Source organism: Streptomyces malachitofuscus (assembly GCF_055571035.1).
Genome location: NZ_JBVIGA010000024.1, coordinates 115,343 through 159,248, shown reverse-complemented (window position 1 = coordinate 159,248; position 43,906 = coordinate 115,343). Strand labels below are relative to the sequence as shown.

General features: G+C 72.5%; 41 protein-coding genes and 1 pseudogene (1 of these 42 only partly in view). 17 read left to right on the top strand and 25 right to left on the bottom strand.

Annotation, left to right across the window (positions count from 1 at the left end; genetic code table 11):
• From ACZ44S_RS30215 to ACZ44S_RS30190, 6 genes and pseudogenes are all read right to left on the bottom strand, one after another.
• Positions 1–197 (bottom strand): annotated as a pseudogene (locus tag ACZ44S_RS30215) (ABC transporter permease); the annotation flags it as partial.
• 97 nt (positions 198–294) lie between these two features.
• Positions 295–1,179 (bottom strand): glycosyltransferase family 2 protein, encoded by an 885-nt coding sequence (locus ACZ44S_RS30210; RefSeq protein WP_466934439.1) that lies wholly within the window; start codon positions 1,177–1,179, stop codon positions 295–297.
• Positions 1,176–1,955 carry a CDP-alcohol phosphatidyltransferase family protein gene (locus tag ACZ44S_RS30205; protein ID WP_466934437.1) on the bottom strand — a complete coding sequence of 260 codons (780 nt, stop codon included), beginning with the start codon at positions 1,953–1,955 and terminating at the stop codon, positions 1,176–1,178. Before ACZ44S_RS30205 ends, ACZ44S_RS30210 begins: the two co-directional genes overlap by 4 nt.
• Entirely contained in the window at positions 1,933–2,994 is a 1,062-nt protein-coding gene (locus ACZ44S_RS30200) for an iron-containing alcohol dehydrogenase family protein (protein ID WP_466934436.1), read from the bottom strand. Before ACZ44S_RS30200 ends, ACZ44S_RS30205 begins: the two co-directional genes overlap by 23 nt.
• On the bottom strand, positions 2,982–3,734 hold the full coding sequence (locus tag ACZ44S_RS30195; RefSeq protein WP_466934434.1) for a phosphocholine cytidylyltransferase family protein: 753 nt from the start codon (positions 3,732–3,734) through the stop codon (positions 2,982–2,984). The genes ACZ44S_RS30200 and ACZ44S_RS30195 overlap by 13 nt, the downstream gene beginning before the upstream one ends.
• A complete protein-coding gene (locus ACZ44S_RS30190; RefSeq protein ID WP_466934432.1) occupies positions 3,731–5,563 on the bottom strand; it encodes a DUF5941 domain-containing protein in 1,833 nt (610 codons plus the stop codon). Before ACZ44S_RS30190 ends, ACZ44S_RS30195 begins: the two co-directional genes overlap by 4 nt.
• 306 nt (positions 5,564–5,869) lie before the next feature.
• Here ACZ44S_RS30190 and galE point away from each other — a divergent pair, with 306 nt between their 5' ends.
• From galE to idi, 3 genes are all read left to right on the top strand, one after another.
• Complete coding sequence (galE, locus tag ACZ44S_RS30185; RefSeq protein WP_466934431.1) at positions 5,870–6,853, top strand: UDP-glucose 4-epimerase GalE; 984 nt, start codon at positions 5,870–5,872, stop codon at positions 6,851–6,853.
• A gap of 132 nt (positions 6,854–6,985) precedes the next feature.
• Positions 6,986–7,924: a cation diffusion facilitator family transporter gene (locus ACZ44S_RS30180; protein ID WP_466934429.1), complete on the top strand. Its 939-nt coding sequence runs from the start codon at positions 6,986–6,988 to the stop codon at positions 7,922–7,924.
• Positions 7,925–8,189: 265 nt separating this feature from the next.
• A complete protein-coding gene (gene idi, locus ACZ44S_RS30175) occupies positions 8,190–8,783 on the top strand; it encodes an isopentenyl-diphosphate Delta-isomerase (protein WP_466934428.1) in 594 nt (197 codons plus the stop codon).
• Positions 8,784–8,797: 14 nt separating this feature from the next.
• On the opposite strand, the gene ACZ44S_RS30170 is transcribed toward idi, so the two are convergent.
• Positions 8,798–9,256: an ATP-binding protein gene (locus ACZ44S_RS30170; RefSeq protein WP_466934426.1), complete on the bottom strand. Its 459-nt coding sequence runs from the start codon at positions 9,254–9,256 to the stop codon at positions 8,798–8,800.
• A 136-nt stretch (positions 9,257–9,392) separates the two neighbouring features.
• Positions 9,393–10,037: an HdeD family acid-resistance protein gene (locus tag ACZ44S_RS30165; protein WP_466934424.1), complete on the bottom strand. Its 645-nt coding sequence runs from the start codon at positions 10,035–10,037 to the stop codon at positions 9,393–9,395.
• A 112-nt stretch (positions 10,038–10,149) separates the two neighbouring features.
• On the opposite strand from ACZ44S_RS30165, the gene ACZ44S_RS30160 reads away from it, so the two are divergent.
• Positions 10,150–10,923: an enoyl-CoA hydratase/isomerase family protein gene (locus ACZ44S_RS30160; RefSeq protein WP_466934422.1), complete on the top strand. Its 774-nt coding sequence runs from the start codon at positions 10,150–10,152 to the stop codon at positions 10,921–10,923.
• Here ACZ44S_RS30160 and ACZ44S_RS30155 read toward each other — a convergent pair.
• Both ACZ44S_RS30155 and ACZ44S_RS30150 read right to left on the bottom strand, forming a co-directional pair.
• Positions 10,892–11,527: a DJ-1/PfpI family protein gene (locus ACZ44S_RS30155; RefSeq protein ID WP_466934421.1), complete on the bottom strand. Its 636-nt coding sequence runs from the start codon at positions 11,525–11,527 to the stop codon at positions 10,892–10,894. The genes ACZ44S_RS30160 and ACZ44S_RS30155 overlap by 32 nt on opposite strands.
• A 10-nt stretch (positions 11,528–11,537) precedes the next feature.
• The gene (locus ACZ44S_RS30150) at positions 11,538–12,506 is read right to left on the bottom strand and encodes a GlxA family transcriptional regulator (RefSeq protein WP_466934419.1); all 969 of its coding nucleotides are present in this window, start codon (positions 12,504–12,506) and stop codon (positions 11,538–11,540) included.
• A 136-nt stretch (positions 12,507–12,642) separates the two neighbouring features.
• Between ACZ44S_RS30150 and ACZ44S_RS30145 the strand changes: the two genes are divergently transcribed.
• From ACZ44S_RS30145 to ACZ44S_RS30135, 3 genes are all read left to right on the top strand, one after another.
• The gene (locus tag ACZ44S_RS30145; RefSeq protein ID WP_260605009.1) at positions 12,643–12,774 is read left to right on the top strand and encodes an LPFR motif small protein; all 132 of its coding nucleotides are present in this window, start codon (positions 12,643–12,645) and stop codon (positions 12,772–12,774) included.
• A 105-nt stretch (positions 12,775–12,879) separates the two neighbouring features.
• A complete protein-coding gene (locus ACZ44S_RS30140; protein ID WP_466934417.1) occupies positions 12,880–15,243 on the top strand; it encodes a Tex family protein in 2,364 nt (787 codons plus the stop codon).
• A 75-nt stretch (positions 15,244–15,318) separates the two neighbouring features.
• Entirely contained in the window at positions 15,319–15,876 is a 558-nt protein-coding gene (locus tag ACZ44S_RS30135) for a putative glycolipid-binding domain-containing protein (protein WP_466934416.1), read from the top strand.
• Here the strand turns inward: ACZ44S_RS30135 and ACZ44S_RS30130 are convergent.
• Complete coding sequence (locus ACZ44S_RS30130) at positions 15,873–17,513, bottom strand: ABC-F family ATP-binding cassette domain-containing protein (RefSeq protein ID WP_466934414.1); 1,641 nt, start codon at positions 17,511–17,513, stop codon at positions 15,873–15,875. The two genes, ACZ44S_RS30135 and ACZ44S_RS30130, sit on opposite strands and share 4 nt — an antisense overlap.
• Positions 17,514–17,561: 48 nt before the next feature.
• Positions 17,562–18,584: an oxidoreductase gene (locus ACZ44S_RS30125; protein WP_466934412.1), complete on the bottom strand. Its 1,023-nt coding sequence runs from the start codon at positions 18,582–18,584 to the stop codon at positions 17,562–17,564.
• A gap of 67 nt (positions 18,585–18,651) precedes the next feature.
• On the opposite strand from ACZ44S_RS30125, the gene ACZ44S_RS30120 reads away from it, so the two are divergent.
• Positions 18,652–19,605: an NAD(P)/FAD-dependent oxidoreductase gene (locus ACZ44S_RS30120; RefSeq protein WP_466934410.1), complete on the top strand. Its 954-nt coding sequence runs from the start codon at positions 18,652–18,654 to the stop codon at positions 19,603–19,605.
• A gap of 607 nt (positions 19,606–20,212) precedes the next feature.
• On the opposite strand, the gene ACZ44S_RS30115 is transcribed toward ACZ44S_RS30120, so the two are convergent.
• The 3 genes from ACZ44S_RS30115 to ACZ44S_RS30105 all read right to left on the bottom strand — a co-directional run bounded on the left by ACZ44S_RS30115 (position 20,213) and on the right by ACZ44S_RS30105 (position 25,245).
• Positions 20,213–21,934, bottom strand: a complete 1,722-nt coding sequence (locus ACZ44S_RS30115) for a BCCT family transporter (RefSeq protein WP_466934408.1) — start codon at positions 21,932–21,934, stop codon at positions 20,213–20,215.
• 84 nt (positions 21,935–22,018) lie between these two features.
• Entirely contained in the window at positions 22,019–23,293 is a 1,275-nt protein-coding gene (locus ACZ44S_RS30110) for a M14 family metallopeptidase (RefSeq protein WP_466934407.1), read from the bottom strand.
• Positions 23,290–25,245: a Xaa-Pro dipeptidyl-peptidase gene (locus tag ACZ44S_RS30105; protein WP_466934405.1), complete on the bottom strand. Its 1,956-nt coding sequence runs from the start codon at positions 25,243–25,245 to the stop codon at positions 23,290–23,292. Before ACZ44S_RS30105 ends, ACZ44S_RS30110 begins: the two co-directional genes overlap by 4 nt.
• Positions 25,246–25,582: 337 nt before the next feature.
• On the opposite strand from ACZ44S_RS30105, the gene ACZ44S_RS30100 reads away from it, so the two are divergent.
• Positions 25,583–25,711, top strand: coding sequence for a hypothetical protein (locus ACZ44S_RS30100; protein ID WP_466934403.1), 129 nt, complete (start codon positions 25,583–25,585; stop codon positions 25,709–25,711).
• 45 nt (positions 25,712–25,756) lie between these two features.
• Here ACZ44S_RS30100 and ACZ44S_RS30095 read toward each other — a convergent pair whose 3' ends face one another.
• Positions 25,757–26,236, bottom strand: a complete 480-nt coding sequence (locus ACZ44S_RS30095) for a macro domain-containing protein (RefSeq protein ID WP_466934401.1) — start codon at positions 26,234–26,236, stop codon at positions 25,757–25,759.
• A gap of 263 nt (positions 26,237–26,499) precedes the next feature.
• Between ACZ44S_RS30095 and ACZ44S_RS30090 the strand changes: the two genes are divergently transcribed.
• On the top strand, positions 26,500–27,216 hold the full coding sequence (locus ACZ44S_RS30090; RefSeq protein WP_466934399.1) for a MerR family transcriptional regulator: 717 nt from the start codon (positions 26,500–26,502) through the stop codon (positions 27,214–27,216).
• A 6-nt stretch (positions 27,217–27,222) separates the two neighbouring features.
• Here the strand turns inward: ACZ44S_RS30090 and ACZ44S_RS30085 are convergent, their stop codons facing one another.
• The 4 genes from ACZ44S_RS30085 to ACZ44S_RS30070 all read right to left on the bottom strand — a co-directional run bounded on the left by ACZ44S_RS30085 (position 27,223) and on the right by ACZ44S_RS30070 (position 32,352).
• The gene (locus ACZ44S_RS30085; protein WP_466934397.1) at positions 27,223–29,400 is read right to left on the bottom strand and encodes a 3-hydroxyacyl-CoA dehydrogenase NAD-binding domain-containing protein; all 2,178 of its coding nucleotides are present in this window, start codon (positions 29,398–29,400) and stop codon (positions 27,223–27,225) included.
• Positions 29,401–29,440: 40 nt separating this feature from the next.
• Entirely contained in the window at positions 29,441–30,655 is a 1,215-nt protein-coding gene (locus tag ACZ44S_RS30080; protein ID WP_466934395.1) for an acetyl-CoA C-acetyltransferase, read from the bottom strand.
• An 11-nt stretch (positions 30,656–30,666) separates the two neighbouring features.
• On the bottom strand, positions 30,667–31,833 hold the full coding sequence (locus ACZ44S_RS30075; RefSeq protein ID WP_466934393.1) for a CaiB/BaiF CoA transferase family protein: 1,167 nt from the start codon (positions 31,831–31,833) through the stop codon (positions 30,667–30,669).
• A gap of 138 nt (positions 31,834–31,971) precedes the next feature.
• Positions 31,972–32,352: an MmcQ/YjbR family DNA-binding protein gene (locus ACZ44S_RS30070; protein WP_466934391.1), complete on the bottom strand. Its 381-nt coding sequence runs from the start codon at positions 32,350–32,352 to the stop codon at positions 31,972–31,974.
• A gap of 91 nt (positions 32,353–32,443) precedes the next feature.
• Here ACZ44S_RS30070 and ACZ44S_RS30065 point away from each other — a divergent pair, with 91 nt between their 5' ends.
• Positions 32,444–33,622, top strand: a complete 1,179-nt coding sequence (locus tag ACZ44S_RS30065; protein ID WP_466934390.1) for a saccharopine dehydrogenase family protein — start codon at positions 32,444–32,446, stop codon at positions 33,620–33,622.
• A gap of 34 nt (positions 33,623–33,656) precedes the next feature.
• Here the strand turns inward: ACZ44S_RS30065 and mmpA are convergent, their stop codons facing one another.
• A complete protein-coding gene (gene mmpA, locus ACZ44S_RS30060; protein WP_466934388.1) occupies positions 33,657–33,803 on the bottom strand; it encodes a morphogenic membrane protein MmpA in 147 nt (48 codons plus the stop codon).
• Between the two features lie 203 nt (positions 33,804–34,006).
• Between mmpA and ACZ44S_RS30055 the strand changes: the two genes are divergently transcribed.
• The gene (locus ACZ44S_RS30055) at positions 34,007–34,198 is read left to right on the top strand and encodes a hypothetical protein (RefSeq protein ID WP_466934387.1); all 192 of its coding nucleotides are present in this window, start codon (positions 34,007–34,009) and stop codon (positions 34,196–34,198) included.
• Here ACZ44S_RS30055 and ACZ44S_RS30050 read toward each other — a convergent pair.
• The 3 genes from ACZ44S_RS30050 to ACZ44S_RS30040 form a co-directional block, all read right to left on the bottom strand.
• Positions 34,144–34,887, bottom strand: coding sequence for an endonuclease V (locus ACZ44S_RS30050; RefSeq protein WP_466934385.1), 744 nt, complete (start codon positions 34,885–34,887; stop codon positions 34,144–34,146). The genes ACZ44S_RS30055 and ACZ44S_RS30050 overlap by 55 nt on opposite strands.
• Positions 34,888–34,963: 76 nt before the next feature.
• The gene (locus tag ACZ44S_RS30045; protein WP_466934383.1) at positions 34,964–35,287 is read right to left on the bottom strand and encodes a plasmid stabilization protein; all 324 of its coding nucleotides are present in this window, start codon (positions 35,285–35,287) and stop codon (positions 34,964–34,966) included.
• Between the two features lie 71 nt (positions 35,288–35,358).
• Positions 35,359–36,471 carry a WD40/YVTN/BNR-like repeat-containing protein gene (locus ACZ44S_RS30040; RefSeq protein ID WP_466934381.1) on the bottom strand — a complete coding sequence of 371 codons (1,113 nt, stop codon included), beginning with the start codon at positions 36,469–36,471 and terminating at the stop codon, positions 35,359–35,361.
• Positions 36,472–36,697: 226 nt separating this feature from the next.
• Here ACZ44S_RS30040 and ssgD point away from each other — a divergent pair, with 226 nt between their 5' ends.
• The gene (gene ssgD, locus ACZ44S_RS30035) at positions 36,698–37,111 is read left to right on the top strand and encodes a spore wall synthesis regulator SsgD (protein ID WP_466934380.1); all 414 of its coding nucleotides are present in this window, start codon (positions 36,698–36,700) and stop codon (positions 37,109–37,111) included.
• 271 nt (positions 37,112–37,382) lie between these two features.
• Here ssgD and ACZ44S_RS30030 read toward each other — a convergent pair whose 3' ends face one another.
• Positions 37,383–38,027 (bottom strand): GOLPH3/VPS74 family protein, encoded by a 645-nt coding sequence (locus ACZ44S_RS30030; protein WP_466934378.1) that lies wholly within the window; start codon positions 38,025–38,027, stop codon positions 37,383–37,385.
• 317 nt (positions 38,028–38,344) lie between these two features.
• On the opposite strand from ACZ44S_RS30030, the gene ACZ44S_RS30025 reads away from it, so the two are divergent.
• From ACZ44S_RS30025 to ACZ44S_RS30010, 4 genes are all read left to right on the top strand, one after another.
• Positions 38,345–39,970, top strand: coding sequence for an ABC-F family ATP-binding cassette domain-containing protein (locus tag ACZ44S_RS30025; RefSeq protein WP_466934376.1), 1,626 nt, complete (start codon positions 38,345–38,347; stop codon positions 39,968–39,970).
• Positions 39,971–39,980: 10 nt separating this feature from the next.
• Complete coding sequence (locus ACZ44S_RS30020; RefSeq protein ID WP_466934375.1) at positions 39,981–42,245, top strand: ATP-binding cassette domain-containing protein; 2,265 nt, start codon at positions 39,981–39,983, stop codon at positions 42,243–42,245.
• Positions 42,246–42,397: 152 nt separating this feature from the next.
• Complete coding sequence (gene ddaH / locus ACZ44S_RS30015) at positions 42,398–43,174, top strand: dimethylargininase (protein ID WP_466934373.1); 777 nt, start codon at positions 42,398–42,400, stop codon at positions 43,172–43,174.
• Between the two features lie 214 nt (positions 43,175–43,388).
• On the top strand, positions 43,389–43,906 hold the 5' portion of the coding sequence (locus ACZ44S_RS30010) for an acyl-ACP desaturase (protein ID WP_466934372.1). 457 nt of this gene lie beyond the right edge of the window; the window shows 518 of its 975 coding nt (coding positions 1–518); its start codon is at positions 43,389–43,391; its stop codon lies off the right edge, out of view.

The following is a 43,906-nucleotide window of genomic DNA, read 5'->3' as shown; positions in this document are numbered from 1 at the left end:
GCGGTGAGCTTCGCCTGGGAGAAGGCGAGGATGAAGTGCCGCCGGCCCCAGAGCTGACGGACGTACTCGATGAGGGACGGCCGGGCGCCGCTGACGGACAGCCCGTACTTGGCGGCCAGCTGGGCCGCCGTGAGGCCCTCGTCGGGCGACACGGCCGCGGTGACCGCGACCGTGTCGTCGTGCGTTGTCTCACTCACTGGCGGAAAACTTTCGTCCTCGGGATGCGCGGCCCGCGCGGGCCTGACATGAGCCGGGTGCCCGGGTACGGCCCCGGCGGTCCCGGACACGAGCTTGTCAGATGACCGGGGGCCGGCCCAGTCGGGTCAGCCGCCACACCGTACGCCACTTCATGGGCCGGCGGGGACCGCAGGGGGTGGTCAGGCCCTCGCGGAACCCGCCGAGCCAGGCCCTCAGGGCCGGGCGCGAAGGACGGCGTACGAGGGTGAGGAGGACCCACGCGCCCAGGTAGACCGGGACGAGGGGGACGGGAAGGTTGCGGCGGGCGAGCCAGACCCGGTTCCGGGCGACCATGCGGTGGTAGACCGCGTGCCGGGAGGGGGCGGTCGTCGGGTGGTACAGCACCATGTCGGCCCGGTAGTCGATCATCCAGTCGGCGTCGAGAGCCCGCCAGGCCAGATCGGTCTCCTCGTGGGCGTAGAAGAACTCGTCCGGCAGCCCGCCGACCTCGGCGAAGACCTTGGTGCGCACGGCGTTGGCGCCCCCGAGGAAGGTGGTCACGCGGGAGGAGCGCATCGGGTCGGAGGCGCGCAGCCGCGGCACGTGGCGGCGCTGGGTGACTCCGGTCTCCGGGTCGGCGATGCGGAAGCTGATGATGCCGAGCCTCGGGTCGGCCGCGAAGGCCTCGCGGCACAGCTCGGCGGTGTCGTGGCCGGCGAGCAGGCCGTCGTCGTCGAGGAAGAGCAGGATGTCGACGTCCCGGCCGCCGGGGCCGAAGGCCTCGATGCCGATGTTGCGGCCGCCGGGGATGCCGAGGTTCTCCGGCAGCTCGACGGTGCGCACGCCCTCGGGGACCTCGGGCACGGGCGAGCCGTTGCCGACGACCACGACCTGGACCGGGTCGCCGTCCTGCCCCGCGACCGAGTCCAGCAGGGCGCGCAGTTCGTCGGGGCGGTTGCCCATCGTGATGATCACCGCGCCGACCTTCATGCCGGTGCTCATTTCAGCCTGCTGGACGCCAGGACGGACACCAGGTGCAGCACCGTCTGCAGCAGGGCGATGCCGGCGAGCACGGCGGTGCCGAGGCGGGTGAAGAACAGGTCGCCCCGGGTGGCGTCCAGGATCGCGAGGAGCAGGATCAGCAGGGACGCCTCGATGCCGAGGATGAGCCGGTGGAACTTGAGCGCGGCGGCGGCCCTGCGGGCCAGCGCCATGCCGGAGGAGCGCGGCTCGGACGCGGCCTCCTTCACCGGGGGCAGTCCGCCCTGGTGGCGGGCGACCCCGACCAGGTCGGTCTCGGCCTTGACCAGGATCGCGCCGAGCGCGGCCAGGGTGCCGAGGAAGGCCCACAGCCAGTCGATGCGCCCGGAACCCCACAGGTCGGCGGCGCGCAGGCCGAGCCCGACCAGGACGGCGGCGTCGCACAGGTAGGCGCCGACGCGGTCCAGGTAGACCCCGCCGAGCGAGTACTGCTTCTTCCAGCGCGCGACCTCGCCGTCGACGCAGTCCAGCAGCAGGTACAGCTGGACCATGACCACGCCGAGGACGGCCCCGGCGATCCCCGGCACCAGCAGGGCCGGGGCCGCGAGGACGCCGAAGACGGTCATCAGGTATGTGAGCTGGTTGGGCGTGACCCTGGTGTTCACCAGGTAGCGGTCCACCCGGAGGGACACCTCGCGCATGTAGAGGCGCCCCATCCAGTGCTCACCGCTGCGCCGGTCCTTGACCCCGGCGGGGTGCACGACCGGACGGAGTTCAGCTACCGATGGCCTTGACATAGTCGGCGTAGGTGTCCTTGATCTGGTCGGTCTTCAGGTCGAGGTGTTCGAGGATGGTGAAGCGGCCGGGGCGGGTCTCCGGGGCGAACTCCACGGCGCGGACGAACTCGTCCACCGTGAATCCGATCTCCTCCGGCAGCACCGGAAGCCCGTGCCGGCGCAGCACCTCGGCCATGGCCGCCGACTCCTCGTGCGCCCCGCGCAGATACATCGCGAAGGCGGCGCCCAGCCCGCACTGCTCCCCGTGGGCGGCGGCGCGCTTGGGGTAGAGCAGGTCGAAGGCGTGGTTGATCTCGTGGCAGGCGCCGGAGGAGGGGCGGGAGTCGCCCGACACCGACATGGCGATGCCGGTGAGGACCAGGGCCTCGGCCAGCACCTGGAGGAAGCCGTCGTCGCCGACTCCGCCGGGGTGGCGCAGCACGGCCTCGCCGGCCTGCCGGGCCATGGCGGCGGCGAGGCCGTCCATCTTCTCGCCGTTGACGCGGTGGGACAGCTCCCAGTCGGCGACCGCGGAGATGTTGGAGATGACGTCGCCGATGCCGGAGCGCACGAACCGGACGGGGGCCTCCCGGATGACGTTGAGGTCGATGACCACCGCGATCGGGTTGGGCACGCCGTAGGAGCCGCGGCCCGCGTCGTTGTCGAGGGTCGCCACCGGCGAGCACAGGCCGTCGTGCGCCAGGTTGGTGGCGACGGCGACCAGGGGCAGGCCGACGCGCGCCGAGGCGAACTTGGCGCAGTCGATGATCTTTCCGCCGCCGAGTCCGACGACCGCGTCGTAGTGGCCGCCCTGTATGTCGCTCGCCAGCCGGACGGCGTCGTCGATGGTGCCGCCGCCCACCTCGTACCAGGTGGCGCCGGGCAGCGAGGGTGCGATCCGCTCGCGCAGCCGGGCGCCCGAACCGCCGCTGACGGCGATCGCGAGTCTGCCCGACTGGGAGATGCGTTCGTCGGCGAGGACGCAGGCGAGGTCGTCGAGGGCGCCCGGGCGGATGTCGACGACGACCGGCGAGGGGATGAGCCGGGTCAGTACTGGCACGCGATCTCCCGTCCGCGGGCGAGGTCGTCGTGGTTGTCGATCTCGACCCACTTGACGTCGCCGATCGGCGCCACGTCGATCCGGAAGCCGCGGTTCACCAGCTCCTGGTAGCCGTCCTCGTAGTACAGCTGCGGGTCGCGCTCGAAGGTGGCCTTCAGCGCGTCGGCCAGCTCCCCGGCCGCCTCGCCCTCGATGAGCGTGACACCGATGTACTCACCGGTCGCCTCCGCCGGGTCCATCAGCTTGGTGATCCGCGTCATCCCCTTCTCCGGGTCGACGACGACCTTCATCTCCTCGTCGGCGAGCTTCTTCACCGTGTCCAGCGCGAGGATGATCCTCCTGCCGTCACCGCGCGCGGCCAGCAGGGTCTTCTCCACCGACACCGGGTGCACCGTGTCGCCGTTGGCGAGGATCACACCGTCCTTGAGGGCGTCACGCCCGCACCACAGCGAGTAGGCGTTGTTCCACTCCTCGGCCTTGTCGTTGTCGATGAGCGTCAGCTTCAGCCCGTACTTCGCCTCCAGGGCCGCCTTGCGCTCGTACACGGCCTCCTTGCGGTAGCCGACGATGACACCGACCTCGGTCAGCCCGATCTCGGCGAAGTTGGCGAGGGTCAGGTCCAGGACCGTCGGCTCACCCTCTATGCCCGCGGGCCCCACCGGCACCAGCGCCTTGGGCAGGGTGTCGGTGTAGGGGCGCAGACGGCGTCCGGCGCCGGCCGCCAGCACGAGGCCGATCATGCGGGTTCTCCTTCGTCGTGTACGGCGGGCGCCCCTGCGGACACCCAGAAGCGGATGCTCTCGGCGAGCACCAGAAGAGCCACGGCCACGGCGAGCACCGTGAGCGCGACGGTGAATTGAGAGGCGGTGAGCACGGCCGCGAGCACGGCGACCGCCAGGGTGCGGCCCTCGTGTCCGCCGATCGCCCGCACCAGCCAACGCGGGGACGCGCCCGCGTTGCCGCGGATCCGGTAGACCGTGTCGTAGTGATGGTAGGCGACCGCGGCCACCAGCCCGTAGGCCGCCGGAAGGGCTCCGTTCACGTCCGCGGTGGCCGCCAGCGCGAGGACGGTGCCGTATTCGGCGGCGCGGAAGAACGGGGGGACCAGCCAGTCGAGGGGGCCCTTGAGGGGGCGGGCGACGGCGAGGGCCGAGGTCAGGACGTAGACGCAGGCGGCGACGGCCGTCCATGGGCCGCCGAAGCCGGTGAGCCAGGCCGTCGCGACGACGGCGAGGCCGCCGAGCAGGGCGACGGCGGGGGCGGCGAAGCCCGGCAGCCGGCGCGCGGGCTTCGTCAGCCGGCCGCCCAGGCCCTCCGCGAGCGGACCGGAGTCGGTGAGGTCCGCCAGCGCCTGTGCCGCCCGGTCGGTCCGCTTCGCCTTGCGGGTCAGCGAGCGCAGGACGCGGCCGGCCGTGGTGTACGTCGCGGCGAAGGCGCAGCCGATGAGCAGCGCGTAGAAGGTGATCCGGGGGGTGGTGAGGGCCGTGAGGACGGCGATCATGGCCCAGCGTTCACCGATCGGCAGGACGATCATGCGGCGCACCCAGACCGTCCATCCGACGCTGTCCAGCTTGTCGGAGAGCGCGGCGGTGGGGCTGGCCAGCGACAATTTACCGAGCGCGGTGGCGTCGTGGTTGGCCTCGTTGAAGGAGAAGTCGACCACGTGTCTGCAGGTCTGCAGGACCATCGCGCCGAGGGCGAGGGCCCATACGTCGTCCCCGCCGCGGGCCGCGCCGAGGGCGAGACCGGCGTAGTAGGCGTACTCCTTGGCGCGGTCGAAGGTGGCGTCGAGCCAGGCGCCGAGGGTGGAGTACTGCAGGGAGTAGCGGGCCAGCTGCCCGTCGGTGCAGTCCAGCACGAACGAGGCGAGGAGCAGAAGGCCGGCGGCGACGAAGCCGCCGCGGGTGCCGGTGGCCGCGCAGCCGGCCGCTATGAGCGCGGTGAGCAGCGAGGCGGTGGTGACCTGGTTGGGGGTCAGTCCGCGGCGGGCGCACCAGCGGGCGATGTAGCGGGAGTACGGGCTGATGAAGTGGGTGGTGAAGAAGCCGTCGCGGGCCTTGACGGCGGACTTCAGGCGTATGGCCTCGTCGTCGACGGCGGCGACGGCCTGCCGCGCCTCGTTGCGGGTCTGGGGGTCGGCGGGGACGGTGGCGACGAGGCTGCCGAGCTCGGGGCGGTGCACGCCGGCGCCCTCGGTGTCGAGGGCGGTGACGACGCGGTCGGCGAGGCAGTCGACGAGGGTGGTGCCGCTCCCGGGCGCCTCGTCCGCCGAGTTCTCGCGGGCCATCGCGCGGGTGAGGGCCTGGCGGCCGGCCTGCTGGGCGGTGACGGCGCCGGGGATGGCGGAGATCGGGAAGCGGGGGTCGGTGAGACCGAGGCGCAGCGCGTGCACATGCCCCACGAACCGGGCGTCGACCACGGCGACCCGCTGACCCGCGGGCACCCCGGCGAGCAGGGTCTCGGCCTCGGCGGTGCCGGAGGCGATCCGTACGTCGAAACCGAGGGAGCGCAGGTCGCCCTCGAGTGACGAACCGGGGACCGGCTGGCCGGTGAGGATGGCGGTCGACAACCGAATCTCACTCCCTGGGTGCCGACGCGTCCACGCCGGTCATGTACATGGTGAGGCGCCCGTGGGTGGCCTCCGGGCGGCATGTCGGCAGAGGCTATCGGATACCCGGAAGCCCGCGTTCACCGCCCGTTCGGCGGTTGGAACGACGAGGTTCGCCCGCGCCTGTGCCGCGATCATCATCGGGGATGCGGGGCCCGGCCCACAAACCGCGCCTCCGGAACGGACAGGACCCGTCGTTTCGGGACATCGGGGTGCACCGAGCCGGCATCGGGGCCGCCGCTGCCAGGCGGCATAGGGTGGTCGACCATGACTTGGCTGATCACCGGCGGAGCCGGTTACATCGGGGCACATGTGGTGCGCGCCATGACAGGTGCCGGGGAGAGCGTCGTCGCCCTGGACGACCTCTCGGCCGGCGTACCGGGACGGCTTCCCGCCGACGTGCCGCTGGTCAGGGGCTCGTCCCTGGACGGCGAGCTGCTCAAGCGGACGCTCGCCGAGCACGAGGTGACGGGGGTGCTGCATCTCGCCGCGCGCAAGCAGGTCGCCGAATCCGTGGCGCAGCCGACCCGGTACTACCGGGAGAACGTGGGCGGACTCGCGACACTCCTGGACGCCGTCGCGGAGGCCGGTGTCCGGCGCTTCGTCTTCTCCTCCTCCGCCGCCGTCTACGGCGACCCCCGTGCGGACCTCATCACGGAGGACACTCCCTGCGCCCCGGTCAACCCCTACGGCGAGACCAAGCTCGCCGGGGAGTGGCTGGTGCGGGCGGCCGGCCGGGCGCACGGCATGGGCACGGTGTGCCTGCGCTACTTCAACGTGGCGGGAGCGGCGGCGCCGGAGCTGGCCGACACCGGTGTCTTCAACATCGTGCCGATGGTGTTCGACCGGCTCACCCGCGACGAGGCCCCGCGCATCTTCGGCGACGACTATCCGACGCCGGACGGTACGTGTGTGCGGGACTACATCCACGTGGCCGATCTGGCCGAGGCGCACCTGGCGGCGGCCCGGGGGCTGTCGGAGGGCAAGCCGGCCGGGGACCTGACGGTGAACATCGGCCGCGGCGAGGGCGTCTCGGTGCGCGAGCTGATCACGACCGTCGGCGAGGTCACCGGCGACACCCGGGCCCCGCTCGTGGAGCCCCGCCGCCCCGGCGACGCCCCGCGCGCGGTGGCCTCCTCCGCGCTCGCGAGGGAGCGGCTCGGCTGGACCGCGCGCCGTTCGGTGCGCGAGATGGTCGACTCGGCCTGGCAGGGCTGGCAACTGCACCAGGCCACCGCGGACGGCCGCTGACAGGCCCTGACCTGCGGATCGTTTTCGCAGGTCAGGGCACATGACAACGGTGTTCAGTGCCGCGTTGCCCCATACCCCCCACCCGTAGTTCACTGTGCCTCAGGAGACGGTCACGGAAGGGCGGCGGCACCCATGGGGGCTGGGCACGATCACGGGCACGCGCACGGCGGGCCTGCCGGCGGGACGGCGAGCGCGGCGTACCGCGGCAGGCTGCGGATCGCGCTGGCGATCACGCTCGGCGTCATGGTGGTCCAGATCGTCGGCGGTCTGCTGGCCGACTCGCTGGCGCTGGTCGCGGACGCGGCCCACATGGCGACGGACGCCGTGGGCCTGGGCATGGCGCTGCTCGCGATCCACTTCGCGGGCCGCCCGCCGAGCGAGCAGCGCACCTTCGGGCTCGCCCGCGCGGAGATCCTCGCCGCGCTGGCCAACTGTCTGCTGCTGCTCGGTGTGGGCGGCTACGTGCTGTTCGAGGCGATCGAGCGGTTCGTCACCCCGGCAGGCACCGACGGCGGGCTGGCCATGGTGTTCGGCGCGATCGGCCTGGTCGCCAACCTCGTGTCGCTGACCCTGCTGATGCGCGGGCAGAAGGAGAGCCTGAACGTGCGCGGCGCCTTCCTGGAGGTGGCGGCCGACGCGCTCGGCTCGGTCGCGGTGATGCTCTCCGCGCTGGTGATCCTGACCACCGGCTGGACGGCCGCCGACGCGGTCGCCTCGCTGCTGATCGCACTGATGATCGTGCCCCGCACCGTGAAGCTGCTGCGCGAGACACTGGACGTCCTGCTGGAGGCGGCCCCCAAGGGCGTGGACATGGCCCAGGTGCGGGAGCACATCCTCGCCACGGACGGCGTGGAGGACGTCCACGATCTCCACGCCTGGACGATCACCTCGGGGATGCCGGTGCTGTCCGCGCACGTGGTCGTCAGCTCCGAGGTCCTGAGCGCCATCGGGCACGAGAAGATGCTGCACGAGCTCCAGGGCTGTCTGGGCGACCACTTCGACGTGGAGCACTGCACCTTCCAGCTGGAGCCCCGGGGGCACGCCGAGCACGAGGCGCGTCTCTGCCACTGACCGGTCTCCAGCGCCCCCGGCACCCCCGTGCGCCGGGGAACGCAGCCGTCCGCCCCCATGGCGGCGTCCCTTCCTCCACAGCACCCGTGGCGGCCGCATTTCCCGGGGCCGGCGCGGGCACGCTCAGTCCGGGGTCCGGTTCCGTCCTCCGGCCGGTACGACCGCGTCCGCGCCCCGGCGCGGGACATGCGGGCGAAGACCGGAGTGCCGGGAGTGCCGGATTCGTGCGGCAGACTTGGGCGCGAAGACCGAGTGAAGGATGGGTATGCCGATCACACCTGCCACCGCGACGAACAGCCCGTCGAGCGGCACCACCGAGCAGATCGTGCTGGAACTGGTCGACGAGGACGGCGTGACGATCGGCACCGCGGAGAAGCTCGCAGCCCATCAGCCGCCGGGACAGCTGCACCGGGCGTTCTCGGTGTTCCTGTTCGACGAGCGCGGGCGGCTGCTGGTCCAGCAGCGGGCGCTGGGCAAGTACCACTCCCCCGGTGTGTGGTCCAACACCTGCTGCGGCCACCCGTACCCCGGTGAGGCGCCGTTCGCGGCGGCGGCGCGGCGGACCTTCGAGGAGCTGGGGGTGTCCCCCTCCTTGCTCGCCGAGGCCGGCACCGTCCGCTACAACCACCCGGACCCGGCCTCGGGCCTGGTGGAGCAGGAGTTCAACCACCTCTTCGTGGGCATGGTGCAGTCGCCGGTGCGGCCGGACCCGGAGGAGGTGGCGGCCACGGCGTTCGTGACTCCGGGCGAGCTGGCGGAGCGGCACGCGAAGGACACCTTCTCCGCGTGGTTCATGACCGTGCTGGACGCCGCGCGCCCGGCGGTGAGGGAACTGACGGGGCCGTCGGCGGGCTGGTGACCAGGGCTTGCGTTCTAGAGCTGCGCGGGCTTGAGCGGCAGGGCGGCCCAGATCACCTTGCCGCCGGTCGCGGTGTGCTCGACCTCGCACGCCCCGCCTGCCTCACGGGTGATCTCGCGTACCAGGAGCAGTCCGCGGCCGCCGGTACGGGCGTGGTCTGTCTCCAGGGCGGTGGGACGGTAAGGGTGGTTGTCCTCCACGGACACCCGGATCCACTCGGCGCCGACGGCGACCTCGACGCCGAGCATCGGGGACAGCAGCGCCGCGTGCCGCACGGCGTTGGTGACCAGTTCCGAGACGATCAGCAGCAGCCCCTGGACCACCTCGTCCGCGACCGGCACGCCCTGCCGCAGCAGCAGGTCCCGCACGGCGTGGCGGGCCTGGGGGACCGAGGCGTCCACGGCCGGGGCGGTGAACCGCCAGACACCTTCGTACGGCAGCGGATCGCCACTCTCACGCTCGATTGTCACCACACGTCGAGTGTTGGACCGATCGGCTCCGCACTTCGACGCTGAACAGAAGTCAGCACATATCGAGCGTTTACGACTGTTGGCGTATGACAGCGTCGAATGCGGGACCGTTCCCGTACGTCTTGTGCCGGTCGGCGCACTATTCGGGTTGTACGGGTTTGGAGGCCGGTCCTCCTGCCGCACCTCCCGCCTCCTCACCGGCCAGCCGGTCGGAGACCATGCCGACGATCTGGCGTCCCCCGTAACCGGTGGCGATCAGGCCCAGCCCGTCGAAGAGCAGGGAGAGCGAGAAGAACGTTCCGATGACGTACTTGCTGCTGCTCGGCCAGGTGGCCAGCACCAGGATGCCGAGCAGCAGACCGAAGGCCCCCTGGACCAGGGTCCAGCCGAACTGCGGGCCACGCACCACCAGGCTGCCGACCAGCCGGAACAGCCCACCGGTGAGGAAGAGCAGCGCAGCGAACATGGTCAGCGCCTCGGCCGCCGCCTCCGGCGTCTTCAGCACCACCACACCGGCCGCGATGTTCAGCGCCGCGACGACCACGCCGAGCCAGAAGAAGTTGGTGTGCCGCGCCTGGACGGCGTGCAGCAGTCCGATCACCCCGCCGATCAGCAGCAGCCAGCCGAACAGCAGCATCGAGGTCAGGGTGGCGACACCCGTGTACACCAGACCGACCAGCCCGGCGACGACCAGGATCACTCCGAGTAGGGCGAGCCAGCTGAAGCCGCGACTCAGTTTGGCCGCCTCGCCCTTGGGCTTGACGGTCCCGGCGGACTTGGCCATGGGTGCCTCCCGATTCTCGTCCCCCTTCCCCAGTCCCCCTCGCCCCCCGGACGTAACGCCCGCGGCACTCCTGACCGCGGGCGCTGCGACCGGGACGGATAGCATCCGGCCCATGGAGCCGCAGCTGCTGCACAGCGTCACCGACTCGGTCGCCACGGTCGTCATCCGCCATCCGGCGAAGCGCAACGCCATGACGGCCGCGATGTGGGCATCCCTGCCGCCCCTGCTGGACACGCTGGCGGCCGACCCCGGCGTACGGGTGCTGGTGCTCACCGGTCACGGTTCCACGTTCTGCGCCGGGGCGGACATTTCCACGCTGCGCGGGTCGCCTGCGGAGGCACAACGGCTGGCCGCGGCGGCGGAGGAGGCGCTCGCCGCCTTCCCCAAGCCGACCCTGGCGGCGGTCCGCGGCCACTGTGTGGGCGGCGGTGCGCAGCTGGCGGCGGCCTGCGACCTGCGGTTCGCCGAGGAGGGCGCGCGGTTCGGGGTGACACCGGCGAAGCTCGGCATCGTCTACCCGGCCTCCGCCACCCGCCGGCTGGTGTCGCTGGTGGGGCCGGCGACCGCCAAGTACCTGTTGTTCTCGGGCGAGTTGATCGGGACCGGGCGGGCCCTGCGCACCAAACTGGTGGACGAGGTGCTCCCCGAGGGCGAACTGGACGGGCGGGTCGCGGAGTTCACGCGGATTCTGGTGTCCCGCTCGCAGCTGACGCAGGGAGCGGCGAAGGAGTTCGCCGACGGCCGGACCGACCGGGACGCCTACTGGAGCGAGCGGGCACGGGAGAGCGGCGACACCGAGGAGGGGGTCGCCGCGTTCCTGGAGCGGCGGCCGCCCCACTTCACCTGGAGCGTGTCTACGTCAGCACGAAGCGGCTCCGCGACCTGAACTCCTCGACCAGGTGCGCGGGCGCCTTCTCGGGCGATCCGGCGTCGTAGGGCGGCTGCGGGTCGTACTCGGTGAGCAGCTGCACGGACTGGGCGTGCTCCTCGCCGGCGATCCGGCCGAGCAGGGTGAGCCCCATGTCGATGCCGGAGGAGACGCCGGCGGCGGTGACGTACTTGCCGTCGGTCACCACGCGCTCCCCGGTCGGCTCGGCACCGAACCTCTCCAGGTGGCCGAGGGCCAGCCAGTGGGAGGTGGCCCGGCGCCCCCGGAGGAGTCCGGCCGCGGCCAGCAGCAGGGATCCGGTGCACACGGACGTCGTCCAGGTGCTGGACGCGTCGGCCGCGCGCAGCCAGTCCAGCAGGGCCTCGTTCTCCATCTGGGGCGTCTGTCCGGGGCCGCCGGGGACGACGACGATGTCCGGGCGCGGGACGTCGGCCAGGGTCCGGTCGGCGGTGAGGGCGAGCGCGCCGGTGTCGGTGCGCACGGGCCCGGTCCGTTCGGCGACGAACACGGTCTCCGCGTCCGGGAGACGGCCGAGGGTCTCGTAGGGGCCCACGGCGTCGAGGGCGGTGAAGCGGTCGAAGAGGACGATGGCGATCTGCATGGGCGGCCTTTCAGGCGCGGGTGGGTGAAGGGGCGGGCCGGAAGCGGCGGCGGTACTCCGCCGGCGACGACCCGAGGGTCCGGACGAAGGCGCGGCGCATCGCCTCGGGGGTGCCGTAGCCGCTGGCGCGGGAGATCTCCTCGACACCGTCGCCGGTGTCCTCCAGCAGACGCCGGGCGTGTTCGAGCCGCACCCGGTCGACGTAGCGGCCCGGTGTCATACCGGTCTCGTGCTGGAAGGCGCGGGCGAAGTGGCGTGGCGAGAGGGCCGCACGGGCCGCGAGCGCCTCGACGGTCAGATCGGCGTCGGGGTGCTCGGTGATCCACTGCTGGACCTCGCGCAGCGGCTCGCGTTGCGCGGTCTGGGCGGCGAGCTGGGCGCTGAACTGGGCCTGGTTCCCCGGCCGGCGCAGGAAGACCACCAGGTGCCGGGCGACGGTGAGGGCCGCCTCACGGCCGAGGTCCTCCTCGACCAGGGCGAGGGCCAGGTCGATGCCCGAGGTGACTCCGGCGGACGTGGCGACGTGGCCGTCCCGGATGTAGATGGGGTCCGGGTCGACCTCGACGGCCGGGTGGTCCCGCGCGAGCCGGTCGCTGTAGGCCCAGTGGGTGGTGGCGCGGCGGCCGTCCAGCAGCCCGGCTCCGGCGAGCAGGACGGCTCCCGTGCAGACGGAGACCAGCCGCTCGGCACGCGGTCCGTGCCGGCGCAGCCAGTCGGTCAGCCCCGGGTCGGGCCGGCGGCTGCCCTGTCCCCCGGGCACGAGCAGGGTGTGCGGCTCCGGCGCGTCGGCCAGGGCCCGGTCCGGTACGACGGTCAGTCCGCTGGTCGTCCGCACCGGGGCCCCGTCCAGGGAGGCGGTGCACAGCCGGTAGGTGCCCGGGGTGTGCTTCTCGGCGCCCGCGAACACCTCCACGGGCCCGGTGACATCGAGGCTCTGGACCCCGTCGAACAGGACCACGAGAACGGTTCGCTGCGCCATGCGGACGATTCTTCGCGACGCCCGTGGTGGCCGCAACGACGGTTTCCCCACCTTTTCTGCCATGCATGTTGAAGCGTGGACGAGGTACCCGGAGTACTCCCGGCCGGGAAGGCCGGGAGTACGAAAGGGGAGCAACGTGTTCCGTGCCATCGCAGATGTCCTGCGCCAGATCGGCGGCGCCATCGCCACCGTCGTGACGCTGCCGTTCAGGGCCCTCGCCCGGCTGTTCGGCGGGGCCTCGTCCGCCACGCGCGGCCGTCGCGCCTGACGCCGCCCGTGCGGTCCTCGGGCGCGTCGCCGCCCTGATCCCCGATTGTCGGCGTCACCTGCCACAATTGCCGCGCAACCTCAGTGGAGAAGGCGGTACGGGAACGTGACGACACCCCTCGCAGGGTCCATCGAAGGCAGGATCGCCGAAGAGCTCGGCGTACGGGAGCGGCAGGTCAGGGCCGCCGTCGAACTGCTCGACGGCGGTTCGACGGTGCCCTTCATCGCCCGCTACCGCAAGGAAGCGACCGAGATGCTCGACGACGCGCAGCTGCGCACGCTCGAGGAGCGGCTGCGCTATCTGCGGGAGCTGGAGGAGCGTCGGACGGCGATCCTGGAGTCGGTGCGCGAACAGGGCAAGCTGACCGAGGAGCTTCAGGCCCGGATCCGGGGCGCGGAGACCAAGGCGCGCCTGGAGGACATCTATCTGCCGTTCAAGCCGAAGCGGCGCACCAAGGCGCAGATCGCGCGCGAGGCGGGTCTCGAGCCGCTGGCGGAGGGGCTGCTCGGGGATCCGGGTGTCGAGCCCCTCGCCGCGGCCGCCGCGTTCGTGGACGCCGACAAGGGGGTCGCGGATCCGCAGGCCGCGCTGGACGGCGCGCGGGCGATCCTCACCGAGCGGTTCTCGGAGGACGCCGACCTGATCGGCGAGCTGCGCGAGCGGATGTGGGTGCGCGGGCGGCTGGCCGCGAAGGTACGCGAGGGCAAGGAGGAGGCGGGAGCGAAGTTCGCCGACTACTTCGACTTCGCCGAGCCGTTCACCGAGCTGCCCTCGCACCGCGTCCTGGCCATGCTGCGCGGCGAGAAGGAGGAGGTCCTCGACCTCGTCCTGGAGCCCGAGGAGCAGGCGGACGGGCCGTCGTCGTACGAGGGGATCGTCGCGCACCGCTTCGGGATCGCCGACCGGGGGCGGCCGGCGGACAAGTGGCTGGGCGACACGGTCCGCTGGGCCTGGCGCACCCGCATCCTGGTGCACCTGGGGATCGACATCAGGCTCCGGCTGCGGACCGCCGCCGAGGACGAGGCGGTGCGGGTGTTCGCGGCGAACCTCCGGGATCTGCTGCTCGCCGCCCCCGCCGGTACGCGCGCCACGCTCGGTCTCGACCCGGGCTTCCGTACGGGTGTGAAGGTCGCCGTGGTGGACGCGACCGGCAAGGTCGTGGCCACGGACGTGATCCATCCGCACGTCCCGGCGAACCGGTGGGACGAGTCGATCGCCAAGCTGGCGCGGCTGGCGAAGGAGCACGCGGTCGAACTGATCGCGATCGGCAACGGCACGGCGTCCCGTGAGACCGACAAACTCGCCGGTGAGCTCATCGCCAAGCACCCCGAGCTGAAGCTGACGAAGGTGATGGTCTCCGAGGCGGGCGCCTCCGTGTACTCGGCCTCCGCCTTCGCCTCGCAGGAACTGCCGGACATGGACGTGTCGTTGCGCGGCGCGGTGTCGATCGCGCGGCGGCTCCAGGATCCGCTGGCCGAGCTGGTGAAGATCGACCCCAAGTCGATCGGCGTCGGCCAGTACCAGCACGACCTGTCCGAGGTGAAGCTGTCGCGTTCGCTCGACGCGGTGGTCGAGGACTGTGTGAACGGCGTGGGTGTGGACGTCAACACCGCGTCGGCGCCGCTGCTCGCCCGGGTCTCCGGCATCACCTCCGGCCTCGCCGAGAACATCGTGGCGCACCGGGACTCCAACGGGCCGTTCCGGTCGCGCGGCGAGCTGAAGAAGGTGGCGCGGCTCGGTCCGAAGGCCTACGAGCAGTGCGCGGGCTTCCTGCGGATCCGCGGCGGCGACGACCCGCTGGACTCCTCAAGCGTGCACCCCGAGGCCTACCCGGTCGTGCGGCGCATGGTGAAGACCTCCGGTGAGGAGGTCGCCTCGCTGATCGGGAACACAGGGGTGCTGCGGTCGCTGCGGCCGCAGGACTTCGTGGACGACACGTTCGGTCTGCCGACCGTCACGGACATCCTCAAGGAACTGGAGAAGCCGGGCCGTGACCCGCGGCCCGCGTTCCGGACGGCCGTCTTCAAGGAGGGCGTGGAGAAGATCTCCGACCTGTCCTCCGGGATGGTGCTGGAGGGTGTCGTCACGAATGTCGCCGCGTTCGGGGCGTTCGTGGACGTCGGTGTGCACCAGGACGGTCTGGTGCACGTGTCCGCGATGTCGAAGACGTTCGTCAAGGACCCGCGGGACGTGGTGAAGCCGGGTGACATCGTCAAGGTGAAGGTCCTCGACGTGGACATCCCGCGCAAGCGGATCTCGCTGACGCTGCGGCTGGACGACGAGGCCTCGCCGCAGGGCCAGGCATCCGGCGGTGAGCGCCGGCAGCGCGGCGGCCGTCCGCCGCAGCAGCGGCAGGCTCGCGGCGGCGGTGGCGGCGGCTCGCGGCAGGCGCCCGCGCCGGCGAACAGCGCGATGGCCGACGCCCTGCGCCGGGCCGGCCTGGTCGACCCGAAGAGCGGCAGGCGCTGAGCGGTCCCGCCTCCGGGCCCGGGTCCCGCGCGGCGGTGCGAGGAGCCGGGCCCGCGCCGCGCGTAGGGTGGCCGCATGCCGGGATCACGCGTCATCACGTGGGACGTCACCGCGAGCGGAGGCTTGGAGACGGCCTGGGTCGAGTTCGGCGATGGGTCGCTGCGCGCCCGCGGCCGGGCCGTCGGGACCGTCCCGGAGCCGTACTGGATCACCTACGGCCTCGAGACCGCGGACGGTTTCGTGACCAGGCGGCTGACGGTGACGGCCGAGGACGCCTCCGGCACCCGCACGCTCGATCTGCTGCACGACGGCCACGGCGGTTGGACGGCGAACGGTGAGCGCCTGCCCGGGCTCGCCGGCGCGCTCGACTGCGATCTGGGGCTGTGCCCGCTGACCAACACCATGCCGGTGCTGCGGGGCGAACTGCACCGACGGCCGGGCGAGCGGGAGTTCCTGATGGCGTGGGTGTCCGTGCCCGACCTCGGGGTGCGTCCGTCGCGGCAGACGTACACGCATCTGGGCCCCCGGCGCGTCCGCTACGCGTCGGGGGACTTCAGCAGCGACCTGGAGTTCGACGACGACGGCTGCGTCGTCGACTACCCGCGCCTGGGTCGTCGGCTGACCGCCCGTTAGCGCTCGGTCACCTTGCCGTCGGCGACCTCCAGACGGCGGGTCACACGGACCGCGTCCAGCATGCGGCGGTCGTGGGTGACCAGCAGCAGGGTGCCTTCGTAGGCGTCCAGGGCCGACTCCAGCTGTTCGATGGCGGGCAGGTCGAGGTGGTTGGTCGGCTCGTCGAGGACGAGCAGGTTGACGCCGCGGCCCTGGAGGAGGGCGAGGGCCGCGCGGGTGCGCTCCCCCGGGGAGAGGGTGGCCGCGGGGCGCACGACGTGGTCCGCCTTGAGGCCGAACTTGGCCAGCAGGGTGCGGATGTCGGACGGTTCCAGACCGGGGACCGCCGGGCGGAACGCGTCGAGCAGGGTTTCCGGCCCGTGGAACAGCGCGCGGGCCTGGTCGACCTCGCCGAGCCGGACGCCCGAGCCCAGGGCGGCGTGGCCGAAGTCGAGCGGGACGCGGCCCAGCAGGGCGCCGAGCAGGGTGGACTTGCCCGCGCCGTTGGCGCCGGTGACGGCCACCCGGTCCGCCCAGTCGATCCCCAGGGACACCGGGCCGAGGGTGAAGCCGCCGCGGCGCACCTCGGCGTCGCGCAGGGTGGCCACCACCGCTCCGGAGCGCGGGGCCGCCGCGATCTCCATGCGCAGTTCCCACTCCTTGCGCGGCTCCTCGACGACCTCGAGGCGTTCGATCATGCGCTGTGTCTGACGGGCCTTGGCGGCCTGCTTCTCGCCGGCCTCGCTGCGGAACTTGCGGCCGATCTTGTCGTTGTCGTTGCCCGCCTTGCGGCGGGCGTTCTTCACGCCCTTGTCCATCCAGGCCCGCTGCATCTGCGCCCGGTCCTGGAGGGCGGCCCGCTTGTCGGCGTACTCCTCGTACTCGTCCCGGGCGTGTCTGCGGGCCACGTCCCGCTCCTCCAGATAGGCCTCGTAGCCACCGCCGTAGAGGTTGATCCGCCGCTGGGCCAGGTCGAGTTCGAGGACCTTGGTGACGGTGCGGGTGAGGAACTCCCGGTCGTGGCTGACGACGACCGTTCCGGCGCGCAGCCCGCCGACGAAGCGTTCGAGGCGCTCCAGGCCGTCCAGATCGAGGTCGTTGGTCGGCTCGTCGAGGAGGAACACGTCGTAGCGGGAGAGGAGGAGCGAGGCCAGTCCGGCGCGGGCGGCCTGGCCGCCGGAGAGCGAGGTCATCGGCTGGTCCAGGCCGACGGCCAGGCCGAGGGTGCCGGCGACCTCCTCGGCGCGCTCGTCGAGATCGGCGCCGCCCAGGGACAGCCAGCGCTCCAGAGCGGCGGCGTAGGCGTCGTCCGCGCCGGGGGCACCGTCGACCAGTGCCTGGGTCGCCTCGTCCATGGTGCGCTGGGCCTCGGCGACTCCGGTGCGGCGGGCCAGGAAGCCGCGCACGGTCTCGCCGGGCCGGCGCTCCGGCTCCTGCGGCAGATGACCGACGGTCGCGGTGGGCGGGGAGAGGCGCAGCTCGCCCTCCTCCGGTGCGGTGAGCCCGGCGAGCAGACGCAGCAGCGTGGACTTGCCCGCTCCGTTGGCACCGACCAGACCGATCACGTCGCCGGGGGCGACGACGAGGTCGAGCCCGGCGAACAGCGCGCGGTCGCCGTGCCCGGCGGCGAGGTTCTTGGCGACGAGGGTGGCAGTCATGAGACCGCCGATCCTAGTCGCCGCGCGTGCCCGGACGCGCGCCGGTACTCATCGCCCCACGGCCGTCACCAGCACCGTCCCGCCGGTGCGCGCCACGACGTACGCCTCGCCCCGCACCGCCTTGGCGTCCAGCGGGAGGCGGTGGCGGCCGGGTTCCAGGACGCCGTCGAAGAGGTCGTGTGTGTGGGCGCGGGCGAGGCGGTCGACCCGGTAGGCGGTGAGCCGCACCCGGCAGGACGACGTGACGTGGACCTCCGCGGCGCCGTCGGCGGCGGTGAGAGCCGTCAGGCGGCGCTGCCGGGGCGGGCTGCCGTCCAGGGCCTGTTCGGTCTGGGCGACCAGCAGCGGGACGACCGGTGCGAGACCGTCGACGCAGGGCACGTCGACGCCGGCGGCGGTGAAGGCACGGCGAACGGCGTCGCGGTCCCCGGCGCCCACCGACCGGCCGAAGACGACGGCGCCGTAGGTCCGCAGTTCGTCGGCGGGGACGCCGTCGGTGCTCTGGGCGATGTCGGCGCCGATGCCGATCGTGCGCAGGGCGGCGGCGAGCCGGGCGAGGAGGGCGACGCGGGCACCGATCAGCAGCACTCGGCGGCGGGTGCCGGAGGCGTCGCCGTTCAGCAGGGAGGCGAGCGCGGCGCGGTACTCGGTGCCGCGGAAGCGGAACGGGCCTATGCCGTGGTAGCCGTTGAGCTCCAGATCGGCGTGTGTGTCGGTCTGCCAGGCGAAGTCCCGCCAGATGACGTCCTCGCCGTCGTGCTCGATGACCGCGGTGACCGCGCCGCAGGCGAGGTCCTCGCACTCGGGGCAGCCGTAGACGACGTACCGGCCGGCGGGCAGCGGGGCCTCGGTCTCCAGCAGCAGGCTGCGGACCTGGGCGGTGAAGATCGAGGGCGGGACGTCGGAGGCGAGCGGGGAGACGGCGTCCAGGTCGGAGAGGCGGAAGAGCAGCGGGCATCCGTCGACGACGAAGTCGACGAAGTCCCGGTGGACCTGGTAGTCACCGTTGGCGAGGAGTCCACCGGCTCTGGTCGCCGGTGCCAGGCCGAAGGTCGCGTACTCGGCAGACATGCTGTGAGTATTCCCACCGCGGGACGGACCTGAGCACGGCATGACATATTCCGCTAACGTCCGCGCGATGGAGAGCGAACTTGCCTGCGATGTACTGGTGATCGGCGGCGGCGTCGCCGGGCTGACCACGGCCGTGGTCCTGGCCGAGCGCGGTGTACGGGTACGGCTGTGGACGCGGGACCCGGTCGAGGGGACCACCTCGGCGGTTGCGGGCGGGCTGTGGTGGCCGTACCGCGTCGAGCCGGTGGTGTCGGCGCGTACCTGGGCGCTGCGGTCGCTGGACGTGTACGAGGACATGGCGGAGCGGCCCGGCACCACCGGCGTACGGATGGTCGAAGGAGTACTGGGCGAAACGGCGCTGGACGACGTCGGCGCGTGGGCCGCCGCGCGGCTGCCGGGGCTGCGCCCGGCGACGGCCGGGGAGTATCCCGGCGGGTCGGGGGTGTGGGCACGGCTGCCGCTCATCGACATGGCGGCCCATCTGCCGTATCTGCGGGAGCGGTTCCTGGCGGCGGGGGGTGTGGTCGAGGCGCGTACGGCGTCGGAGCTGGCCGGGACCGGCGCGCCGGTCGTGGTCAACTGCACGGGACTCGGGGCGCGGGAGCTGGTTCCGGATCCGTCGGTGCGGCCGGTGCGGGGGCAGTTGGTGGTCGTGGAGAACCCGGGGGTCCGTACGTGGACGGTCTCCACGGGGGCCGACGGCGCGCCCGCGTACGTCCTCCCGCAGCCGGGGCGGCTGGTGCTGGGCGGTACGGCGGAGGAGGACGCGTGGTCCACGGAGCCGGACCCGGCGGTGGCCGACGCGATCGTGCGGCGGTGTGCGGCGCTGCGCCCGGAGATCGCCGGCGCCCGCGTGCTGGAGCACCGCGTGGGCCTGCGCCCGGTCCGCGACGCGGTCCGCCTGGAACGCGCCGCCCTCCCCGACGGCGGCGTCCTGATCCACCACTACGGCCACGGCGGCGGCGGAGTCACCGTGGCCTGGGGCTGCGCGGAGGAAGCGGCGACCCTGGCCACCGGCTGACCCGGACACACCCGACCGCCGGGCGCTTACGGCGGCACGGGACCGCACGCGCGGCGCGGGACCACCCCCGCCGTCCGGCGCGACGGGAAGCGGCAGTCGCCCGGGGAGCCCGCGTCCGCCTTCCGCATCCCGGCACAGCGGGCCGTCCGCACCGGCGCGCGGGGAAGCGTCCACCCCAAGGCGCGGAGGACCGTCCGCCCCGGGACGCGGAGAAGCTCCGCACCGGAGCACGGAGAACTGACCGTTCCAGGGCCGCCGGTGCCGGGGTGCGGTGGGCCGGACGCGGTCGATGCCCGGGCAGAGGGCGGTTCCCGGCCCGGTGTACGTCCGGGACGCCGCCGCGCCCGGGCCGGGCCGCCGACCCGGCCGGGGCCGACCCGCTCCCGCACCGGACGACCGATCACGCCCCCGACCGGCCGCGCCGCGATGCCGGTCCCGGGTACACGACGGCAGCCGGAGCCGGCACGTGCGCCGGGGCGGCCGGCGCTCCCCGGTGTCGCTCCGCCACGCCGCGCCCTCCCCGGCCACGCTCCTCGCGGAGGAACCGGGGTGACGGCGGCGTCGCGGGCTGCGCGAGCGGCCCGGGGACGTACGGCCGGCGGCAGGGTCAGTGTTTGCCGATGGGGTCGCCCTCCACGTCCGGGCCGCGGCCGGGGCCGACGCGCAGTTCGAACTCGCCGTCGTACTTCTTGTGGCCCTCGATGACCGCCAGTTCCACCGCCTCGGAGCCCATCCGGTCCCGCACGATGAGCGGGTCGCGGCGCAGGTCGCGCATGAGGGCCACGCACATGAAGATCATCACGACGATGAACGGAGCCGCCGCGAGGATCGTCAGATTCTGCAGGCCGGTCAGCGCGTCGCCCTCTCCGCTGCCGACCATCAGCATGATCGCCGCCACGGCACCGGTGACCACGCCCCAGAACACCACCACCAGACGCCCCGGTTCGAGCGCTCCCTTCTGGGAGAGGGTGCCCATCACGACGGAGGCCGCGTCGGCGCCCGAGACGAAGAAGATGCCGACGAGGGTCATCACCAGCAGGCTGGTGACGGTGGCGACGGGGTAGTCCTGCAGCACGGCGAAGAGCCGGCCCTCGGGAGTGGTCTCGTCGCCGAGCCGGTTCTGCTCCTGGAGCCGCATCGCCGAGCCGCCGAAGATCGCGAACCAGACCAGACTGACCGTGCTGGGGACGAGGATGACCCCGCCGATGAACTGACGGATGGTCCGGCCCCGGCTGATGCGGGCGATGAACATGCCGACGAAGGGCGTCCACGAGATCCACCACGCCCAGTAGAAGACGGTCCAGCTGCCCAGCCAGTCGGCGACGCCCTCGCCGCCGCTGATCTCGGTGCGGCCGGCCAGTTCGGGCAGGTCGCCGAGGTAGGCGAAGACCGAGGTGGGCAGCAGGTCCAGTATGAGGATGGTCGGGCCGGCGACGAACACGAACACGGCGAGGATCAGGGCCAGCACCATGTTGGTGTTCGACAGCCACTGGATGCCCTTCTCCACACCGGAGACCGCGGAGGCCACGAACGCCACGGTCAGCACGGCGATGATGCCGACCAGCAGCCCGGTGCTGACCTTGTCCATCCAGTCGAGCTTCTCGACCCCGGACCCGATCTGCAGCGCCCCGAGACCGAGCGAGGCCGCGGAGCCGAAGACCGTCGCGATGATGGCGAGCATGTCGATGACCCGCCCGCCGACGCCGTTGGCGTTCCTCTCACCGATGAGCGGGGTGAACACGGCACTGATGGTCTGCCGGCGGCGGCGCCGGAAGGTGCTGTAGGCGATGGCGAGGCCGACCACCGCGTAGATCGCCCACGGGTGGAGTGTCCAGTGGAACAGGGTGGTGGCCATGGCCGTTTCCATGCGGTCGCCGGAGTCGGCCGGACTGGTGCCGGGCGGGGGTTCCGTGTAGTGGGCGAGCGGTTCGCTCACGCCCCAGAACATCAGGCCGATGCCCATGCCCGCGCTGAACATCATGGCGATCCACGACACCGTCCGGAACTCCGGCTCCTCACCCTCGGCACCGAGGTGGATCCGGCCGTAGCGGCTGGCCGCGAGCCAGAGCGCGAAGACCACGAAGCCCGAGGCGGCCAGCATGAATCCCCAGCCGCCGTTGTGCATCAGCCCGCCGAGCATGCTGCTGGAGACGTCCTCGAGCGAATCCGTCCAGATGGCGCCCCAGAGCACGAACGCGAGGGTGAGCACGGCGGTGACGCCGAACACCACCCCGTCGGTCCGTGGACGCTCCCGTCCGGGCAGGCCCGCTTCGGAGCCGGGCAGCGGGCCTGCCGTGTGGTCCTTCTCGCTGTGCTGGTCCTGCGTCACAGGCGGCACCCTTCGTCAGAGCCGTTGGGCGGAGAGCGCTCCTCCCGATAGGCCCTTACCACCTTTGGCGCAAAACTCACCTCTTCAGCAGAACGTGTCGGCCTCCGCCTCCACCAGGTGGTAAGCGGCCCGCCCGTCGAGGAGCAGGGGCACGAGTGCACGCAGGGACTGCCGCAGCGGTACGACGACGCCGTCGCCGTCCCTTTGGACGTGCACGCCGTGCAGGGCCAGCTCGTCCCCGACGTCGGCGTACTGACCTGCCGTGAGACGGTAGCCGCAGGGCGGGTCGGCGATGACCTCCGAGGGCTCGGGGGGATCGTTGTCGGCGCCGCCGAGACGGACGGGGCCGTGGTCGGCGTATCCGGCGGTGCGGGCCCGGGCGGTGGCCGCCTCGATGCCGCCACGGCGTTCGGCGGAGAACCGGATCAGGCCCTTCAGGGCGGCGAGCTGGGAGTGGACCCTGCGGCGGCTGTTGAGGGCCTGGTCAGCCCGTTCGGCGTCGGTGAGGGGGTCGACGCGGCTCTCGATGAGAAGGCCGACGCCGTGTTTGGTTCCGGACACGTTGCGCAGGATGCGCTCCTGTCCGTCCCCGGCCGTCTGACGGATCGGTTCACCGGTGTCGGGGTCCGTCCAGATGCCGTAGGTGCCGGTCGAGTACCCGGCGGTCCCGGCGGCGGGGCGCACGTAGTCGCGGGACAGGGTCCGCGCGGCGTCGTGGACGACGGGATGGGTGTTGAGGTTGCGCGGCCACAGGTCGAACAGGTCCTTGTCGTAATAGGGGGGTGTGGCGCCGTACTCGTGCAGGTCGTAGATCAGGTCGGGACGCCGGTCGCGGATGACGGCGGCCAGGGCACGGCCCTCCGCGGTCCGCAGCGCGAGGTGGTCGCGGTTGATGTCGACGCCGTCGCTGTTGCCGCGGGTGTCGGCGGCCCGGCCGTCGGGGTTGGCGGTGGGGACGACGAGCACGGTGGTGCGTGCCAGGAAGCGGCGCATCGCCCGGTCCTCGGCGTACGCGAGGTCGCGGACCGTGCTCAGACAGGCCTCGCGGCCGGCGGGTTCGTCACCGTGCTGACTGCACACGAGCAGCATCGTGTGGGGGGTGGCGCCGGTGCCGATACGGACGAGTCGGAGCGGGCGGTCCTGTTTCGTGGTGCCGATGCGGCTGACGGAGACCCGGCTGCTCGCCCGGTCCACGGCCGCGAGGAACCGCTGTTCCTCCGGCTGGGTGGTCCAGCGTGCGCCCTCGCTCCGCTCGAAACCGGTGCGCGGCGGGGAGGGCGAGTCGGAGGCCCGGGCGGCCGGGACGGTGACGAGGGAGGCGGTGAGGCAGGCCGCGGCGAGGATCAGGGCGCGCTTCATCGGGTCTCCCCCGGGACGCGGTGGGCGGTGACGTCGGGCCGGTCCACGCCGTGCAGGACCGCGTCCGGGGCGGGGGCGTGGGCGCCTGCCGTGGCGCGGGCGAACGCGGCCGCTCCGCCGGCGAACGGGACCCGGGCGGAGGTGCGTGCCAGGTCGATGCGGAGGGTCGGTGTGTCGGCGGGCGGGTCGATCAGGCCGCGGTCCGTGCCGGCGACGATCAGCGCCAGGCGGTGGCCCTCGGGCACGACGTGGTCGGTGGCGGCCAGGTCGAGGGTGATCGTGTACCGCTTGCCGGGGACCAGGGGCTCGCCCTCGCCGTCGCCGGCGTGATGTCCGAGGTCGGCCCAGCCGCGGCTGACGACGGTGTGCTCCACGTCGGCGGTGGTCGCCCGGGTCTCCTTGAAGCAGGAGCTGTCGCCCTCGGTGCTCGCGCCCCAGCAGGTGCGTTCGGGGAGGGTGGTGATGCCCTCGCCGTCGGCGGTGTAGTCGCGGACGGTGTCGGGGCCGAGGTCCACGAGGACGGCGGAGAGGTGGGCCGTGGGGGTGCTGGGCGTGGCGGTGACGGTGACCTCGGAGGCCCCCGACACGCGCAGGTCGCGGGTGAGCGGGCCGGTGACGAAGCCCGCCTTGCCGGGAGTCGATGTGTCGACACGGGCGGCCCAGTCGGTCTCGCTCAGCCGGGGGTCGTCGGTGAAGGACTCGGTGCCCTTGCCACGGCGCAGCCCCAGGGTGCCGACACCGGGCTCGTCGCCCTTGTGGGGACGCAGGGTCGTGGTGTGGGTGCCGCGCGGCGGCCAGGTCGCCGAGGTGACCCACTGGTCGGGCCGGCGTTCGATGTCGGCCATGGGTTCGCGGTCGATGCCGTTGTCGTAGCCGAGGAGTTCGTGGTCGAACCAGCGGTGCAGGGTGCGGACCCACTCGGCGCGGCGGAAGTCGAAGGGGTCGACGTGGCCGGTCTGGGAGAGCCAGATCTTGCGCTGCACACCGTTCTTCGCGAGAGCGTCCCACCAGGGGCCGACGTGCTGCATGCGCACGTTGAGGTCCTGCATGCCGTGCACCAGGAAGACGCTGGCCTCCACCTTCTTCGCCGCGCGCACGTAGTCGCGTTCGGTCCACAGTGGCGTCCGGTCGCCGGTGCGCGGGGCGCCCTCGACGAGTTCACGCTGGACCGCGGCGCACCGGGCGCGGGCCTCGGGTGTCTCGACGTACTGGGACAGCCAGTCGGGGCCGGAGTCGTAGAGCGGGGCACCCTGGCTGAAGTAGTAGTCGTACCAGGTGGAGATGGCGGCGATCGGGACGATGGTCTCCAGGCCGTCGACGCCGGTGGCGGCGACGCCGTTGGCGATGGTGCCGTCCCAGCTCTTGCCGATCATGCCGGTGCGGCCGTTGGTCCAGCCGGCCCGGGCGCGCTCGCTGCCGGTGCGGCTGGTGTACGCCTTGCCGCGGCCGTTGAGCCAGTCGACGACGGCCTTCGCGGACCGGATGTCGGAGCGGCCTCCGACGTCCACGCAGCCGTCGGACCGGTTGGTCCCGGCCAGGTCCACGCCGACGACGGCGTAGCCGCGCGGCACGAAGTAGTTGTCGTAGAACAGCGGCATCCGCACGACGTCGCCGTTCGCGTCGTACGTCTTCTTCTGGCTCTCGTTGCCGCGCCCGCAGCAGGAGTAGTACGGGCTGGCGTCCATGATGACGGGTATCTTCCGGCCCTGCTGGGCCGGCTCGCGGGGCCGGACGATGTCGACGGCGACCCGGTCGGTCCTTCCGTCGCGGTCCTCGTCGAGTCCGGTGTCCACCCAGACGGCCTCGCGGATGGCGTTGTCGTAGGAGTGGACGGGCCGGCTCTCGCGTGGCGCGGCGTCCGCCGCGGCCGGGGTGAGCAGGGTGGCCGTCAGGGCGGCGGTGGCCGCCGTCGCGAGCGTTCTCCAGGTCGTGGGGCGCGTGCGTTTCGGCATGCGCGGACGGTACATCGGTGAACTCGCGTGCAGAAGAGTGCATCTGACGTGGCGTGAGGCTGCGGGTGGCCGGAACCTTCCGCGTGCCGGGGGGTTCATGACGGCCGAATGGCGATCCTGTGACCGCGGTGGTCATGGACAAGCCAGAGGCGGAGGGGATCAATGGGCTGCGAAAGGACCTCGTACCCCGACGACTTGGAGCCCTTCGTGCACCGCAGAACCATCGTGCCGGGAGTCCTGGCCTCGGCCACCCTGTTGCTGGCGATCCCGGCATCGGCCGCGAGCCCCTCCCCCGGAGCGCCGGGCATCGGCGACCCCTATTACCCGGCCTACGGCAATGGCGGCGAAGCCGGAGGCCGCCGCATCGGCGCCGGGCGCCTCGGAATCGGCCTCCGACCGCACGCCGGAGGCGCCGAAGTCCTGGAAGAAGATCGCCGCCACCAACGGCGTGCACGGCAACCACTGAGAGCACGCCGCCGGGCACCTGAGCGGTGGGCCGCACCCCCACCGCTCAACCTCCGCGCTCGTACACCGTCACCGATATCCCGCGCCGCACCAGCCGCTCGTCGATCAGCGGCTCGACGCGGGACCATCTGCCGCCGGCGAGACCGCACCCTATGCGGGGCATGTGGACCGAGGCGCCCAGCGCGATCGCGTGGTCGGCGAGGCGGGCCAGGGCCGCGTCGATCGCCTCGTAGCGAACGGGGACGCCCTTGCTGCCGGTTCGGATGCCGCGCTGGCCGATCATGTTGGCCACCCACACGTACCGCTCCACCTGGACGAGCTGCACCGCGCCCAGCGCGAAGTCGTTGGAGGCGCGCTCCCGGTGCCAGGCGCGGTACGCCGCCTCCGGCTCGGGCCAGCGGCGCGACACGGCCAGGACGAAGCCCTTCCCCCATCCCCCGATGTCGTTGCAGACATGGGCGATCACCTTGACGCCCTTCACCGACGGAGCGGTGGCGTCACCCCGGATGTATGTGATCCCCGACATGACGCCACCCTACGGACCGCCACTGACAGTGGCCGTGAGCTGCTGCTTCTGCTTCGCGGGGCCGGGCCCTGGTGCGCTCGTCCCGGGCGTTCCGGAGTAGCCCGGCCGGCGCGCTCGATCACGGCACGGGCCGAGGGGGCACTTTTCCCGGCCTGCGGGGCCGCATGCGAGGGCGCACGTCGCACCGCGGAACTTCTCACACGGCCGCCCGGGGGTGACAGTTCAGATGTCACAGCGCTGGTGGGACAGCGATACTGCTGCACATGACGACCGAGACCGAGGCCCTGACGATCGACGAGCTGGCGGCCCGGGCGGGGGTCACCGTGCGCACGGTCCGCTTCTACGGCACCAAGGGGCTGCTGCCGCCGCCGGTGATCGGTCCGCGGCGGGTCGGCCGGTACGGGCGGGAGCATCTGGCCCGGCTGGAGCTCATCGAGGAGCTGCAGAGCCGGGGCATGACGCTGGCGGCCATCGAGCGGTACCTGGGGCAGCTGCCGCCGGACCTGAGCGTGCGCGACCTGGCGGTGCAGCGGGCGGTGGTGGCGTCCTGGGCGCCCGGCGCCACGGAGACGGTGTCGCGCGGGGAGCTCGAGCGCCGCGCGGGGCGTGCGCTGGGCGAGGACGAGCTGAAGCGGCTGGCGGCGATGGACGTCGTCGAGCCGGCCGACGGAGCACCGGACGGCGAGGCCTTCCGGGTCGACGCCGGGCTGCTGCGGCTCGGCGTCGAGCTGCTGGACGTACCGCTGTCGCACGAGACGGTCCTCGCCGCCCGTACTGCGCTCATCGAGCACTCCCGCGCGGCGGCCCGCGAGCTGTCGCGGCTGCTGCGTGACGCGGTGGCGGACAAGGACGCACGGGATGTGCGGTCCCTGTCCGCCCGGATGCATCCGCTCGTGGTGCAGGCGCTGCTCACGACCTTCCAGCGGTCGCTGCGGGAGGAGCTGCGGGAGTGGCTCGACGAGGAGGGCGAACCGCGCTGACCGCCGTCAGCGCGCGTCCTTGAAGACCTCCCCCTTCTCCGCCTTCTCCACCAGCAGGGCGGGCGGGGTGAAGCGCTCGCCGTAGCGCTCGGCGAGTTCCCGCGCGCGGGCCACGAATCCGGGCAGGCCGCCCTCGTAGCCGTTGATGTACTGCAGGACGCCGCCGGTCCAGCCGGGGAAGCCGATGCCGAGGATCGAGCCGATGTTGGCGTCGGCGACGGATGTCAGCACGCCCTCCTCGAGCAGCCGGACGGTGTCCAGCGCCTCGGAGAACAGCATGCGTTCCTGCATGTCCCGGAACGGGATCTCGTGGCCCGGCACGGTGAAGTGCTCGCGCAGTCCCGGCCACAGGCGGCCCCGCCTGCCGTCCTCGCCGTACTCGTAGAAGCCGGCCCCGCCGCTGCGGCCCGGGCGCCCGAACTCGTCGACCATGCGGTCGATGACCGCCTCGGCAGGGTGAGCGGTCCAGGTGCCGCCGGCTTCCTCCACGGCCCGCTTGGACTCGCCCCGGATCTTCCGCGGCAGGGTGAGCGTCAGCTCGTCCATCAGGGACAGCACCTTGGCGGGGTAGCCCGCCTGGGCCGCGGCCTGCTCCACGGAGGCGGGTTCGATGCCCTCGCCGACCATGGCGACGCCTTCGTTGATGAAGTGCCCGATGACGCGGGAGGTGAAGAAACCGCGCGAGTCGTTGACCACGATCGGGGTCTTGTTGATCTGCCGGACCAGGTCGAAGGCGCGGGCCAGCGCCTCCTCCCCGGTGCGCTCGCCCTTGATGATCTCGACCAGCGGCATCTTGTCGACGGGTGAGAAGAAGTGCAGCCCGACGAAGTCGTCCTGCCGCTCGACGCCCTCGGCGAGGGCGGTGATGGGCAGGGTGGAGGTGTTGGAGCACAGCAGCGCGTCGGGGGCGACGACGTCCTGGATCTCCTGGAACACCTTGTGCTTGAGGGAGGTGTCCTCGAAGACGGCCTCGATGACCGCGTCGCAGCCGGCGAGGTCGGCGGCCTCGGCGGTGGGCGTGATCCGCGCGAGCAGTGCGTCGGCCTTCTCCTGGCTGGTACGGCCCGTGGCGACGGCCTTGGCGCACAGCTTCTCGGAGTAGCCCTTGCCCTTGACCGCGGCTTCGAGGGACACGTCCTTCAGGACGACGTCGATCCCCGCGCGGGCGCACGAGTAGGCGATGCCGGCGCCCATCATCCCGGCGCCGAGTACCGCGACCCTGCGGACCGTGCGCGGTTCGACGCCCCCCGGGCGGTTGGCGCCGGAGTTGACGGCCTGGAGGTCGAAGAAGAACGCCTGGATCATGTTCTTCGACGTCTGCCCCGCGGCCAGTTCGACGAAGTAGCGGGCCTCGATGACCTGGGCGGTCTCGAAGTCGACCTGGGCGCCCTCGACGGCCGCGGCCATGATGTTGCGCGGGGCCGGGTAGGGGGCGCCGCCCGTCTGCTTGCGCAGGTTGGCCGGGAACGCCGGCAGGTTGGCGGCGAACTTGGGGTGGGCGGGGGTGCCGCCGGGGATGCGGTAACCGGGCCGGTCCCAGGGCTGGGCGGACTCGGGGTGGGCGTCGATGAAGGCACGGGCCTTGGCGATCATGTCCTCGCGCGTGTCGGCGACCTCGTCGACCAGGCCGTTCTCCAGGGCGCGGCGCGGGCTGTACTGGGTGCCCTGGAGCAGCACCTTCAGCAGCGCGTCGGTGATGCCGAGCATGCGCACGGTGCGGACGACACCGCCGCCGCCGGGGAGCAGGCCGAGGGTGACCTCGGGGCAGCCGATCTTGGAGCCGGGGGCGTCGAGGGCGATCCGGTGGTGGCAGGCCAGGGCGAGTTCGTAGCCGCCGCCGAGGGCGGCGCCGTTGAGGGCGGCGACGACCGGCTTGCCCAGGGTCTCGATGCGGCGCATCTGGCGCTTGAGCGCCATGCCGCCGTCGAACAGCTGCTGGGCGGTCTCGGGCGTGACCCGGATCAGGTCGCGCAGGTCGCCGCCGGCGAAGAAGGTCTTCTTGGCGGAGGTGATGACGACACCGCGGATGGAGTCCTTCTCGGCCTCCAGGCGGTCGGTGATCACGGCGAGGGAGTCGCGGAACGCCTGGTTCATGGTGTTCGCGGACTGGTTGGGGTCGTCGATGACGAGGGTGACGACGCCGGTGCGGTCCTGTTCCCAGCGGATGGTGGTGCTCTCGGTCATGAGGAGGTCTCCGTGAGTAGGTGGCGGGGGCGCTGGGGAGTCAGAGGCGTTCGACGACGGTGGCGATGCCCATGCCGCCGCCCACGCACAGGGTGGCGAGCCCGTAGCGCTTGTCCTGGCGCTCGAGTTCGTCGACGAGGGTGCCGAGGATCATCGCGCCGGTGGCGCCGAGGGGGTGGCCCAGGGCGATGGCGCCGCCGTTGACGTTGACCTTGTCCAGCGACAGGCCCATGTCCTTCACGAAGCGCAGGACGACCGCCGCGAACGCCTCGTTGATCTCGACCAGGTCGATGTCGTCGATGGTCAGTCCGGCCTTGGCGAGTGCCTTGCGGGTGGCCGGGGCGGGGCCGGTGAGCATGATGGTGGGCTCGGAGCCGGAGACGGCGGCGGAGACGATCCGGGCGCGCGGGGTGAGTCCGCCCCGTTCGCCGGCCTCCTTGGAGCCGATGGCGACGAGGGCGGCGCCGTCCACGATGCCGGAGGAGTTGCCCGCGTGGTGGACGTGGTCGATCTGCTCCACCCAGTGGTACTTCTGCAGGGCGACGGCGTCGAAGCCGCCGAGTTCGCCGATGTCCGCGAAGGACGGCTTCAGCTTGCCGAGCGAGTCGGCGGTGGTGCCGGGGCGCAGGTGCTCGTCGTGGTCGAGGACGACCAGGCCGCTGCGGTCCTTCACCGGGACGACGGACCGCGCGAAGCGGTTCTCCTTCCAGGCGGTGGCCGCGCGCTCCTGCGAGAGGGCCGCGTACTCGTCGACGTCGCGCCGGGAGAAGCCCTCGATGGTGGCGATGAGGTCGGCGCCGATGCCCTGGGGAACGAAGTTGACGGCGAGGTTGGTCATCGGGTCGTTGAACCAGGCGCCGCCGTCGGAGGCCATGGGGACGCGGGACATGGACTCCACACCGCCCGCGAGGACGAGGTCCTCCCAGCCGGAGCGCACCTTGGCGGCGGCCAGGTTGACGGCCTCCAGACCCGAGGCGCAGAAGCGGTTCTCCTGGACGCCCGCGACCGTGTCCGGCAGTCCGGCCGCGATCGCGGCGACGCGGGCGATGTCGGAACCCTGGTCGCCGACCGGGCCGACGACGCCGAGCACGATGTCGTCCACGGCGGCCGGGTCCAGGTCCGGGAAGCGGCCCCGGATCTCGTGGATGAGGCCCACGACCAGGTCGATGGGCTTGGTCCCGTGCAGGGCGCCGTTCGCCTTGCCGCGCCCGCGCGGGGTGCGGATCGCGTCGTACACGTACGCTTCGGTGCTCACGAGGAGGCCTTTCACTGAGGGTGGGAGGGCTGGGACGTGGGTGCGGGAGCCGTTGCCGCGGGCCCGGGCAGGTCCCAGTCGCGGGCCACGTCGTCGGTGTCGGCGCCCGGCCGGGCGGGTCCGGTGCGGACGGCGGCGGGGGTCGCGGAGAACCGCGGGGCGGGTGAGGGCTGGGTGATGCCGTCGTGGTCGGTGAAGGTGCCGCGGGCGGCGAGATGCGGGTGGTGCGGGGCCTCGCGGAGGGAGAGTACGGGCGCCACGCACGCGTCGGTGCCCTCGAAGACGGCCGTCCACGCGTCGCGGGTGCGTTCCTTGAAGCGGGCGGCGACCCGTTCGCGCAGCGCGGGCCAGCGGGAGACGTCCGTGTGGGCCGCGGCCTGGTCCTCGATGCCGAGCAGGCGCAGGAACTCGGTGTAGAACCGCGGCTCCAGCGCACCGACCGCCATGTGCCCGCCGTCGGCGGTCTCGTAGGTGCCGTAGTAGGGGCATCCCCCGTCGAGGAGGTTGGCGCCGCGCCGGTCCTGCCAGACCCCCGCGGCGAGCATGCCGTGGATCATCGTGGAGAGGTGGGCGGTCCCGTCGACGATCGCGGCGTCGACGACCTGCCCGGTGCCGGTCGCGCGGGCGTGGTGCAGGGCGGCGAGGACGCCGACGACGAGGTAGAGGGAGCCGCCCGCGTAGTCGCCGAGCAGGTTGGCGGGGACGGCCGGGGGGCCGTCCGGGCCGCCGATCATGCCGAGGGTGCCGGTGAGGGCGATGTAGGCGATGTCGTGTCCCGCGCGGTCGGCGAGCGGGCCGTGCTGGCCCCAGCCGGTCATCCGGCCGTAGACCAGGCGCGGGTTGCGGGCGTGGCAGTCCCCGGGGCCGACGCCGAGGCGTTCCGCCACGCCGGGGCGGTAGCCCTCGATCAGGACGTCGGCGCGTTCGGCGAGGTCCAGGACGCGGGCGGGGCCGGCGGGGTCCTTCAGGTCGACGATCACGGAACGCTTGTTGCGGTTGGTGATGTCCCGGGCCGGGTCGATCCCCAGCCCGGGGCCGCCCGGGCGGTCCACGCGCACGACATCGGCGCCCAGGTCGGCCAGGAGCATGGCGGCGAACGGGCCCGGCCCGATGCCGGCCAGTTCGACCACGCGCACGCCGGTGAGCGGACCCTGTCCCGGCGCCTTCGCCTCCGTCATCGAGCCCCCAACGGCTGTGACACACATGATGTAACACCAGCGATGTTAAGAACACGTACCACCCGGCACAAGACCGGGCGAGCAAGCGCTTAGCCACTCTACGGGGCGGAGTCCGGTCGCGCCCGGTCACGCGCCCCCTCAGCGGGCGTCGAGCTCCGCCGCCAGCCGCTTGGGGGCGATGGTGCGGTAGCTCTCCTCCACCCAGTCGCACAGCAGCTCGGCCGTCGGTGCGCCCTTGGGCTCCAGGGGGATGCTCACCCAGCCGGCCTTCCCCAGTCCGTACCCGGCGGGCTCGGCGCCGGGGCAGGCCAGCGCGTGGGCGTGGGCCGTCTCGTCCGTGAGCTTCACCGTCACCCCAAGGGGGTAGCTGCCGTCGTCGACCCCGAGGAAGACGAACACCTTCTTGTTGACCTTGGCGACGGTCTCGCCCCACGGGTGTTCCTCGGCGGCTCCCGGCAGCCCCAGGGCGTAGTCGCGCACTTTTTCCCACTTCTTCAGGGCGTTCGGGGGCACGGCCATCGCTTTCCTCCGGACTCGTCGTCACAGCTCCGATCCCCTCACGCTAGCCTCGGCCACCGACAGCGGCGCGGCTGCACGACCAAGGGGTGTCATGAGCAGGCTGAACAGGACGGATCGTCCCTACGACATCGTGCTCTTCGGAGCGACCGGCTTCGTCGGGACACTGACCGCGGAGTACCTCGCCGCCCATGCCCCGGCCGGGCTGCGCTGGGCGATCGCCGGCCGCAGCCCGGAGAAGCTCGAGCGGCTGCGGGAGCGGCTGCCCGGCGGCGCGGAGGCCGGAGTGCTGCGGGCGGACGTGTCCGACCCGGGCTCCCTGCGCGCCCTCGCCGAGCAGGCGCGCGTGGTCGCCACGACCGTGGGCCCCTATGTGGAGTACGGCGAGGAACTCGTCGCCGCCTGCGCGGACACGGGGACGGACTACGTCGACCTCACGGGTGAACCGGAGTTCGTGGACCTCGTGTACGTCCGTCATGACGCACGCGCGCGGGAGACCGGGGCGCGGCTGGTGCACGCCTGCGGTTTCGACTCGGTTCCGCACGACCTGGGGGCGTACTTCACCGTGCGGCAGCTGCCGGAGGGGGTGCCGTTGACCGTGGACGGTTTCGTCACCGCGGACGCGGCCTTTTCGGGCGGGACCTTCGCCTCGGCCCTGAACCAGTTCGCCCGGCACCGCCGGCTCCGCGCGGCGGCCCGCGACCGCAGGCACCACGAGCCGCGGCTGATGGACCGCCGGGTCGCGGCGCCCCTGGGCGCGCCGCGCTACGCGCCGGAGGTCGGCGCATGGGCTCTGCCCCTGCCGACGATCGACGGGCAGATCGTGCGCCGCTCGGCGACGTCACTCGACCGGTACGGCCCCGACTTCCGCTACCGGCACTACGCGGCCGTGCGGCGTCTCCCGGTCGCGGTGGGCGGGGTGGCGGCGGTCGGCGCCCTGGTCACGGCGGCCCAGTTCCCGCCGCTGCGCCGCCGGCTGTCCGACCGGCTCAGGCCCGGCGACGGGCCGGGCCCCGAGAAGCGCGCCCGGAGCTGGTTCACCGTCCGCTTCGTCGGTGAGGGCGGCGGACGCCGGGTGTACACGGAGGTGGCGGGCGGCGATCCCGGCTACGGCGAGACGGCGAAGATGCTGGCCGAGGGGGCCCTGTGTCTGGCCCTCGACGACCTGCCGCCGACCGCGGGCCAGGTCACGACGGCGGTGGCGATGGGTGACGCGCTGATCGGACGCCTCGGCGCGGCGGGCATCCGCTTCCGCGTCGCCGCGACCCGCTGAGGAGCCCGCGACACGCTGAGGAGCCGGAGGCCGGCTACAGCGGCCACTGGACCAGCGTGTAGATCATCCCGACGATCCAGCCCAGCCCGGCGAGGACGGCAAGGGAGAGGCCGAGGGTGACGGCCCGCTCGACGGGCCGTCCGTCGGCGCCGACGGGTTCGGGTGCGCGGTGCGTTGTCATACGCGCCAGCCTGCCGGGGCGGCCGGGCCCCGGCATCCGTACAGGTACTCAGGAGCGGTACTCAGTCAGACGGGCGAACGCCGCCTGGGGGGGGCACCACCGGTTTGAGACTTCCGCGCCCCGGCACCCCGCGAAACACGAGGGTGACGGGGCCGGACACGGGTCAGACCTTCACTGCGCGGTTCAATGAAACACTTGAAGGCATGCGATTTCTCCTCGAAGTGGCCATGGACGACGACGCGCTGACCAAGGACCCGGCGGGCGAGCTGGGACGGATCCTGCGGTACTGGGGCGGGAATCTGCGGCACTACGCGATGGAGCCCGGGGACGGGGCGGCGGTCTACGACTCGGAGTACCGCGAGGTGGGGCGGTGGAAGGTCGAGGACGTGACCTGAACGGGGTCGGCCTCGGCGAGGGCACGGCGGCACAGGGCGTCGGCTCTGCGGGTGGTTTCCGGCAGGCGGTAGGCGGGGGCCAGGGCGAGGGTGTGGGCGCAGGCGTTGTCCAGACTCACGCGGTGGCCGACCGAGACGAAGACCGGCTTCACGGCGTCCCTGGTGCGCAGCGCGCGGCCGACCTCCTCGCGGCCGGCGAGCAGCGGTGAGGTGCTGCCGCGCGGGGTGTCCGGTTCCTCGTGGGTGAAGGTGAAGGGGTTCTTGGCGACGCCGATCGTCGGCAGGCCGGTGAGGACACCGAGGTGGCTGGCCAGGCCGAAGCGGCGCGGGTGGGCGCGGCCGTAGCCGTCGCAGACCACGAGGCCGGGCGGGCACGGCAGGGCGTCCAGGGCCGCCAGCACGGTCGGGATCTCGCGGAAGGCGAGCAGGCCGGGGACGTACGGGAAGGAGACGCGGCCGACGGCCGTGGACTCGGCGACGACGTCCAGGGTCGCGGCGTCCAGGACGACGGCCGAGGCGGCGACGACGTCGCGCTCGTCGTCGTACGCCACGTCGACCCCGGTCACCCGGCCGGTGCCGGGCGGCGGGCCCGCTTCGTCGAGCACCACCCGCGCGCGGAGCCGGTCCTGGACCGCTCGGGCCTCTTCCTCGGTCACGGGCCAGTCGGCCGGTGTGCGTACGGTCGTCATGGTGCCCCGAGCCTACGGGGCGGGTGTGCTCCGCGCGGAGGGCGCCTCCCGGTCCTTCCCACCGCGCGGAGGCGGCTCACTTGCCGAGCGCCCGCTGGAGCTGACTCTTGTTCATGCTCGAACGGCCTTCCACACCCTTCTTCTTGGCCTCTTCGTACAGCTGGTCCCGGGTGGGCCCCTGGGAGCCCTTCCCGGACCGCTGGCCGCCCCGTTTGCCAGACGACATGTCCTGCGTGGAGGTGCGGCTGGCCGTCCTGGACTCGCCGGACCGGGCGCGCTCCTTGTTCACGGTCCGGGCGGCGATCTCCTTGGCGCGCCCGGTGCTCTCGCCCCGGTCCTCGGCGCTCTCCTTGATGTGCTCGTACTGACGCTCCCGCTTGGGGCTGGAACCGCGTGGCATGTCCGCTCACTTCCTCTCGCGTACAGCGAACGGGTACCCACGTTGGCAGCGATCAGGGCACGCCGCATGCGTCAGTGCTCCAGGCGGGCAACCCGTCCCCGCTCCCCCGCCGCCCAGCAGCCGTGGTCGGGCGTGCAGTCGACCGTGTCGTACGAACCGGTGTCGACGGTCCGCCAGGTACGGCCGGCGTCGGTCGTCAGGTCGGTGCCCGTGGGGCCGACCGCGAGGGCGGCGGTGCGGCTGTGCGGGAGCCAGGCGACACCGGAGCGGTAGGCGGGCGGCGAGGCATGGGCCGGGCGCCAGGCGCGGCCGCCGTCGGCGGTGCGTGCGGCCGCGTCGGGCGAGGCCTCGCCGGGGCGGAAGTCGCCGCCGACGGCGAGCCCGTGGGCGCGGTCGCGGAAGGCGAGGGCGAAGACGCCGCGCGCCGGGTCGCCGCCCGGGATCGGGCTGTCGGTGACCGTCCAGGTGCGGCCCCGGTCGGCGGAGTGCAGCACGCGCGCGCGTGCCGCTCCTCCGGTGGCCAGCCAGACGTCCTTCGGCCCGGAGGACACCAGGCACTGGCCGCTCGCCGCGAATCCGGCCTCGCCCTCCAGGGCCGGCGGCATGCCCGTGTCCGGGAGCACCTTCCAGGACCGGCCGCCGTCGCCGGTCGCCAGGATGCGGAACTTCCCGTCCACCGGGTCGCTCATCGCGAGACCGTGGCGGCGGTCGAAGAAGGTGAGGCAGTCGTAGAAGGCACGGGCGTCGGTGTTGCGGAAGGACTCCGTCCAGGTCGCTCCGCCGTCGTCGGTGCGGTAGAGCCGGGACGCCTCGCCCTCGCCGATCGCGAGCACCACGGCCCGCCGCGCGTCGAACGCCTCGATGTCCCGGAACTGCAACTCCCCCGCGCCGGGCGGCGAGACGTTCCGCCAGCTCCTGCCGCCGTCGGTGGTACGCAGGACGGTGCCCGCGGTTCCGGCCACCCAGGCGGTGCTCCGGCTCACGGCGGCCAGCCCTCGGAACCTGATGTCCGGGGTGCCCGTGTCCTTGACCGACCAGTGCGGTGACGTCCGCCCGTCGGGTCCGTGCGCCTGTGCCGGTACGGCCGTCAGGGCGGCCAGGGCCGCCGCGCACACCGCCGCGGCGGTCACCCGGCGGCTTCGTCCCGTCCGTCTCGTCCGTCGCGTGTTCCCCGAGCGCCTCATGGCGGGCGAAGCTAGTCCACCGCCGGGGTGCCGTCCAGAGGGCCTCTCCGGCCGGATCGGGCGCCCCGGGGAACGCGTGAGGAGAGCCGCGTCACTCGGGTGCATGAAGGCGGTGACAGAGGTCACTCGCTTTTCGTGTGCACGGATTGGCTGATTCCGTCGTCTCTTCCAGTAGCCGACCCGATCCGCCCGGAAGCCCGTCCAGCCGTCACGAGGGAGCAAGGCGTTGTCCACCGTCATCGAGCAGCCCGTACAGGCCCGTCTGGTCGCCGCCGCGCCGCGGATGCCGAACATCCCCGCCACCTTGCACTACGACGGCGACGACCCGTTCGCCGTCCGTATGACCTTCCCCGCGCCCGCCACCCTGGAGGGCGTCGAGGTCTGCTGGACCTTCGCCCGTGAGCTGCTCGCCGCGGGCCTGCAGGGTCCCGAGGGATACGGCGACGTACGGGTGCGCCCGTACGGTTACGACCGCACGGTGCTGGAGTTCCACGCCCCGGAGGGGACCGCCGTCGTGCATGTCCGCTCGGGCGAGGTGCGCCGGTTCCTGGAGGCCACGAGCGAACTGGTGCCGACCGGTCTGGAGCACCTCCGGCTCGACCTGGACCACGGCCTCGCGGAGCTGATGCGCGACGCCTGACGGCCGGCCAACGGTCTCCGGCGGTCAGGGCGTTGAGCATTCCGGACGCCGGGCCGCCGGCCTGCGCGTCGTACGTCCCGGCGCCGTGCGGTCCGCGCGCGGCGGCCGGTCCACCGGTTGTCGGCGAGGCGTGCGTCCCGTCGGCGAGCTCCCTCACGGTCCCCGGGTCGACGGTACCGGGGGCGCGGATCCGTCGGCGCCCGGCGCCCACGACGCTGCGGACTGCCTCTCCCGCAGGAACCCGACACGGACGTGCGGCACGTCCGAGGGGTCAGCGGCCCCTGGCCGGTGACGCCAGCGGCACCCCGTCGGCCAGGCCCGCGCACAACTCGCGCAGGACGGCCTCGAACCCGGGCGTCGACTCCCCCGCACGGCGGGTGAGGGCCTCGGCGTGCCGGTCGAGGGAGGCGCCGTCCGGGGTCTTCGGCAGGCCCGCCGCGGCCGCGAGGGCGAGGGCCGCGGCGGTCGGCTCGGGGACGCTCCCGGCGGACGCGGATCCGTCCAGGACCCGGTGGGCCTCCCCGCGCAGGGCGTCCGCGCGGGCGGTGTCGGCCAGGACGTGCTCCACGGACGGGAACACGCCGAGGACCCGGTGCTTCTCGGCCCGCAGGACGCCTTCGGCCACCAGCTGCTCCCGGACCGCGTCCAGGGTGTGCCGCGCGTGCAGCGTCACCCACACGCGCCAGCGGTGCGGGAAGGACTCGGTGACCAGTTCCAGGAGACCGTCAAGGACCGGGTCCCCGGTCCGGGAGTCCAGGTCGACCGGAGTGGCGATGCCGTCGTCGTCGGTCAGCAGGCCGCGACGGGCCAGCTCGGCGAGGGCACCGGCCCGCACCAGGGCGGACAGCCGGGCCGGGCCGGTGTCCCAGGCCAGCAGGCAGAGACGGGCCGGCAGGGAGAGCGGGCCGCGGGGCACAGGGCCTCCTCGAACGGTTGACGTCGCGGTCGTCAGAAAGGCGTTGACAGCCCTTCCCGGCCGCTCCTACGGTGTACAACGCTTCTGTTGCCGTCGATTGGAGAAGGACGTTGCTCGTCTGAGGTTCTGAGACACCGCGTCACACCCTTCGGGTGTGCACGCCGCGTGCGACCTCGGCGTTCGAGCCGTCCTTGTGCTCCCTCCGGAACAGGGCTCTTCTCATGCCCACGGCTTTCCCTTCCGGCTGCCGGTCGTCGTCCCGCGGTGTCTCGATACGCGTTTGCCCCTGATCGCCCCGAGCAACCGCGGAGGCCCGCATGTCACCATCCATCACCTGTACGTCCCTCGCCTTCACCTGGCCCGACGGCACCGCCGTCTTCGAGGGCCTCGACGTCGCCTTCGGCCCCGGCCGCACCGGGCTCGTCGGCGTCAACGGGTCGGGGAAGTCCACCCTGCTGAAGCTGATCGCCGGTGAGCTCACCCCGGCCGACGGCGCCGTCCGGGTCGCCGGCGAGGTGGGCTGCCTGCCGCAGAACGTGACCCTCGACACCGCGCTGAGGGTCGACGAGGCCCTCGGCATCGCCGCCCGGCGGGCCGCGCTGCACGCCATCGAGGCGGGCGACGTGGCCGAGGAGCACTTCGACACCGTCGGCGACGACTGGGACGTCGAGGAACGCGCCCTGGCCACGCTGGGCGAACTCGGCCTCGGTCACATCGGCCTCGACCGCACCGTGGGCGAGGTGTCGGGCGGCGAGTCGGTACTGCTGCGATTGGCGGCCCTGCTGCTGCGGCGTCCGGACGTGCTGCTGCTCGACGAGCCCACCAACAACCTCGACCTGTACGCCCGCAGACGGCTGTACGCGGCCGTGGAGAACTGGCCGGGCGTCATGGTCGTCGTCAGCCACGACCGTGACCTGCTCGACCTGGTCGACCAGATCGCGGATCTGCGCTCGGGCGAGGTGACCTGGTACGGCGGCAACTTCTCGGCGTACGAGGAGGCCCTGGCCGTCGAGCAGGAGGCCGCCGAGCGGATGGTGCGCGTCGCCGAGGCGGACCTCCGCAAGCAGAAGCGGGAACTGGTCGACGCCCAGGTCAAGCTGGCCCGCCGCAAGCGGTACGGCCAGAAGATGTTCGAGCAGAAGCGCGAGCCGAAGATCGTCATGGGGGCGCGCAAGCGCGCGGCGCAGGTGTCCGCGGGCAAGCACCGCATCATGCACGAGGAGAAGCTCTCCGAGGCCAAGGAGCGGCTCGACGACGCGGTGGAGGCCGTACGGGACGACGACGAGATCCGCGTAGACCTGCCGCACACGGCCGTACCACAGGGCCGGGGCGTCCTCACGCTGATGGATCTGGAACTGGCGTACGGCGCCCGGGTGCGGGGCGGCTTCGATCTGCGCGGGCCGGAGCGGGTGGCGCTGATCGGGCGCAACGGCGCGGGCAAGACGACGCTGCTGCGCACGATCGCCGGTGAGCTGGAGCCGGTCTCCGGCGAGGCGAGGGCCCAGGTGCCGCTGCGGTTCCTGCCGCAGCGCCTCGATGTCCTCGACCCGGAACTGACCGTCGCCGAGAACGTGGCCCGGTTCGCCCCGGGCGCCACCAACAACCGGGTCCGGGCCCGGCTCGCCCGGTTCCTGTTCCGGGGCGCCCGCGCCGACCAGAAGGCGGAGACGCTCTCCGGCGGCGAGCGGTTCCGGGCGGCGCTGGCCGCGCTGATGCTGGCGGAGCCCGCGCCCCAGCTGCTGATGCTGGACGAGCCGACCAACAACCTCGACATGGCGAGCGTCCGGCAGCTCACCACCGCGCTGGAGTCGTACGAGGGAGCGCTGATCGTGGCCAGTCACGATCTGCCGTTCCTGGAGTCGATCGGCATCACGCGGTGGCTGCTGATGGAGGGGGGAGAGCTGAAGGAAATCACGACAGAAGATGTCGGCCTTCCCGCCTAGCGTCGGCGGTATGAGCCAGTCCAGCGAGTACATCACCATCACCGGAGCCGGGGAGAACAACCTCAAGGACGTCACGCTCCGCATCCCGAAGGGCCGGCTGACCGTGTTCACCGGCGTTTCGGGGTCGGGGAAGTCGTCGGTCGTCTTCGACACGATCGCGGTCGAGTCGCAGCGGCAGCTCAACGAGACGTTCACCTGGTTCGTCCGCAGCCGGCTGCCCAAGTACGAACGGCCGCACGCGGAGGCTCTGGAGGAGCTGACGCCCGCGATCGTCGTCGACCAGCGCCCCGTCGGCGGCCACTCCCGGTCGACGGTGGGCACGATGACGGACGTCTACTCCGTGCTGCGGGTGCTGTTCTCCCGGCACGGCACACCCAGCGCCGGACCGGCGACGGCGTACTCGTTCAACGACCCGTCGGGCATGTGCCGTGAGTGCGACGGCCTGGGCCGGACCGTACGGCCGGACTGGGACCGCATCCTCGACGCGGACCGCTCCCTCGCCGAGGGGGCGGTCCGCTTCCCCCCGTTCGCGGCGGGAAGCTGGCAGGGTCAGGCGTACACCAACAGCGACGAGCTGGACCCGCACAAACCGGTGCGGGAGTTCACCGCCGTCGAACGGGAGTTCCTGATGCGGGGTCGCCCCGGCAGCAAGGTCACCGTGAACGGGACGGGCGGCACCTGGACCACGGAGTACGAAGGGCTCGCCGACCGCTTCGAACGCCTCTATCTGAAGCGGGACCTGGCCGGGATGAGCGACAGGACCCGGGAGATGGTGCGGGAGTTCCTGGCCGAGGGTGTCTGCCCCGCCTGCCGGGGTGCCAGGCTGAACGACGCGGCGCTGGCCTCCCGGATCGGCGGCCGGTCCATCGCCGACTTTGCCGGGATGCAGGTCACCGATCTCATCGCCGTGCTGCGGGAGATCGACGACCCGGTGGCCGGTCCGATCGCCGGGGCGGCCGTCGCCGCGTTGGAGCGGATCGAGACGATCGGCCTCGGCTATCTGAGCCTCGACCGGGAGACGTCCACGCTCTCCGGCGGCGAGGGGCAGCGGCTGAAGACGGTACGGCACCTCGGGTCGAGCCTGACGGGGATGACGTACATCTTCGACGAGCCCAGCGTCGGACTTCATCCGCGCGACGTCCACCGGCTCGGTGAGCTGCTGCTGCGGCTGCGCGACAAGGGCAACACGGTGCTGGTCGTGGAGCACGACCCGGATGTCATCGTGCTGGCGGACCATGTCGTCGACATGGGGCCGGGGGCGGGCGCCGAGGGCGGCAGGGTGGTGTTCGAGGGGACACCGCGGGAGCTGGCCGCCTCGGGCACCTTGACGGGGCGGTGCCTCGGGCGGCGTCCGAGGGTCAAGGACACGGTGCGGGAGGCGGCGGGCGAGCTGTGGGTGAAGGGGGCCGACCGGCACAACCTGCGCGAGCTCACCGTGCGTTTCCCGGCCGGTGTGCTCACTGCGGTGACGGGGGTGGCGGGTTCGGGCAAGAGCACGCTGGTCACCGAGTTCACCGCCGCCCACAGCGACGCCGTGGTGGTCGACCAGTCCTCGATCGGCATCTCGGCGCGGTCCACCCCGGCGACGTATCTCGGGATCATGGACACGGTGCGGAAGATCTTCGCGCGGGAGACGGGCGCGGAACCGGGGCTGTTCAGCTTCAACTCCGACGGCGCCTGCGGGACCTGCGGGGGCCGCGGGACCATGTACACCGATCTGGCCTTCATGGACCCGGTGACGACGACCTGCCCCGCGTGCGAGGGGCGGCGGTTCAAGGACGAGGTGCTGCGGCTGACCGTCGGCGGCCGCTCCGTCGCCGACGTGCTGGCGATGACGGCCGACGAGGCCCTGGACTTCTTCCAGGACACGGGCGTACGACGCCGGCTCCGCGCCCTGCGGGACGTCGGCCTCACCTACCTCACGCTGGGGCAGCCGCTGTCCACCCTCTCGGGCGGTGAACGACAGCGCATCAAGCTCGCCACCCGGCTGCACCGAAAGGGGGTGGTGTACGTGCTGGACGAGCCGACGACCGGGCTGCACATGGCGGACGTGGACGGTCTTGTGGGCCTCCTGGACCGGCTGGTGGACGCGGGCAACACCGTGATCGTGGTCGAGCACAACCTTGACGTCGTCGCACGCGCCGACTGGGTGATCGACCTCGGCCCGGACGGGGGGCGGGACGGTGGCCGGGTCGTCTTCGAGGGCACACCGGCCGACTTGCTGGCCGCCGAGGGGTCCTTCACCGGGGAGCATCTGCGGCGGGTGGGGCGCTGAGACCGTTACCCAGTGGTACGTCATGGCGTCGCCGGGGTGGTCCTGTCCGGATTCGCCCTGCATGATGGCTGCGCCGACGCCCGTGGGAGGCCGGCCCGCCGGGCCTCCCAGGTGCGGCGGCCGCCCTGTCGTCCCGTCCGAAAGGCGCACCCGTGCCCAGCAAGAAGGCCCTCGTCCGCCGCCCCTCTCCCCGCCTGGCCGAAGGTCTGGTGACGCACGTCGAACGGGAGGACGTCGACCTCGACCGGGCGGTGGAGCAGTGGGAGGCGTACACGGAGGCCCTGCGCGCCCACGGCTGGGAGACGATCGAGGTGGACCCGGCCGACGACTGCCCGGACTCGGTCTTCGTGGAGGACACGGTGGTCATGTTCCGGAACGTGGCGCTGATCGCGCGGTCCGGCGCGGAGTCCCGGCGTGGGGAGACGTCCGGGGTCGAGGAGGCCGTGGCGTCCCTGGGCTGCTCGGTGAACTGGGTCTGGGAGCCGGGCACACTGGACGGCGGCGACGTGCTGAAGGTGGGCGACACGGTGTACGTCGGCCGGGGCGGGCGCACGAACGCCGCCGGGGTGCAGCAGGTGCGGGCCGCGTTCGAGCCGCTGGGCGCGCGGGTCGTCGCGGTGCCGGTCGCGAAGGTGCTGCACCTGAAGTCCGCGGTCACGGCGCTGCCTGACGGGACGGTCGTCGGGCACATCCCGGCCATGGACGCGCCCTCGCTGTTTCCGCGCTTCCTGCCGGTACCGGAGGAGTCCGGATCGCATGTGGTGCTGCTCGGCGGGGACAAGCTGCTGATGGCGGCGAGCGCGCCGAAGACCGCGGAGCTGTACGCGGATCTCGGCTACGAGCCGGTCCTGGTGGACATCGGCGAGTTCGAGAAGCTCGAGGGGTGTGTGACGTGCCTCTCGGTGCGCCTGCGGGAGCTGTACGCCTGACCCCGGACCGTCATCACCCGTACGGCGCAGCGACCTGCGGCTCCGGGGCATGTGGTGGCGCGCCGCCCGCTCGTACGGACCCCCGCTGATCAGCGGTCTTTACGGTGGTCTTAACCTACGGCTTCGTAACCTACGGCTTCGTAGCCTACGATTCCGTAGGTTCCCGGCACCGCTCGCCGGACCTCCACATGTCACCGTCCCCCTGGAGTCACCCGTGTCGCTCACTTCTCCTCACCTCGGCAGCCCTTCCGTCTGGACCGACGCCCGGCTGTTGTACGCACTGGAAGAAGTGGTCGAGAAGGAGCTCAACCGGCATCTGAAGGTCACCAAGGACTGGATGCCGCACGAGTACGTGCCGTGGAGCGACGGCCGCAACTTCCCCGGCTTCTTCGAGGACGGCGAGGCCTGGGACAAGGAGCAGTCGAAGGTCACCGAGGTCGGCCGGATCGCGCTGGTGGTGAATCTGCTGACCGAGGACAACCTCCCCAGCTACCACCACGAGATCGCCACGCTGTTCGGCCGCGAGGGCGCCTGGGGCACCTGGGTGCACCGCTGGACGGCCGAGGAAGGCCGGCACGGCATCGTGATGCGGGACTATCTGCTCGCCTCGCGGGCCGTGGACCCGGACAAGCTGGAGCAGTTCCGCATGGCGCACATGAGCGAGGGCTTCGAGTCGGACAACCGGCACTCGATGCTCCACTCGATCGCCTATGTCGCCTTCCAGGAACTGGC

What these genes read in the sequence shown, in the direction of transcription:
- ACZ44S_RS30075 (WP_466934393.1), bottom strand. Translation starts at nt 31,833, where the DNA reads ATGACGGAGGCGAAGGCGCCGGGACAGGGTCCGCTCACCGGCGTGCGC.
- ACZ44S_RS30050 (WP_466934385.1), bottom strand. Translation starts at nt 34,887, where the DNA reads ATGACGACCGTACGCACACCGGCCGACTGGCCCGTGACCGAGGAAGAG.
- galE (WP_466934431.1), top strand. Translation starts at nt 5,870, where the DNA reads ATGACTTGGCTGATCACCGGCGGAGCCGGTTACATCGGGGCACATGTG.
- ACZ44S_RS30130 (WP_466934414.1), bottom strand. Translation starts at nt 17,513, where the DNA reads ATGACTGCCACCCTCGTCGCCAAGAACCTCGCCGCCGGGCACGGCGAC.
- ACZ44S_RS30210 (WP_466934439.1), bottom strand. Translation starts at nt 1,179, where the DNA reads ATGAGCACCGGCATGAAGGTCGGCGCGGTGATCATCACGATGGGCAAC.
- ACZ44S_RS30195 (WP_466934434.1), bottom strand. Translation starts at nt 3,734, where the DNA reads ATGATCGGCCTCGTGCTGGCGGCCGGCGCCGGACGCCGTCTGCGCCCC.
- ACZ44S_RS30100 (WP_466934403.1), top strand. Translation starts at nt 25,583, where the DNA reads ATGGCGGCGAAGCCGGAGGCCGCCGCATCGGCGCCGGGCGCCTCGGAA.
- ACZ44S_RS30180 (WP_466934429.1), top strand. Translation starts at nt 6,986, where the DNA reads ATGGGGGCTGGGCACGATCACGGGCACGCGCACGGCGGGCCTGCCGGC.
- ACZ44S_RS30085 (WP_466934397.1), bottom strand. Translation starts at nt 29,400, where the DNA reads ATGACCGAGAGCACCACCATCCGCTGGGAACAGGACCGCACCGGCGTC.
- ACZ44S_RS30165 (WP_466934424.1), bottom strand. Translation starts at nt 10,037, where the DNA reads ATGGCCAAGTCCGCCGGGACCGTCAAGCCCAAGGGCGAGGCGGCCAAA.
- ACZ44S_RS30105 (WP_466934405.1), bottom strand. Translation starts at nt 25,245, where the DNA reads ATGCCGAAACGCACGCGCCCCACGACCTGGAGAACGCTCGCGACGGCG.
- ACZ44S_RS30020 (WP_466934375.1), top strand. Translation starts at nt 39,981, where the DNA reads ATGAGCCAGTCCAGCGAGTACATCACCATCACCGGAGCCGGGGAGAAC.
- ACZ44S_RS30205 (WP_466934437.1), bottom strand. Translation starts at nt 1,955, where the DNA reads ATGTCAAGGCCATCGGTAGCTGAACTCCGTCCGGTCGTGCACCCCGCC.
- ACZ44S_RS30155 (WP_466934421.1), bottom strand. Translation starts at nt 11,527, where the DNA reads ATGCAGATCGCCATCGTCCTCTTCGACCGCTTCACCGCCCTCGACGCC.
- ACZ44S_RS30095 (WP_466934401.1), bottom strand. Translation starts at nt 26,236, where the DNA reads ATGTCGGGGATCACATACATCCGGGGTGACGCCACCGCTCCGTCGGTG.
- ACZ44S_RS30160 (WP_466934422.1), top strand. Translation starts at nt 10,150, where the DNA reads ATGGAGCCGCAGCTGCTGCACAGCGTCACCGACTCGGTCGCCACGGTC.
- ACZ44S_RS30120 (WP_466934410.1), top strand. Translation starts at nt 18,652, where the DNA reads ATGGAGAGCGAACTTGCCTGCGATGTACTGGTGATCGGCGGCGGCGTC.
- ACZ44S_RS30150 (WP_466934419.1), bottom strand. Translation starts at nt 12,506, where the DNA reads ATGGCGCAGCGAACCGTTCTCGTGGTCCTGTTCGACGGGGTCCAGAGC.
- mmpA (WP_466934388.1), bottom strand. Translation starts at nt 33,803, where the DNA reads ATGACAACGCACCGCGCACCCGAACCCGTCGGCGCCGACGGACGGCCC.
- idi (WP_466934428.1), top strand. Translation starts at nt 8,190, where the DNA reads ATGCCGATCACACCTGCCACCGCGACGAACAGCCCGTCGAGCGGCACC.
- ACZ44S_RS30070 (WP_466934391.1), bottom strand. Translation starts at nt 32,352, where the DNA reads ATGGCCGTGCCCCCGAACGCCCTGAAGAAGTGGGAAAAAGTGCGCGAC.
- ACZ44S_RS30125 (WP_466934412.1), bottom strand. Translation starts at nt 18,584, where the DNA reads ATGTCTGCCGAGTACGCGACCTTCGGCCTGGCACCGGCGACCAGAGCC.
- ACZ44S_RS30045 (WP_466934383.1), bottom strand. Translation starts at nt 35,287, where the DNA reads ATGCCACGCGGTTCCAGCCCCAAGCGGGAGCGTCAGTACGAGCACATC.
- ACZ44S_RS30065 (WP_466934390.1), top strand. Translation starts at nt 32,444, where the DNA reads ATGAGCAGGCTGAACAGGACGGATCGTCCCTACGACATCGTGCTCTTC.
- ACZ44S_RS30025 (WP_466934376.1), top strand. Translation starts at nt 38,345, where the DNA reads ATGTCACCATCCATCACCTGTACGTCCCTCGCCTTCACCTGGCCCGAC.
- ACZ44S_RS30055 (WP_466934387.1), top strand. Translation starts at nt 34,007, where the DNA reads ATGCGATTTCTCCTCGAAGTGGCCATGGACGACGACGCGCTGACCAAG.
- ACZ44S_RS30090 (WP_466934399.1), top strand. Translation starts at nt 26,500, where the DNA reads ATGACGACCGAGACCGAGGCCCTGACGATCGACGAGCTGGCGGCCCGG.
- ACZ44S_RS30110 (WP_466934407.1), bottom strand. Translation starts at nt 23,293, where the DNA reads ATGAAGCGCGCCCTGATCCTCGCCGCGGCCTGCCTCACCGCCTCCCTC.
- ACZ44S_RS30040 (WP_466934381.1), bottom strand. Translation starts at nt 36,471, where the DNA reads ATGAGGCGCTCGGGGAACACGCGACGGACGAGACGGACGGGACGAAGC.
- ACZ44S_RS30135 (WP_466934416.1), top strand. Translation starts at nt 15,319, where the DNA reads ATGCCGGGATCACGCGTCATCACGTGGGACGTCACCGCGAGCGGAGGC.